The 57,671-nt window shown below is 65.7% G+C and carries 40 protein-coding genes (1 of these 40 only partly in view); 29 read left to right on the forward strand and 11 right to left on the reverse strand.

The features are described from left to right. From ACXJ16_RS24270 to ACXJ16_RS24295, 6 genes are all read left to right on the forward strand, one after another. Positions 1 to 1,026, forward strand: partial view of a rhamnogalacturonidase gene (locus ACXJ16_RS24270; RefSeq protein ID WP_420719896.1) — the 3' portion only. The gene continues 522 nt to the left of window position 1, outside the view; the window shows 1,026 of its 1,548 coding nt (coding positions 523–1,548); the start codon falls outside the window, past its left edge; it ends in the stop codon at positions 1,024 to 1,026. Positions 1,027 to 1,135: 109 nt separating this feature from the next. Next, positions 1,136 to 1,429: an L-rhamnose mutarotase gene (locus ACXJ16_RS24275; RefSeq protein ID WP_054436129.1), complete on the forward strand. Its 294-nt coding sequence runs from the start codon at positions 1,136 to 1,138 to the stop codon at positions 1,427 to 1,429. A gap of 4 nt (positions 1,430 to 1,433) precedes the next feature. Beyond that, positions 1,434 to 4,472 (forward strand): glycoside hydrolase family 35 protein, encoded by a 3,039-nt coding sequence (locus ACXJ16_RS24280; RefSeq protein ID WP_463922399.1) that lies wholly within the window; start codon positions 1,434 to 1,436, stop codon positions 4,470 to 4,472. Positions 4,473 to 4,534: 62 nt separating this feature from the next. After that, positions 4,535 to 5,650, forward strand: coding sequence for a beta-galactosidase BglB (gene bglB / locus ACXJ16_RS24285; protein ID WP_054436126.1), 1,116 nt, complete (start codon positions 4,535 to 4,537; stop codon positions 5,648 to 5,650). 2 nt (positions 5,651 to 5,652) lie between these two features. Then, positions 5,653 to 8,121: a glycosyl hydrolase 115 family protein gene (locus ACXJ16_RS24290; protein ID WP_243692714.1), complete on the forward strand. Its 2,469-nt coding sequence runs from the start codon at positions 5,653 to 5,655 to the stop codon at positions 8,119 to 8,121. A 69-nt stretch (positions 8,122 to 8,190) separates the two neighbouring features. After that, complete coding sequence (locus ACXJ16_RS24295) at positions 8,191 to 9,744, forward strand: MFS transporter (RefSeq protein ID WP_132469594.1); 1,554 nt, start codon at positions 8,191 to 8,193, stop codon at positions 9,742 to 9,744. Between the two features lie 26 nt (positions 9,745 to 9,770). Here ACXJ16_RS24295 and ACXJ16_RS24300 read toward each other — a convergent pair whose 3' ends face one another. Further along, positions 9,771 to 10,550 carry an IclR family transcriptional regulator gene (locus ACXJ16_RS24300; RefSeq protein ID WP_463922400.1) on the reverse strand — a complete coding sequence of 260 codons (780 nt, stop codon included), beginning with the start codon at positions 10,548 to 10,550 and terminating at the stop codon, positions 9,771 to 9,773. A gap of 231 nt (positions 10,551 to 10,781) precedes the next feature. On the opposite strand from ACXJ16_RS24300, the gene ACXJ16_RS24305 reads away from it, so the two are divergent. After that, positions 10,782 to 11,492, forward strand: a complete 711-nt coding sequence (locus ACXJ16_RS24305; protein ID WP_463922401.1) for a glutathione S-transferase family protein — start codon at positions 10,782 to 10,784, stop codon at positions 11,490 to 11,492. Between the two features lie 84 nt (positions 11,493 to 11,576). Then, positions 11,577 to 12,893, forward strand: coding sequence for an NAD(P)/FAD-dependent oxidoreductase (locus ACXJ16_RS24310; RefSeq protein ID WP_054436395.1), 1,317 nt, complete (start codon positions 11,577 to 11,579; stop codon positions 12,891 to 12,893). A gap of 4 nt (positions 12,894 to 12,897) precedes the next feature. Here the strand turns inward: ACXJ16_RS24310 and ACXJ16_RS24315 are convergent, their stop codons facing one another. Further along, positions 12,898 to 13,890, reverse strand: a complete 993-nt coding sequence (locus ACXJ16_RS24315) for a LacI family DNA-binding transcriptional regulator (protein WP_463922402.1) — start codon at positions 13,888 to 13,890, stop codon at positions 12,898 to 12,900. Between the two features lie 395 nt (positions 13,891 to 14,285). Here ACXJ16_RS24315 and ACXJ16_RS24320 point away from each other — a divergent pair, with 395 nt between their 5' ends. Further along, positions 14,286 to 15,623 carry a sugar MFS transporter gene (locus ACXJ16_RS24320; protein WP_185999204.1) on the forward strand — a complete coding sequence of 446 codons (1,338 nt, stop codon included), beginning with the start codon at positions 14,286 to 14,288 and terminating at the stop codon, positions 15,621 to 15,623. Here ACXJ16_RS24320 and ACXJ16_RS24325 read toward each other — a convergent pair. The 3 genes from ACXJ16_RS24325 to ACXJ16_RS24335 form a co-directional block, all read right to left on the reverse strand. Continuing rightward, positions 15,595 to 16,920 carry a metal-dependent hydrolase family protein gene (locus ACXJ16_RS24325; RefSeq protein ID WP_185999205.1) on the reverse strand — a complete coding sequence of 442 codons (1,326 nt, stop codon included), beginning with the start codon at positions 16,918 to 16,920 and terminating at the stop codon, positions 15,595 to 15,597. The two genes, ACXJ16_RS24320 and ACXJ16_RS24325, sit on opposite strands and share 29 nt — an antisense overlap. Positions 16,921 to 17,022: 102 nt before the next feature. Next, positions 17,023 to 18,039, reverse strand: coding sequence for a LacI family DNA-binding transcriptional regulator (locus ACXJ16_RS24330; RefSeq protein ID WP_185999206.1), 1,017 nt, complete (start codon positions 18,037 to 18,039; stop codon positions 17,023 to 17,025). Next, the gene (locus ACXJ16_RS24335; RefSeq protein WP_132469597.1) at positions 18,036 to 19,292 is read right to left on the reverse strand and encodes an MFS transporter; all 1,257 of its coding nucleotides are present in this window, start codon (positions 19,290 to 19,292) and stop codon (positions 18,036 to 18,038) included. Before ACXJ16_RS24335 ends, ACXJ16_RS24330 begins: the two co-directional genes overlap by 4 nt. Before the next feature lie 172 nt (positions 19,293 to 19,464). Between ACXJ16_RS24335 and ACXJ16_RS24340 the strand changes: the two genes are divergently transcribed. From ACXJ16_RS24340 to ACXJ16_RS24360, 5 genes are all read left to right on the forward strand, one after another. Beyond that, complete coding sequence (locus ACXJ16_RS24340) at positions 19,465 to 21,918, forward strand: TonB-dependent receptor (protein WP_463922403.1); 2,454 nt, start codon at positions 19,465 to 19,467, stop codon at positions 21,916 to 21,918. Between the two features lie 23 nt (positions 21,919 to 21,941). Next, entirely contained in the window at positions 21,942 to 23,498 is a 1,557-nt protein-coding gene (locus tag ACXJ16_RS24345) for a tryptophan halogenase family protein (RefSeq protein ID WP_132469598.1), read from the forward strand. Next, positions 23,495 to 25,780 carry a beta-glucosidase family protein gene (locus ACXJ16_RS24350; RefSeq protein WP_054436399.1) on the forward strand — a complete coding sequence of 762 codons (2,286 nt, stop codon included), beginning with the start codon at positions 23,495 to 23,497 and terminating at the stop codon, positions 25,778 to 25,780. Before ACXJ16_RS24345 ends, ACXJ16_RS24350 begins: the two co-directional genes overlap by 4 nt. Before the next feature lie 41 nt (positions 25,781 to 25,821). Continuing rightward, on the forward strand, positions 25,822 to 28,296 hold the full coding sequence (locus ACXJ16_RS24355) for a glycoside hydrolase family 3 protein (RefSeq protein WP_054436400.1): 2,475 nt from the start codon (positions 25,822 to 25,824) through the stop codon (positions 28,294 to 28,296). Between the two features lie 174 nt (positions 28,297 to 28,470). After that, positions 28,471 to 29,763, forward strand: a complete 1,293-nt coding sequence (locus ACXJ16_RS24360; RefSeq protein WP_443486879.1) for a MarR family transcriptional regulator — start codon at positions 28,471 to 28,473, stop codon at positions 29,761 to 29,763. Between the two features lie 1,431 nt (positions 29,764 to 31,194). Here ACXJ16_RS24360 and ACXJ16_RS24365 read toward each other — a convergent pair. The 5 genes from ACXJ16_RS24365 to ACXJ16_RS24385 all read right to left on the reverse strand — a co-directional run bounded on the left by ACXJ16_RS24365 (position 31,195) and on the right by ACXJ16_RS24385 (position 37,693). Further along, positions 31,195 to 32,430: a replication initiator protein A gene (locus ACXJ16_RS24365; protein WP_463922405.1), complete on the reverse strand. Its 1,236-nt coding sequence runs from the start codon at positions 32,428 to 32,430 to the stop codon at positions 31,195 to 31,197. 474 nt (positions 32,431 to 32,904) lie between these two features. Further along, a complete protein-coding gene (locus ACXJ16_RS24370) occupies positions 32,905 to 33,999 on the reverse strand; it encodes a ParB/RepB/Spo0J family partition protein (RefSeq protein ID WP_054436402.1) in 1,095 nt (364 codons plus the stop codon). A gap of 94 nt (positions 34,000 to 34,093) precedes the next feature. After that, complete coding sequence (locus ACXJ16_RS24375; protein WP_054436403.1) at positions 34,094 to 35,287, reverse strand: AAA family ATPase; 1,194 nt, start codon at positions 35,285 to 35,287, stop codon at positions 34,094 to 34,096. Between the two features lie 196 nt (positions 35,288 to 35,483). Then, positions 35,484 to 36,485, reverse strand: a complete 1,002-nt coding sequence (locus tag ACXJ16_RS24380) for a GSU2403 family nucleotidyltransferase fold protein (RefSeq protein ID WP_463922406.1) — start codon at positions 36,483 to 36,485, stop codon at positions 35,484 to 35,486. A gap of 62 nt (positions 36,486 to 36,547) precedes the next feature. Continuing rightward, entirely contained in the window at positions 36,548 to 37,693 is a 1,146-nt protein-coding gene (locus ACXJ16_RS24385; RefSeq protein WP_082370256.1) for a GGDEF domain-containing protein, read from the reverse strand. 134 nt (positions 37,694 to 37,827) lie between these two features. Between ACXJ16_RS24385 and ACXJ16_RS24390 the strand changes: the two genes are divergently transcribed. The 15 genes from ACXJ16_RS24390 to ACXJ16_RS24460 all read left to right on the forward strand — a co-directional run bounded on the left by ACXJ16_RS24390 (position 37,828) and on the right by ACXJ16_RS24460 (position 55,938). Next, entirely contained in the window at positions 37,828 to 38,715 is an 888-nt protein-coding gene (locus ACXJ16_RS24390) for a LysR family transcriptional regulator (protein WP_463922407.1), read from the forward strand. Between the two features lie 122 nt (positions 38,716 to 38,837). Continuing rightward, complete coding sequence (locus ACXJ16_RS24395; protein ID WP_185999211.1) at positions 38,838 to 39,848, forward strand: N-acetyltransferase DgcN family protein; 1,011 nt, start codon at positions 38,838 to 38,840, stop codon at positions 39,846 to 39,848. After that, positions 39,848 to 40,849, forward strand: coding sequence for a dipeptide epimerase (locus ACXJ16_RS24400; protein ID WP_347812942.1), 1,002 nt, complete (start codon positions 39,848 to 39,850; stop codon positions 40,847 to 40,849). The genes ACXJ16_RS24395 and ACXJ16_RS24400 overlap by 1 nt, the downstream gene beginning before the upstream one ends. A 496-nt stretch (positions 40,850 to 41,345) precedes the next feature. Next, a complete protein-coding gene (locus tag ACXJ16_RS24405; protein WP_185999213.1) occupies positions 41,346 to 43,079 on the forward strand; it encodes a ShlB/FhaC/HecB family hemolysin secretion/activation protein in 1,734 nt (577 codons plus the stop codon). 37 nt (positions 43,080 to 43,116) lie between these two features. Beyond that, positions 43,117 to 43,734: a 2OG-Fe(II) oxygenase gene (locus tag ACXJ16_RS24410; protein ID WP_463922409.1), complete on the forward strand. Its 618-nt coding sequence runs from the start codon at positions 43,117 to 43,119 to the stop codon at positions 43,732 to 43,734. 84 nt (positions 43,735 to 43,818) lie between these two features. Further along, positions 43,819 to 44,286: a prepilin peptidase gene (locus ACXJ16_RS24415; protein WP_454798729.1), complete on the forward strand. Its 468-nt coding sequence runs from the start codon at positions 43,819 to 43,821 to the stop codon at positions 44,284 to 44,286. 328 nt (positions 44,287 to 44,614) lie between these two features. Beyond that, positions 44,615 to 45,835 (forward strand): autotransporter outer membrane beta-barrel domain-containing protein, encoded by a 1,221-nt coding sequence (locus ACXJ16_RS24420; RefSeq protein ID WP_463922410.1) that lies wholly within the window; start codon positions 44,615 to 44,617, stop codon positions 45,833 to 45,835. A 138-nt stretch (positions 45,836 to 45,973) separates the two neighbouring features. Continuing rightward, on the forward strand, positions 45,974 to 47,002 hold the full coding sequence (locus tag ACXJ16_RS24425) for a ParB/RepB/Spo0J family partition protein (RefSeq protein WP_463922411.1): 1,029 nt from the start codon (positions 45,974 to 45,976) through the stop codon (positions 47,000 to 47,002). 1,370 nt (positions 47,003 to 48,372) lie between these two features. Next, a complete protein-coding gene (locus tag ACXJ16_RS24430) occupies positions 48,373 to 49,881 on the forward strand; it encodes a hypothetical protein (RefSeq protein WP_463922412.1) in 1,509 nt (502 codons plus the stop codon). A gap of 481 nt (positions 49,882 to 50,362) precedes the next feature. Then, complete coding sequence (locus tag ACXJ16_RS24435; RefSeq protein WP_463922413.1) at positions 50,363 to 51,853, forward strand: hypothetical protein; 1,491 nt, start codon at positions 50,363 to 50,365, stop codon at positions 51,851 to 51,853. A gap of 68 nt (positions 51,854 to 51,921) precedes the next feature. After that, positions 51,922 to 53,271 carry an EAL domain-containing protein gene (locus tag ACXJ16_RS24440; RefSeq protein WP_463922414.1) on the forward strand — a complete coding sequence of 450 codons (1,350 nt, stop codon included), beginning with the start codon at positions 51,922 to 51,924 and terminating at the stop codon, positions 53,269 to 53,271. 65 nt (positions 53,272 to 53,336) lie between these two features. Then, positions 53,337 to 53,549: a hypothetical protein gene (locus ACXJ16_RS24445; protein WP_463922415.1), complete on the forward strand. Its 213-nt coding sequence runs from the start codon at positions 53,337 to 53,339 to the stop codon at positions 53,547 to 53,549. Continuing rightward, positions 53,546 to 54,241, forward strand: coding sequence for a helix-turn-helix domain-containing protein (locus ACXJ16_RS24450; protein ID WP_463922416.1), 696 nt, complete (start codon positions 53,546 to 53,548; stop codon positions 54,239 to 54,241). The genes ACXJ16_RS24445 and ACXJ16_RS24450 overlap by 4 nt, the downstream gene beginning before the upstream one ends. A gap of 162 nt (positions 54,242 to 54,403) precedes the next feature. Next, positions 54,404 to 54,796, forward strand: a complete 393-nt coding sequence (locus ACXJ16_RS24455; protein WP_463922418.1) for a response regulator — start codon at positions 54,404 to 54,406, stop codon at positions 54,794 to 54,796. Further along, positions 54,793 to 55,938, forward strand: a complete 1,146-nt coding sequence (locus tag ACXJ16_RS24460; protein WP_463922419.1) for a sensor histidine kinase — start codon at positions 54,793 to 54,795, stop codon at positions 55,936 to 55,938. The genes ACXJ16_RS24455 and ACXJ16_RS24460 overlap by 4 nt, the downstream gene beginning before the upstream one ends. Here ACXJ16_RS24460 and ACXJ16_RS24465 read toward each other — a convergent pair. Further along, the gene (locus tag ACXJ16_RS24465) at positions 55,918 to 57,222 is read right to left on the reverse strand and encodes a sensor histidine kinase (RefSeq protein ID WP_292636586.1); all 1,305 of its coding nucleotides are present in this window, start codon (positions 57,220 to 57,222) and stop codon (positions 55,918 to 55,920) included. The two genes, ACXJ16_RS24460 and ACXJ16_RS24465, sit on opposite strands and share 21 nt — an antisense overlap. Positions 57,223 to 57,671: the final 449 nt, after the last annotated feature.

Consider the following 57,671-nt stretch of genomic DNA (forward strand, 5'->3'; position numbering starts at 1 on the left):
AGGGATATCGCCGACCTCGAACCCGCCGTGGCGGCGATGCAGGGGCTCGGCAACAAGGCCATTGCGCTGAAACGGGGGCGCAATATCCGGTTGTCCGGCTTCACCGTGCTGAAAGGCGGGCACTTCGCCATTCTCGCCACCGGCACCAGCGCCTTGCTGATCGAAAGCCTCACCATCGACACGGACCGGGACGGCATCGACCTGGACTGCGTGAAAGACACCCTTGTGCGTGGCTGCAAGGTCAATTCGCCCAATGACGACGGCATCGTCGTGAAGTCCAGCCTGGCGCTGAGCGAACCGCTCCCCGCCGAAAACGTGTTGATCCGCGACTGCGCCGTCTCCGGCTATGACATGGGTACGATGCTGGACGGCACCCATGGAACCGCGCAGCACATCGCGCCCGACCGCGATCGCGTTACCGGTAGGATCAAGCTCGGCACGGAAAGCAACGGCGGTTATCGCAATGTCGTGGTTCAGGACTGCACTTTCACCCGCTGCCGGGGCCTCGCGCTGGAGACCGTGGACGGCGGGGTGATGGAGAACGTCGTCGCAAGCCGTCTCACCATGCGGGACGTGACCACCGCCCCCCTTTTCGTGAGACTGGGAGACCGGCGGCGCGGGCCGGACGGCACCGGCGTGGGCGCGGTGCGCCGCGTGGTCATATCGGAGATCGACGCAAGGGGAATCGACCCGCGCTTTCCTGCAACTTTCGCGGGCCTTGCCGGACACCCTATCGAATCGATCGAGATGCGCGACATCCACCTCGTTTACGGCGAGGCCGGAAAAAGACGCGATTCTGCGCCCGCACCCGTCCGGCAAGTGCCTGAACTTGCAGGGGCCTACCCCGAACCCAGCATGTTCGGGGTGCTCCCGGCATGGGCGCTCTGGGTCCGCCATGTGGAACGCCTGACTGTCGACAAGTTCCACGCCGAAACGATCCTGAAGGACGTCCGCGCGCCGATCCGGCTCGAAAACGTGGCATTTCCGCGCTTTTCGAACACACCCCTCCGGCAGAATGGCGATTGACGGACGCGTGCGGAGCAGTTACCAAATAACGGCATTGATATCCACATAATGGAACAAATGGGAGAGTGGAGTGCCGGATACTGGGACGGGGTCGATCCACGCCTTCAGGATGCAGTTGAAGCCCGGCACGGTTGAGGAATACCGCCGCCGTCACGACGCGATCTGGCCGGAACTCTCCGCGCTGCTGACCGAGGCAGGCATCCGTGACTATTCGATCTTCCTGGACGAGGACAGCCTTGCCCTCTTCGCCGTGCTGCGCGTCCTGCCGGACAATAGCCGCGAAGCCCTGCCCGACCACCCGGTGATGCGCCGCTGGTGGGACTATATGGCGCCGCTGATGGAAGTGGAGCCTGGCAACCGCCCGGTCGAGCGCTCGCTCCCGCTCATGTTCCATATGGATTGAGCCGATGAAGCGCGCTTTCCTCACCGCCCTGCTGCTTTCCGCCGTTCCGATTGCCTCGCCCTCGGCCGCATCGGCACAGGACGCGAAGCAGACCGCCGACCTTTCCGCCCCGGCCCGGACCTTCGGCCGCGTCTCGTTCGATGCGCGATCGCTGATGATCGACGGCAAGCGGCAAGTGATCTGGTCGGGCGAGTTTCACCCCTTCCGACTGCCCAGCCCCGACCTCTGGCGGGACGTGCTGCAGAAGATGAAGGCCAGCGGGTTCAACACCGTCGCGCTCTATTTCGACTGGGGCTACCACTCGCCCAGGCAGGGCGTCTACGATTTCAGCGGAATTCGCGACCTCGACCGCCTGCTGACGATGGCTGAGGAAGAGGGCCTGTGGGTGATGACCCGCGCCGGGCCTTATGTGAACGCGGAACTGTCGCGCGGCGGTTTTCCGGGCTGGCTGGTCAACCAGAAGGCCCGCGCCCGCACCGACGATCCGGAGTATCTCGCCGCAGCCGACGAGTGGCTGACGCAGATCAACGCGATCATTGCCCGCCACCAGATCAACGGCGATGGCAAAGGTCATAAGGGATCGGTGATCCTCCACCAGATCGAGAACGAACTGGCGCTGACCACCCCCGCGCAGCGCCGCTACATGGACCACCTCTATGCCAAGGCGCGTGCCGACGGCATTACCGTACCGATCTTCCACAACGATCAGGGCCGCAACGGCTACTGGGTGCCAGAAGGCTCGCCCGTCGACAAAGTCGTCCACGGCCCCAACGACATGTATGCGTTCGACGGTTACCCCGGCGGCACCTGCACCGTGGAAGGCAAGCCGACGCGCAGCGTGGCTGCGCCGGACTGGGGCTTCTACGGCCCCGGCGGCGCCAAGGGTGGCGCCTCCGCTTCGCCGAAAACGCCCGGATTCCTGGCCGAATTCGGCGGCGGCTGGTTCGATTACTGGGGTTCCAACGGCGGCTACGAATGCAACGCGGTGCAGCGGGGCAAGCGATTCCAGCGGGTGTTCTACGGCACCAATCTGGCCAACGGCATCGGCATCCAGAGCTTCTACATGACCTATGGCGGCACCAGCTGGGGCTGGCTTCCGGCCCCGGTGGTGTTCACCAGCTACGACTATGGCGCCGCCATTTCCGAGGCGCGGAACCTGCGCGAAAAGGCGCTGGAGATGAAGCAGCTGGGCGGGCTCATCGCCTCCGTCCCGGACCTTGCGGGCATGATCCCGGCGGGCGCGCCTGAGGCCTCTTCGCCCAACATCCAGATCTACCACAACAAGAGCCCGGAGACCGACGCGCGCTTCCTGCTGGTGGCGCACAAGCCGTCGAACGGGCAGACCGACGACAGCTTCACCGTCACCGCCGCCCTGCCCGACGGGCGATATACTTTTCCGATACGTCTCAATGGCTTCGATGCCAAGTGGCTGGTCGCGGGTGTGAACCTTGGCGGGCAGCGGCTGGTCTATTCGACCTCCGAACTGCAATCGGCATCGAAGGCGGGAACCGCCGATCTCCTGCTGCTCTACGGCCGTGCCGGGGAGCCGGGCGAGACCGTGCTGCGCTATGCCTCGGCCCCCAAAATCACGGTTCTGGAAGGCGCGGCAGAAACCGCCTTCAACGACACCAAGGGCGACCTGAAAGTCACCTACACGCACGCCAGTGGTCAGGCAGGCCGCACCGTGCTGCGCCTGACCGGCGGCGGGCGCGGCGACCTGATCCTGATCCTTGCCGGCGAGGCCGAAGCCACCCGCTACACCCGCGCCGACACCGCTGCCGGACCCGTTCTCGTTCGCGGTCCGCAGCTGGTCCGTCACGCGTCGCTCAAATCCGGCGCGTTGGCGCTGACCGGCGACACCGGCGAAGAGGGCAATCTCGAAGTCTGGGCGCCCGGTGCCGTTCGCGCGCTGTCATGGAATGGCGCCCGTGTCCCTGCCAAGGCATCTGCCGTTGGCAGCATCTCCTCCACCGCGCCCTTGCCCGGCCCTGTCCCCGTCGTGCTTCCCGCCCTCACCGGCTGGCGCATGGCCAAGGGTTCGCCGGAGGCCGATCCGAAATTCGACGACAGCGGTTGGCAGGCCGTGGGCGGTAATCGTCCCAATGCGACCATCACCCAGCGCCCTGACGGCCAGCCGAACATGGCGATGGATGCCTATGGCTTCCACGAGGGCGACGTCTGGTATCGCGGCAAGTTCGAGGGCAATGCCGGGGCGAAAACCGTCTCGCTGTTCTACGGCGCCGGCGGCTCTGGGCTGGTGCAGGCCTGGCTGGACGGCAAGTTCATCGGCGAGGCCGAGACGCCGAGTGGCCTCCCCCGCCCGATCACCACCGGCACCGTCACCTTGGACCTGCCGCCCGAAGCGCAGGCGGACGGAAGCCATGTGCTTTCGGTGATGTTGCGCAACAACGGCCATAACTGGGACCTCGATTCCGACGACTTCCACAAGGAAGCGCGCGGGCTGATCTCCGCGTCGATCTCGCAGCCCGGCGGGCGCAGCTTCGCGGTGCCGATCGCGTGGAAGATCCAGGGCCAGCGCGGCGGCGAGGACTTGGCCGACCCCGTGCGCGGCCCCGCCAACAACGGCGGTCTCCATGGCGAGCGCATGGGCTGGCACCTGCCGCTGTTCGACGACAGCCGGTGGTCTGCCGCGCAAGTTCCGGCAAGCAGCGCCAATCCCGGCACGACATGGTATCGCACCACCTTCGACCTGGCCGTGCCCAAGGGGCAGGACGCCACCATCGCGCTGGCCTTCGGCGATACCGAAACCCCGCGCTCGGCCGCGAAATACCGCGTTCTGATCTTCGTCAACGGCTGGAACATGGGCCAGTTCATCGCCCATGTCGGCCCGCAGCGCGTGTTCCCCATCCCCGAGGGTATCCTCAGCCACCACGGCACCAACCACGTGGCGCTGGCCGTGACGAGCGACGGCGCCCCCGGCGATGCGCTGGAGGCGGTAAAACTTGTCACCCTGCACAACGCGCGCGGCGGCATTGCCGTGAAGACGGTGCCCGCCCCCCAGACACCGGCAGAGCTCAAATGAGCCGCCAGCCCCTTATCCGGCGCTCCGCGAGCGCCACCAGAACCATGACCAGGAGACCTTAATTGGCCGCGCTAACGCACGATATTCCGCGCGCGAATATCACCGACGCCATCGGCAAGCTGATGCACAACCTCGTCCATATCAAGGACGAGACCGGCGAATTCCTGCTCCGCCTCGAAGATGGCCGCGTGATCGACACCAAGGGCTGGGCCGGTTGGGAATGGACCCACGGCGTCGGCCTGTTCGGCATGTGGCGCTATTTCGAGCAGACCGGCGATGAGACCGCGCTGAACATCATCCGCCAGTGGTTCGAGGACCGCTTCGCCGAAGGCACGCCCACCAAGAACATCAACACGGTGGCGCCCTTCATCACCCTCGCCTACCTTTACGAACTGGACGGCGATCCCAGCTACATCCCCTATCTCGATACCTGGGCCGAATGGCTGATGGCGCCGGACGGACTGCCCAAGACCGAGGAAGGCGGCTTCCAGCACATCGTCTACAACGATGAGAACCCCGGCGAACTGTGGGACGACACGCTGATGATGAGCGTGCTGCCGCTGGCCAAGATCGGCCTGCTGCTGGACCGCCCGCACTATATCGAGGAAGCCAAGCGCCAGTTCCTCGTCCACATCAAGTATCTGGCAGATCGCAAGACCGGCCTGTGGTTCCACGGATGGGACTTCAACGGACGCCACAACTTTGCCGAGGCGCTCTGGGCGCGCGGCAACTGCTGGGTGACGATCGCCATTCCCGAGATCATCGAACTGCTCGATCTCGAACCGGGCGATGCTTTCCGCTCGTTCCTGATCGACACGCTGGCCGCGCAGGTCCGCACCCTGGCCGCCACGCAGGATGGCGACACCGGCCTGTGGCACACGCTGATCGACGATCCCACCAGTTACCTCGAAGCCTCCGCCACGGCGGGCTTCGCCTATGGCATCCTGAAGGCCGTCCGCAAGGGTTACCTCCCGCGCGAATACGAGGCGGTGGGCATCAAGGCGGTGCGCGGCGTGCTGGCCAATATCGACGATGCCGGCGAGCTTCAGCAGGTCAGCTTCGGCACGGCGATGGGCGACAGCCTGCAGTTCTACAAGGACATCGCCCTCACCTCCATGCCGTACGGTCAGAGCCTGGCGATCTGCGCTCTGGCCGAGTTCCTGCGGACCTACATCTGACGATGCGCGGCGTTTCCGCCCTTGCCCTGGCTGCGACCATGCTGGTCGGCGCGCCGGTAAGGGCGGAAACGCCGGAACTGGTGCGCTTTGCCTATTCCCGAGGCGATTTTGCGCTCGCGCAAAACGGCCGGACGGCGCGGATCGTCACCGCGCCGCAGGATCACGAACTCGTCCGCATCGCCGCCGAAGGGCTGCGCGCGGACCTTGCGGCAGTGACCGGCCAGCCCGCGAGCAAGGCGGATATGGCCGCGTCCGGCGCGCAAGTCTGGATCGGCACGCTGGGCCGCAATCCTGCCATCGACCGGCTGGTTTCCAGCGGCAGGATCGACGCGGCGAAGCTGAAGGGCGCCTGGGAAAGCTTCCTGATCGTGCCCCTGTCCGATCCCGCGCCCGGCATCCGGCAGGCGCTGGTGATCGTGGGCAGCGACCGGCGCGGCACCGCCTATGGCGCTTACGAACTGTCCCGCGCCATCGGCGTATCGCCGTGGCACTGGTGGGCGGACGTGCCGCCCGAACATCACGATGGCCTTTTCGTTGCCGCCGGAACCCGCCGTTTCGGCCCGCCTTCGGTGCAGTATCGCGGCATCTTCATCAATGACGAGGACTGGGGCCTCGTGCCCTGGGCTCAGGGTGCCTTCCCCGGCGAGCCCGCGCCGGGCCCCGGGACTTACGAGAAAGTCTTCGACCTGCTGCTGCGGCTCAGGGCCAACACGCTCTGGCCCGCGATGCACAAGGCCAGCCGCGCCTTCAACGCCGATCCCGCCAATGCCGCGCTGGCCGAACGCTACGGCGTGGTCATGGGCACCAGCCACGCCGAGCCCATGCTTCGCAACAACGTGAGCGAATGGACCGGCAGGGCGGAGGATTTCAACTACCTGACCCATCGCGCCGCCATCGGCGAATACTGGCGCGAGCGGGTGCGCGGCCATGCCGCCTACGAAACGATCTGGACGCTGGGCCTGCGCGGCATTCACGACAGCGGCATGATCGGCCCGAACACCGACGAGGAGCGCCGCCGCACCCTCGAACAGGTCTTCGCCGACCAGCGGGACATGCTGGGCCGGGCCGGCCTCGCCGGCGCGCCGCAGGTCTTCACGCCCTACAAGGAAGTTCTGGGCATCTACCGCGCCGGGCTGAAAGTGCCGGACGACGTGACCCTGATGTGGACGGACGACAACTTCGGCTACATCCGCCATTTCCCCGATGCCCCCGAACGGGCGCGCGCGGGCGGCAACGGCATCTACTACCACCTCTCCTACCTTGGCGCGCCGCTCTCCTACCTCTGGCTGTCGACGACGCCGCCCGCGCTGATCCGCGAGGAGATGGGACGTGCCTGGGACATGGGCGCGCGCCGGATGTGGATCGCCAACGCGGGAGACATCAAGCCCGCCGAACTCCAGATCGACTATTTCCTGAGCCTTGCCTGGGACATCGAAGGGACACGCGCCCAGCCGATCGAGACATGGGTGGGACAATGGGCCCAAGATGCGCTTGGCAATGGCACCGGCAAGCAGGCGGCGGCGCTGCTGGGCGATTATTACCGGCTCAACTTCGCGCGCCGCCCCGAACATCTGCAATGGTACCTGCCGGGAGAAAAGCCCCATGCCAGCCCGCTGACCATTGCCGAGGCGGACGAGCGCCTTGCCGGGTTCGCGGCGATGGAGCGGCGAGTGGCCGCGCTTCGCCCGCTGATTCCCCCGGCCCGCGCGGACGCTTTCTTCGAACTGCTGGACTATCCGCTCTCCGCCTCGGCCGCCGCCAATCGCCGCTTCTTCGCTGCCGAGGCCCACGATGCCCTGCGCGATGCCGACCCGGCCGAAAGCTGGCGCCGCGCGCGGATCGCGGCAGAGGCGCAGGAGACCCTCACCGCGCTGACCCGCCGCTACAACCGCGAGGTCGCCGGCGGGAAATGGCGCGGGATCATGGCGGTCGAGCCCGCCGACGGCCAATGGCGCAGCTTCCGCCAGAGCCTGCCGGTAGTGCCCGCCGCGGCCTCGATACCCGATGGGGATGATGCCGGGCGCCCGGCCCCCTCCCCCGCCGCGCCTCTCCCGCTCTTGCGGCCGGACGCATTCACCCGCGCAAAAGGCTGGCGGCTGATTGACGGCCTCGGGCGTAACGGCGCGCTTCTCGCCGCCGGTTCGCCTTCCGCCCCGGCGCGCGCATCCGTCACCCTGCCTGCCGGAAACTGGCGCGCCGTGATCGACCTGCTGCCCGCCTATCCGTCCGACAACGGAGACGTGCTGCGTCTCACCGTCCGCATCGACGGCGCGGCGCAGACCCTCGAAATTCCGCGCCGCACCGGCGACCGGGACTGGGCCATGGCCGTGCTCGACAACCGCATCGCCATGCCGCTCGCCCCAACGCTCGGCGCGGGTCGCCATGAGGTTTCGCTCGAAGCCGGCGATCCCGCCGTGAAGATCGAGGCCATTCGTTTCATACCTGCTGACAAGACAATTACTCCGACTTAATAGTCGAAACCAATCGGTCCGCCCACGAAGGCGAACCGCGCGAAGAACAAGACGGTGAAGGATCCTGTAGTGCCCCAGAGCCCTGATACGGCCGTGCGTCCCGTGCGCCTCCGAAACTACCTCGCCTATGGCTCCAACGACGTGCTCGGGGCCGGGTCGATGGCGGTCATCTCGGGCTGGGTGCTCATTTTCTACACGCAATTCTGCGGGCTTTCGGCGGGGCAGGCTGCCACCATCTTCGCCGTGGCGCGCGTGCTCGATGCCTTTGCATCGCCGATGATCGGCTATATCTCCGACCACTTCGGCACGACCGCGCTGGGCCGCCGTTTCGGGCGGCGGCGTTTCTTCATCCTCGCCGCGATCCCGCTTCTGCCCAGTTTCGGCCTGATGTGGCTGCCGGGCCAGAGCTTCTGGTACTACCTCGTCAGCTACGTGCTGTTCGAACTGGTCTACGCGATGGAGATCATCCCGTTCGAGACCCTCGCCGCGGAGATGTCGAGCGACTACCGCACCAAGGCGAAGTTCGCGGGCTGGCGCATCCTGTTCGGTCAGGCCGCGGCGATCCTCGCCGGTTTCCTGCCGCTCTGGCTGATCGAGGCGCTGGGCCGGGACAGTGCGGACACGTTCTTCTACATGGGCCTGATCTTCGCCGCACTGTTCATGGTGACGGCGGCGATGCTCTATCTGTTCAGCTGGGAACGTCACATGCCGGGCGGCGTCCCCCTCCCCGCCGAACAGCGCCATTCGGCCAGCCCGCTGGACGCGCTGAAGGCGCTTTACCGCAACCTGTTCTCCACCATGCGCATCCGCGCCTTCCGCCTGCATCTGGGCATGTACCTGGGTGGCTACATCAGCCAGGACGTGTTCAACGCCGCCTTCACCTTCTTCGTGATCTTCGCGCTGGCAGGCACCACCGCGATCGCCTCCGGCCTGCTCGGCACCATGTACATCGTGCAGTTCGTCGCCGTCATCATCGCCATCAACATGGCCCTGCGCGCCTCTCCCAGCCGGGCCTACCAGATCGCCGCCGCCAGCTTCGGCGCGGGCGCGCTCACCCTGATCGGGCTGTGGGCCATGGGCATCACGGCAACGAGCCATACGATCTGGCTGTCGATCGGACTGGCAGGGCTGGGGCGCGGCGCGCTCAACTACATCCCCTGGGCAACCTACAACTACATGGCCGACGTGGACGAGATCGTCACCGGCACCCGCCGCGAAGGCAGCTTCGCGGGCGTCATGACCTTCGTGCGCAAGGCCACGCAGGCGGCCGCGGTGGCGGGCGTGGGCTTCGTGATGCAGGCCGGCGGCTTCGTCTCCGGCGCGGCGCAGCAGTCCGACGGCGCGATCCGCACCATCGCGGTGCTGCTCGGGCTGGGGACCGTGGGAATGCTGGTCTTCGGGGTGATCGTCTCGCTGCGCTTCCGGCTTTCGCCCGCGACTCACGCCGTGCTGATGCACGAGATCGAACACTTGCGCTCGGGCGCCCGCACGCCGACCAGCCCCGAGGCGCAGGCCGTGGTGGAGGACCTGTCGGGCTGGCGCTACGACCAGCTCTGGGGCCGCAATTCGCTGGTCCGGCACGATGAATGCGGCAGCGAAGTCGGCAAACCCGCCGGTGCTTGAAAAGCTTACGACCTGGGGCCAGCGCCCTATCCGCGCGGCGCGCGATAGCCCACCGCTGCGCCGATCTGTCCCGCAGTGGCGACGATGGCGGCGACGAGATCGTCGACGATGTCGTCCGTGAGGTAGTGGGCCGCGCTGGCGATCGAGATGGCGATGCAGATCTGGCGCCGCGCGTCGCGGATCGGCACCGCGATCGAGCGCACGCCGTCACCCAGTTCGCTGTCATGGAGCACATAGCCGCGCGCCTTGTGCTCGCGCATCAGGGCGACGTATTCCTTCACCGCCTTCGCCGGGACCTTGCCGCCATTGGCGTCGCGGTAGAGGTCTTCCCAGACCTTTTCATCCTCATCCAGCAGCAACGCCTTGCCCAGGCCGGTTTCGGCGATGGGGCGGCGATCGCCCGGCGCGGTGGCCACGCGCAGGCGCTGGCGGCCGGTCACACGGTCAAGGTGCCGGGACCAGTCTCCCTCGCGCTTGCCCACGAAGACGCAGAAGCCGGTCTCTTCCGAAAGTTTTTCCATGAACGGGCGGGCCACGCGCACATAGTCGATCTGCTCGGTGGCCATCACGCCCAGTTCGAGCAGCTTGGGGCCAAGGCCGAACCCGTCGTTCGTGACGGAGAGATAGCCGCGCGATTTCAGCGCCTGAACCAGCCGGTGTGCGGTGGTCTTGCTCATGCCCAGCTTGCGGGCGAGGTCGGCGGCGCGGATCGGTCCGCCGATCACTTCGTCCATGATGTCGAGCGCGCGCATCAGCGTCTGCGTGCCCTTGACCTCGACTTCGGGTTTATCGTCGCGAGGTGTCATAGTTCCCGTCTTTCCGGAGAGACTCATCCCCTGGGATGCCCACTTTGCGGGACGTTACTCCAATTGTTCCACCAAGCTCTATACCGTCCGGCGCAACCGTCAATGGGGCGCCCGGCAGGTTGGCCCGCCATGGCGGTAAATGCCGGCCGCCGGGCGGCGCGGCACCTTGTTGCCCCGCCCGCGTTATGATCGCGGCGCCTCATGACCCGGCGCCCGCTGGAGGAAAGACCGATGATCGCAGTCCACCATCTGGAGAATTCACGCTCGCAGCGCATCCTCTGGCTGCTGGAGGAACTCGGCCTGCCCTACCGCGTGGTGCATTACGCGCGCGACAAGGCGACGATGCTCGCCCCGCCGGAACTGCGCGCGGTGCACCCGCTCGGCAAATCGCCGGTCATCGTCGACGAGGATGCCGGGGGCGGGCCTCTCACCGTCGCCGAAACCGGCGCGATCATCGAATACCTCGTCGGGAAGGCGGACGGGAGGCTGGGTGTGCCGGAGGCGCAAATCGGGGCTGTGCCGGAGGCACAAATCGGGGCTGTGCCGGAGGCACAAGGCGCAAGTGCGCCGGAGGCACGGGAGGCCGCGCTGCGCTATCGCTATTACCTGCACTATGCCGAAGGCTCGCTCATGCCGCCGCTGCTCATCAAGCTGGTGCTCGGCATGATCCCGGTGGTCGGCGGCTTCGCGCAGAAGAAGGTCCAGCCGATGATCGACGTCCACCTCGATTTCGTGGAAAGCGAACTCGCCTCCCGCCCCTGGTTCGCAGGCGATGCCTTCACCGCCGCCGACGTGATGATGAGCTTCCCGCTTGAGGCCGCGCGCGACCGGGCCGGACTGGACGCCTCGCGCCCGGCAACGACGGCCTGGCTGGAGAAGATCCATGCGCGCCCCGCCTATCAGGCCGCGCTGGCGGCGGGCGGCCCCTATCGCTACGCCTGAGTTCGCGGGCCTGCGGAAGGACTTCTAGGGCGTGCGCCGCTGTGCCATAGGAGCGGGGCAACACCTGCGCGGAAGGAATGCCCCCTGCTCCCGAGCAAGACCCAGATCGTGATCGTCGGCGGCGGTGCCGCCGGACTGGAACTCGCCGCCAAGCTCGGCGCCCGTTACGGCCGCAAGCGCCACGACATCATCCTGGTGGACCGCAACCGGACGCATATCTGGAAACCGCTGCTCCATGAGGTGGCGACCGGCTCGCTTGACGCCAATCTCGACGAGGTGGGCTATCGCAGCCACTGCCACCGCTGGGGCTATCGCTATTTCTACGGCACGCTCTCGGGGATCGACCGCACGAACCGCCGCGTCCACCTTGCCGCGGTGCAGGACGAAAAAGGGCGCGAAGTGCTTGCCCCGCATTCGATCCGCTACGATTACCTGGTGCTGGCCTTCGGCTCCGTCACCAACGACTTCGGCACGCCCGGTGTTGCCGAGAACTGCACATTCCTCGACAGCCGCGCGCAGGCCGACCGTTTCCGCGACAAGCTTCTGGACCAGTGCCTGCGCGTCTCGCGCGCGATGACCGCCGATCCGGCCAGCGATGCGCGGGTCAAGGTGGCGATCGTCGGCGGCGGAGCAACCGGGGTGGAACTGGCCGCTGAACTGTTCAACGCCGCCGATGCACTGGGATATTACGGGCTGGAAGTGTTCGACCGGGGCCGCCTTGACGTGACTCTCGTCGAAGCCGGTCCCCGCATCCTGCCGCAATTGCCGGACCGACTGGCCGGAGCCGCGCATCAGGAACTGGAAACGCTGGGGGTGCGCGTCCTTGTCGATACGCCCATCGTCGAATCCACCGCCGAAGGAATGGTCACGCGCTCGGGAGAGCGGATTGACGCCGACCTTCAGGTCTGGGCGGCGGGCGTGAAGGCCCAGCCCATCGCCGAGGGCCTTGGCGGGCTGGAACTTGCCAGATCGGGACAGATCGTGGTCCGCCCCACCCTGCAAAGCGCCACTGACGACAGGATTTTCGCCATCGGCGACTGCGCTTCCTGCATCCTGCCGGGCCGCGACCGGCCGATCCCGCCGCGCGCGCAGGCGGCGCACCAGATGGCGGACGCCGCCTTCGCGAACCTCAAACGCGCGATGGAAGGCAAGCCGCTCGTCGATTTCGTCTACAAGGACCATGGTTCGCTGGTGTCGCTGAGCCGGTTCTCGACCGTGGGCACGCTCATGGGCAATCTGGTGGGCGGCCGCATGGCGGTGGAAGGGCGGCTCGCCCGGTTCATCTACCTATCGCTGTACCGGATGCACCTGCTGGCGATCCATGGCTGGATCAAGGGTTCGGCGCTGATCGCGGTCAGCCACGTCAACCGCATCGTCCGCCCCCGCCTGAAGCTACACTAGATCGTCAGCCTGTGGGGGCCGGCCCGCTGCTTTCGCGCCGGACCAGTTCGAACCGGAACACGGGCGCTTCGTCCGGCGCGCCCACCAGCGCATCCACGACGGCGCGCCCCATCTCCTCCAGCGGCTGACGGACCGTGGTGAGCGGCGGCCAGGTGGTGGCGCTGGCGGACGTATCGTCGAAGCCCACGATCGACACGTCATCCGGCACGCTCAGCCCGGTGCGATGCGCATATGTGAGCACGCCCAGCGCCATGGCGTCGTTCGTGGCGAAGATCGCGGTGGGCGGCGCTTCGCCGGCGAGCAATTGTTCCCCGGCGCGAAGGCCGGAATCGAAATCGAAGCTGCCCGGCACGAACCGGACGTCCCCGGCCGGGATGCCCGCTGCTTCCAGCCCGTCCCGGAAACCCTCGACACGGGCGAGCGCCGCGCGGTGGTCCGCCGGCGGCGCGATCACGCCGATCCGGCGGTGCCCCAGTTCGATCAGGTGATCGGCGATCATCCGCCCCGCCGCCCGCTCCGGCGTGGGAATGTTGAAGCTTTCCGTCACCAGCGATCCCGCCAGCCGCGCACAGGACAAGTCGAGTTCCGAAAGCCTTTGCAGCAGCGCCCTGTCGTCCGACAGCGGCGGGGCCACGAATACGCCGTCGGGCCGGAGCGCCGCCACCAGCCGGTCGAGGATCTCGAAGCGCTCGTCACCGGACAGCGGCATCGGTTCGACGACGAGATGGTAGCCCAGTTCGCGGCAGCGGTTTGCCGCGCCCACCTGGATTGCGGAAGTGTAGCCGGGGGTAGGGTTGTTGTAGAGGAAGGCCAGCATGAACGAGCGCCCCCCGGCCAGGCGGCGCGCCGACTGATTCGGCCTGTAACCGAGCCGGTCGATCGCTTCGGTCACCCGCGTGCGCAAATCTTCGCTCACATTCGGCGCTTTGTTGACAACGCGGGACACGGTCTTGATGGATACGCCTGCCGCGGCAGCAACGTCACGAATGCTGGTCATTTGCAGGCCTTGCCACACAAGATTGCGGTTGAGAATGGTTTTACGGAAATTCCCGGCCGTTCTCCGGGATCGTCGCATAATCGCGGCGTGAATGCCTCCCTGCAGGATTGCCTTGATCGATCGCGCATTGCGCGCTAATCATCCGGTACAACGTTGTCATCTCCTCCAAAGCCGACAGCGCTGGAATCCCGGGTGCGGCCCTTTCGCCGAAAGGCGAATCGATCGCACCCGGGATGACAAACCAATAAGAACGACATGGGAGATATCGCGGTGCTCACCACGGCAGCCGACACCGGCTCGGGCTGAACCATCGCCCCGGACGCCCGCGCGTCCCCACCCTTCATCCCTGAATTGGCGCGTGGAACGCGCCCGGCAGCGCGAGTCGAGCAAAAATCATGGCCTTCACGTCAGCGATCACAAGTTCCGAACCGAGCGAGGAAGCCCCCGGCGGTCATGTCGACGCGCCGGAGCTGCGCTATTTCGTCATGGCGCTGTTCTTCATCTTCGGCGGCATAACCAGCCTGAACGACGTCATCATTCCCAAGCTGAAGGAGCTGTTCACGCTCAGCTACACCGAAGCGATGCTGGTGCAGTTCTGCTTCTTCACGGCCTATGCGGTGATCGGCATTCCCGGCGCGATGCTGGTACGCGGGATCGGCTACATGCGCGGGGCAGCGGCCGGGCTGGCGATCATGATCGTGGGCTGCCTGGCCTTCATTCCGGCATCGCAGACCGCCACCTACTGGCTGTTCCTCGCCGCCTACTTCGTGCTCGCGGCGGGCGTGGTGATCGTCCAGGTGGTGGCCAACCCGCTCATCAGCCTGCTGGGCAAGCCGGAAACGACCAGTTCGCGCCTGACCTTCGCGCAGGCCTTCAATTCGCTGGGCACCACCATCTTCCCGATCGCCGGCGCCGTGCTGATCCTGGGCAGCCTTGCCGCCGTTTCGGCGCACGACCTTTCCGGCGCCGCGCTCGATGCCTATCGCCGCGCCGAAAGCCAGGCGATCGTCCACGGCTATCTTGCCATTGCCGGCGCGCTCGCGCTCGTCATCGCCGCCGTCTGGGCCTTCCGCAACCGCCTGCCGCCGCAGCAGCACGGCGACCATGCAGGATTCGCCGGGTTCGACCTGCTGAAGCGCCCGCGTTTCCGCTTCGGCACACTGTGCATCTTCCTTTACGTCGGCGCCGAAGTCTCCATCGGGTCGCTGATCGTCAGCTACCTCATGCAGGACCACGTCATGGCCCTGCCGGAACAGTCCGCCGGCAAGCTGATCGGGCTTTACTGGGGCGGTGCGATGCTGGGGCGCTTCATCGGCTCTGCCGTCCTGCGCGTCCTCGATCCCGGACGGGTGCTTGCCGTCAATGCCTTCACGGCCATCGCCCTGCTCGCGCTTTCGGTGGCGAGCACCGGCACCGTCTCGGGCTATGCGCTGCTGGCCGTGGGCCTGATGAACTCGATCATGTTCCCCACGATCTTCAGCCTCGCCTGCGAGAAGCTGGGCGCCCGCGCGGCGGACGGTTCGGGCATCATCAACGTGGCGATCTGCGGCGGCGCGCTGGTGCCGCTCGCCACCGGGGCGCTGGCAGACCTGACCGGCGGCAACCTGGGCATGGCGCTGGTTCTCCCCGCGCTGTGCTACGCGGTGATCGCCGGGTTCGGCGTGTCCGCCCGGCGACCTGCCCCGGTTCCCGAAACGGAAGCCCTCAGATCAGGGGCTTTCCCGCCGATTTGACGATCGCGCCGCCCTTCATCACGAAGCCGACGTTTTCCAGCACCTTGACGTCGGCCAGCGGATCGCCGTCCACGGCGATGACGTCGGCATAGCGGCCAACCTGCAGCGTGCCGACATCGGTGCTGCCCAGAAGGTCGGCGGCATTCCCGGTCGCCGTCTTGATCGCGTCCATCGGGGTCATCCCCGCGTTTACCAGCAGCGCGAATTCCTGCGCATTCTCGCCGTGCCGGGAAAGGCCGAAGGTATCCGTGCCGAAGGCGATCTTCACGCCCGCGGCATAGGCATCGTGCAGGTTGCGGCGCAGCAGCGGCGCAATGGCGAGCGCTTTTTCCGCGGTGGAGGGGTTGAGCTGCTCGGGATGCTCCTTCGCGCGCTGGTAGACCCGCTCGCCGACCAGCATCGTCGGCACGAGATAGGTCCCGTGCTGCTTGAACAGCTTGTAGCTTGCCGCATCGGCGTAGGAGCCATGCTCGATCGAATCCACGCCCAGCTCGATGGTATGGTCGATCGCCTCCTTGCCATGGGCGTGGGCAGCCACCTTCATCCCCAGCGCGTGGGCGGTGTCGATCACCGCCTTGATCTCCTCGTCCGTCATCAGCTGGTGCCGGGGATCGTCGCCGATGGACATGACCCCGCCAGACGGCATGATCTTGATAAGGTCCACGCCTTCGCGCTTCAGGCGCCGCACCGCCAGCCGGGCGGATTCGGGGCTATCGACCACATTGTCGCTGACATGGGGAATATCGGCGAATTCCACCCGCAGGCCGTTCACCGCATCGCCGTGGCCGCCGGTCGGGCCGAGCGGAGTGCCCGCAACCCACATGCGCGGACCGGGAACCACGCCGCCCTCGATCGACTTCCTGAGCGCGACGACCACCTGGGTATCGGCCCCGCAATCGCGCACCGAGGTGAACCCGGCCAGCAGGGTGTCGCGGGTAAAGACCGTGGCCTCGATCGCATCCTCGAAAGCGCTGCGGGTCACGCTGTTGCGGATCGGATCGCCGGAATGCCACCCCGCCGTGATGTGATCATGCGTATCGATGAGGCCGGGCAGGACCGTCTTGCCGGAAAGGTCCACCACTTCGGCGCCTTGCGGCGTGACGAAGCCGGGCTGGATCGCGGTGATGCGCTCATCGGTAATCAGGATCGACACGTTCTGGCGCGCGGCCGCGCCGGTGCCGTCGATGAAGCGGCCGGCATGGATGACGATATCCTTCGCGCCCGCGCTGCCACACGCGCCGGCGGCAAGCGCCAGCACACTGCATGCGATCGCCGCCGCACGTTTCACCGAACCCATTGCCCCCATCATATCCCCCTGAATCGAAGCCAGATCTGCCGATAAATCAACGTTGCGCGGCGCGGGCGGACCGTCAATGGCTTTCGCGCCGCCGCGCTGCTCTCAGGCCGGTCCGGTGCTGCCCCGGACGATCAGTTCGTGCGGCAGCATCAGGTGCGAACCTTCTCCCCCGGCGGTGCGGCGGAATTGCGGATCGACGAGGATATCCACCGCCGCCGCCGCCATTTCCGCCTTGGGCTGGCGCACCGTGGTCAATTGCGGCCATGCCGCGCGCGACGAGGGCGCATCGTCGAACCCGCACAGGGACAGCGTTTCGGGAACGGCGATGCCGTGCTTCATGGCGGTGATGAGCACGCCCAGCGCCATGTCGTCGTTGGAGGCGAAGATCGCCGTCGGCCGGTCCTTCAGCGCCAGCAGCCGTTCGCCCAGCGCCAACCCGGACCGCGAGGTGAAATCTCCCCGCACCACGCTGGCCTCGTCGATATCGACGCCGGCGGCCGCCATGGCCGCGCGGAAGCCTTCCTCACGGCGGGCCGATGCGCTGTGGCTGAGCGGCCCCTGCACGAAGCCGATGCGGCGATGGCCGAGGCCCAGCAGGTATTCGGTCACTTCCCGCGCCGCGCCGCGATCGTCCATGCGCACCGTGCCGGAACCGGCGGGGGCCTTGCTGGGGGCGACCAGTACGGTGGGCAGCCCCGCCTCCGCGAAGATCGCCATCAGCGCCGCATCGTCGCAAATCGGCGGGGCGACTATCGCCCCGTCCAGCCGCAGCGCCGCAATGCTGGCGCGCACTTCAAGCGCCCAGTCCGGCGCGGCAAGGTCGACCGGCTCCACCACCAGGTGATAGCTGCGCGCGCGGCAGCCCATCAGGGCGCCGTGCTGGACATCGGCGGCATAGCCGGACACCGGATCGTCGATGAACAGACCCAGCAGATAGGAGCGCGAGCTTGAAAGGCTGCGGGCGAAGGCATTGGGCCGGTAGTCCAGCTCCGCCACGATCCGCTGCACCAGATCGCGCAGTTCCGGGCGGACATGCGCTTCGCCATTGATGACGCGCGAAACGGTTTTCGGCGAGACGCCTGCCCTTGCGGCGACATCCTTGATCGTCACGATACTCATGCCGCCACCTCCCTCGGCCGCCGGCACATGCCCGCGAACCCCGCGATCCCCGCATAGCACAGCGCCGGAAGCAGCAAGGCCGGAAGCAGGCCCGCGGCATCGGCGGCGGCCCCGGTCAGGATCGGAACCACCGCTCCGCCGACCACGGCCATGCACAGCCACATCGAGGCGAGCGGCGCCTGCCGGCTGTCCTGCGGCATCGCCAGGGCATAGATGGTGGGATACATGATCGCGTTGCAGAGCCCCACCGCGATCAGCGCGGCGGCGCCTGCCGCTCCGGGCAGCACGGTGGCAGCCACCGTCAGCGCGATCGCCGCCAGCGCGGCGTAAAGCAGCAGGCGCGCCTCGGCCATGCGCGTCAGCATCCACGCGCCCGCGAAGCGCCCGACCATGGCGCCGGCCCAGTAGAGGCCGACCAGCCTCCCCGCGCTGACCGGTTCCAGCGCCAGGCGTTCGGGCAGCATCAGCACGTTCGTCATCAGGGTTCCGATCGTCACTTCCGCGCCCACATAGACGAAGATCGCCGCCGTCCCCCATCGCAGCCGGCGATCGCGCAGGACGGAGAATATCTGCCGCGACCAGTCCGGCGGGAGCATCCTGCCCGCGCCGGCAGGCGCCGCCGACAGCAGGGCGCGGTGGCCGACATAGAGGGCCGACAGCACCGCCAGCACCGCGCCGATCGCCACGAACGGGACGGATGCCGTTCCGCCGCCCCGATCCCCCGGCGTGATGTTCGCCAGCAGGAACGGCGCGCTCAGCACGGGGCCCAGCACCGTGCCCAGGGAATTGAAGCCCTGCAGCAGGTTGAGCCGCACCGCCGCCCCGCGAGACGGCCCGATCACCGTGACCACGGTGTTGGACGCGATCTGCAGGACCGTCTGCCCCGCCGAAAGCAGCAGCAGCGCGCCCAGTACCAGCAGGAACTGCCGCATCCCCTGCGCCAGCGCCAGCGACAGGCATCCCGCCGTCATGACCGACAGGCCGATGGCGATCGCCCGCATGTACCCGATTCGCACCACCGCCAGCGCCGCCGGTAGGGCGAACAGGAGATAGCTCGAATGGAAGGCAAGCTGGACGAGCAGCGCGCCCTTGTAGTCCAGCCCCAGCACCGCCTTGAGCTGCGGCACCAGCAGGCTGACGGATGCGCTCAGGAAGCCGCCGATGAAGAACACGCCGATCGAAAGCCAGAACAGCCGCCTGACGAGGGATTCCTGCGCATCGGACGGCAGAACGGGTGGGGCGGTGCGCGACATGTGAGGCATCTATGGCACTGCGCCCGGGATGGCAAAAGGACTGTTTCCCCGAAGACACAGCGCCGGCCTTATCCTGACCCAAGCCCTGACATCGATGTCAAATCAGGCTTGACAACGATGTCAGGGCTTGGGCATTGCACCCTCACAAGTAACAAACATTCGGGAGGATGACATGACGAGGCACGATCTCGTCGCGGGCACAGCGCTCGCGGCTTGCCTATTTTCCGTATCTGCCGCTCACGCCCAGGATGCCGCGGCATCGGCGCAGCAGACCGTTTCCGACAACGATATCATCGTTACCGCGACCCGCCGCGAAACCACCCTGCAATCGACCCCGATCGCGATCTCGGCCTTCAGCCAGGAAACGCTGACCAAGAACGGCGTCAAGGACGTGACCGACCTTGCCCGTTTCGTCCCCTCGTTGCAGTTCAACCAACAGGGCGACCAGTCGGCCGTGCTGCTGACCTTGCGCGGCATCGGCAACGACAGCGCCTATACCGAAGTGGCCGACCCCGAAGTCGCCATCTACATCGACGGCGTATACTCGCCGCGCTCGCAGGGCGCATCGGTGCTGATGTACGACATGGAACGCGTCGAAGTGCTGCGCGGCCCGCAGGGCACGCTGTTCGGCCGCAACGCCACCGTCGGCGCGCTCAGCCTGATCTCGGCCAAGCCCAAGCTCGGCGAATTCAGCGGCAACCTCGAACTGACCGCGGGCAATTACGACCGCTTCGGCATGCGCGGCGCGATCAACATCCCCGTCACCGATACGCTGGCCTTCCGCGTCGCCTTCGTCAGCGACCGTCATGACGGCTATGCCGATTACCAGGCCGCGCCCGACATCGTCGGCATCAACAAGTCCGCCTTCGTCACTTCGGGCAAGAAGTACTACGCGGCGGACCAGCAGTCGGGCCGCGTCTCGATGCTCTGGCAGCCGAGCGACCGCTTCAGCTGGAACCTTTCGGCCGAAGGTTTCCTCGACAACGGCGCGCCGGTCATCGGCCTGCTCCAGACCCCGCGCGCGGGCACCAAGCGCTGGTCCACGCTCAGCGATACCGCGCCTGAAACCGATCGTTACTCGGTCGCCGTGCGCAGCACGATGAACTACGACATCACGGACGGCATCCAGCTCAGCTACATCGGTGGCTGGTCGCGCATCGGCGGCAGCACCCGCACCGACGCCGACGCGGGCGCCCTGCCCCCGACCGGCCAGGTGGACGCGGACGGCAACGACCTGCCGCTCGGCGCCTTCAACGAGAACGCCACGCTCTCCTCGCGCTATGACTTCCAGAGCCACGAACTCCAGCTCAAGTCCACCGGCGAGAACGACATCGACTGGATCCTCGGCGCCTATTACAGCCACGAGAAGAACAAGATCCGCTTCGATATCGACCAGCGCAACGGCTACCGCGACGGCACCTTCAGCTGGGCGGGCAGCTTCATCCAGGCCAATCGCCAGATCGATAGCCGCGCCGTGTTCGGCCAGGCCGTGTGGCATGCGTCTGACTGGCTGCGCTTCACCGGCGGCCTGCGCTACACCTCCGACAAGAAGCAGGACATCGGCGGCCGTAACGTGACCTTCTCTGGCGAAGGCTGCACCGATGCCGACAAGGCCCCCGGCGGCACCTGCACCGGCGGCATCTTCGGCGCCTATCCCGGCGCCACCGCCGCGCAGCTGGTGGACCTGCTGCCCGGCTTCTCGATCTCGAACAACGACGTGAAGGGCAAGTGGGACAAGCTGACCTACCTCGCCCGCGTCGATGCCGACATCGCGGCCGACACCCTGGGCTATGCCAGCATCTCCACCGGCTTCAAGTCGGGCAACATCCAGGACAATGCCGGGCTGACCGATCCGGAAACCCTGACCAACTACGAAGTCGGCCTCAAGACCCGCCTGCTCGACCGGGCCGTGACGCTGAACCTGGCCGCCTACTATTCCGACTTCAAGGGATACCAGGTCAACCAGGCCGTCACCTTCCGCGACGATGAAGGCAATGTCGTGCGCAGCCAGATCGTGACCCAGAACGCCAAGGGCGCGAAGGCTTACGGCCTGGAAGCGGAAATGAATGCGGCCTTCACCGCCGCGGACCGCCTGAACTTCTCGGCCACGCTGCAGAAGACCAAGCTGGACGATCTGGAAAGCGTCGACGGTCGTCTCTACGACGGCGGCAAGGCCTCCTCGATCGTGCAGCTCAAGGGCAACGAACTGGCCCACGCGCCGCGCTTCTCGGCGACGCTGAGCTACGAGCACGACTTCGAACTGGCGAGCGGCGCGCGGATCACCCCGCGCTTCACCACGCACTACGAGACCAAGAGCTGGCTGAGCTACTTCAACGGCGATGCCAATCCCTTCGTGAATGCCAACGATCCGGCGGACAACATGCCCGACCGCGGCACCAACGGCACCTCGTGGGACAAGCAGAAGGCCTACTTCCGCTCGGACGCCTCGATCCGTTTCGAGCCGGCTGACGGCAAGTACTCGGTCGAAGCCTTCGTCCAGAACATCGAGAACGGACACATCCGCACCGGTGCCGGCGCCTTCGGCGCGCCGCGCTACGATCCGGTGTTCCTCTCGAACCTCCAGCCGCCGCGTACCTGGGGCGTCCGCGCCCGCGCGAGCTTCTGATCGAAAGCTGAAAGGACAGGACAATGACGACCGACTATCCCTCTTCCGGTCGCGTCGTCATCCTGGGCGGCGGCACGGCCGGATGGCTGTCCGCCGCCTATCTTTCCCGCACGCTGAAGATGGCCGACGTCACGCTGGTGGAATCCGGCGAGATCGGCATCATCGGCGTGGGGGAAGGCACTTTTCCCACCATCCGCACGACACTGGCCGGCCTCGGCATCGGCGAGGCGGAATTCCTCGCCCGTGCCGACGCCACCTTCAAGCAGGGCGTGCTGTTCGATGGCTGGGCCACCGGCAGCGACAGCTACTTCCACCCGTTCAACCTGCCCGTCGGCGGGGAGGACGAGGCGCTGCTGCCGCACTGGATCGGCGATGACAGCGCCGCGCGCCCGTCATGGGCCGATGCGGTCACCGTGCAGGAACAGGTCATCCGCGCCGGTCGCGCGCCGAAACGGGCGGAAGACCCCGATTTCTCCGGCCCGATGAACTATGCCTATCACTTCGACGCCGCCCGTTTCGCCGCCTATCTGCGCGACATTTCGGTGGCCGCCGGCGTTACCCGCATCGAAGGCACGGTAGCCGCGGTCGAGCGCAAGGACGGCAGCGGCGACATCACCGCCCTGATGCTGGCCGATGGCCGCCGGATCGAAGGCGATTTCTTCCTCGACTGCTCGGGCTTCAGCGCGCTCCTGATCGGGCGGACGCTGGGCTCCCCCTTCACGTCCTGCGCCGGCAGCCTGTTCAACGACCGGGCGCTGGCGATGCAGGTTCCCTACGCCGAGCCCGGCGCGCCGGTGCGGCCCTACACGCTGGCCACCGCGCACGAGGCAGGCTGGACCTGGGATATCGGCCTCAGCGAACGCCGGGGCGTGGGCTATGTCTATTCCAGCAACCACTGTTCGGACGACGAGGCGGAAACGACCCTGCGCCGCTATCTCGGCAGCGAGGGCGCCGCCCTCACCCCGCGCCAGCTTCGCTTCGAGACCGGCTACCGGGAGACCCAGTGGATCGGCAACTGCGTGGCGGTGGGCCTTTCCGCCGGGTTCTTCGAGCCGCTGGAATCGACCGGCATCATGCTGATCGAAGCCGCGCTGAAGATGATCGGCGAATTCCTGGTTCCCGGCGACCGTGGTGCCCGCGCGGCCGCCGCGCGCAGCTTCAACCGGCTGATGGCCGCGCGCTTCGAGCGCATCGTCCATTTCCTGAAGCTCCACTATTGCATCACCCGCCGTACCGACACCGCCTACTGGCGGGACAACGCCGATCCTGCCTCGATCCCCGAAGCCTTGCAGGACATGCTGGCCCAGTGGCGCCACCGCCCGCCCTCGCGGTTCGACTTCGTGGTCGATCTGGAGACGTTCCTGCCGCCGAGCTACCACTACATCCTTTACGGCATGGGCTTCGAAACACGGCTTTCCGCCGGTATCCGCCGCTACCCCGGCGCGCAGGAAGCGCGGGACGTCTTTGCCCGCGTCCGCGCCGCCCATGCCGGAGCGCGGGCCGCCCTGCCCGATCACCGCACCCTGCTCGAGCGCTATCACGCCCGTTCCGTCCCCCGCTTTTCCAAGGTTTCCCGATGACGATGAAGATTGCCGCCCTGCTTGCCGCGCTGACCATCGGCAGCAGCCTGACTTCGCCCGCCCTGGCGCAGCAGACCATAGCGCCCGCCGCCGCAACCGCCCCAACCGCCGGCACCGGCCAGTCGGCAGAGGCGCGCGCCGATGCGCTGGTCAAGGCGATGACGCTGGAAGAGAAGCTGCAGCTCGTCCACGGCTACTTCCCGCCGCTGGCCAAGCCCGCTGTGCCGATCGCGATGATCCCCTCGGCAGGGCACATACCCGGCATCCCGCGCCTCGGCATCCCGACCCTGCGTGAAAGCGACGCCAGCCTCGGCGTTGCCAACCAGATCGAGCAGCGCAAGGGCGACGTGGCCACCGCGCTTCCCGCCAGCATCGCCACCGCCGCCACGTTCAACCCCCGGCTCGCCTACGAAGGCGGCGCGATGATCGGCGCCGAAGCGCGCGCCAAGACCTTCAACGTGCTGCTGGCGGGCGGCGTCAACCTTACCCGCGATCCCTGGAACGGCCGCAATTTCGAATATCTCGGCGAAGACCCCCTGCTCGCCGGCGTCATGGTGGGCGAGCACATCAAGGGCGTGCAGAGCAATCACATCGTCTCCACCATCAAGCACTTCGCGCTCAATTCGCAGGAGACCGGCCGCACCGTGCTCGACGCGCGGATCGGCACCGCCGAACTGCGCGAAAGTGACCTGCTGGCCTTCCAGCTCGGCATCGAAAGCGGCCGCCCCGCCTCTGTCATGTGCGCCTACAACAAGGTCAACGGCGACTATGCCTGCGAGAACGACTGGCTGCTGAACAAGGTCCTCAAGCAGGACTGGGCCTACAAGGGCTGGGTCATGTCCGACTGGGGGGCCGTCCACTCCACCGAAAAGGCCGCCATCAACGGTCTCGACCAGGATTCCGGGCAGGAACTGGACGACCAGATGTTCTTCGACACCAGGTTTGCCGAAGCGGTGAAGGCCGGGCGCATCCCGATGGCCCGCCTCGACGACATGGTCCGCCGCATCCTGTTCGGCGTGATCGACAGCGGGCTGATGGACAATCCCGTTCCCGAGAGCGCCCAGCCCATCGACTATGCCGCCCATGCCCTCGTCGCCCAGCGCGCAGCGGAGGAAGGGATCGTCCTGCTCAAGAACCAGGGCAACCTGCTGCCGCTGGCCAAGACGGCGAAGAAGATCGTGCTGATCGGCGCCCATGCCGATGTGGGCGTGCTTTCCGGCGGCGGTTCCTCGCAGGTCCGCTCGGTGGGCGGCGCGCCGGTCGAGATTCCTTTGACCGAAGGCGCGGCCGCCTCCTTCGCGCGGATCACCTGGCATGCCTCCTCGCCGCTGAAGGCGATCCAGGCGCTGGCGCCGGGGGCCAGCGTCACTTACGTGGATGGCAGCGATCCCAAGGCCGCCGCTGCCGCTGCCAAGGGCGCCGACATGGCGGTGGTCTTCGCCTGGGCCTGGCGCACCGAAGCGCAGGACCCCGAAAGCATGGCCCTGCCGGACAACCAGGACGCCCTGATCGACGCGGTCGCAGGCGCCAACAGGAAGACGCTGGTGGTCGTCGAAGCGGGCGGGCCGGTGCTGATGCCCTGGGTCAACCGCGTGCCCGCGATCCTGCACGCCTGGTATCCCGGCCAGCGCGGCGGCGAGGCCATCGCCAATATCCTGTTCGGCGATGTCGATCCCTCGGGCCGCCTGCCCATCACCTTCCCGGCCAGCATCGCGCAGGCGCCGCGCCCGCAGCCGCTCGGCCTTGCCGAACTCCACGCCGCCGATGCCCGCCGCAGTGCCGGGGACAAGACCGTCTACGGCATGAGCGGCGGCGTCGCTCCCTTCCCGGTGGACTACCCCGAAGGCGCCGATGTCGGCTATCGCTGGTATGCGGCAAGGAACGAGAAGCCGCTGTTCCCCTTCGGCCATGGCCTCACCTACACCAGCTTCCGCTACGCCGGCCTCAAGGTCACCGATGGCGCGAGGCTGACCGTCGAGTTCGACGTGACCAACAGCGGCAAGCGCGAAGGCGCCGACGTGCCGCAGCTCTATGTCGAGGCGAAGAGCGCTGCGGGCACCCGGGCCTATCGCCTCGCCGGGTTCGAGAAGGTCTGGCTCAAGCCCGGCGAGACCCGCCACGTCTCGCTGACCGTCGATCCGCGCGTTATCGCCCGCTTCGACAATGCGGCGCCGGGCTGGGTTCTCGATGCAGGCACATATTCGCTGCGCATCGGCCATTTCGCAGGCGACGCCGCCCTGGCAGGTTCTGCCCGCCTCGACCGGATGACGGCAAGGCCGTGATCGCCGACGCTGCCTGATAGCCACCCTTTGCAGGAGACTTCATGACCCGCCTTTCCCCCGCCGCTTCCCTGTCGATCCTTGCCCTGGCGCTGGCCGGTGCGGCGGGCGCGCAATCGCCCTCCCTGTCCGCATCGTCCGTGGCCAATCCCGCGATCTGGCCCAGGGTAAACGCCCAGCCCAAGCGCGATCCGAAAGTGGAGAAGCGCGTCGATACGCTGATCCGCGCCATGTCCGTGGAAGACAAGGTGGGCCAGCTCATCCAGGTCGACATCGGCTCGATCAAGCCCGCCGACGTGGTGACCTACAAGATCGGTTCCGTGCTGAACGGCGGCAACAGCGGCCCCTATGACGACGAATACGCCTCTCCCGCCAAGTGGCTGCAACTGGCGGACGAGTTCTACGATGCCTCGATGACCCGCAGCGACGGTCGCCCGAAGATCCCGATCATCTGGGGCACCGATTCCGTCCACGGCAACAACAACATCGTCGGCGCCACGCTCTTCCCGCACAACATCGGCCTCGGCGCCGCGCGGGACCGGGACCTGATCCGCAAGATCGGCGAAGTGACCGCGCTGGAAACCGCCGCCGCCGGGCTCGACTGGACCTTTGCGCCCACGCTGGCCGTGGTGCAGGACGATCGCTGGGGCCGCACATACGAAAGCTATGGCGAGGAACCGGAAATCGCGGCCGACTATGCCGGCGCGATGATCGAAGGCGTTCAGGGCAAAGTCGGCACAAAGGACTTCCTCGCCCCGAACCACCTGATCGCCACGACCAAGCACTTCCTCGGAGACGGCGGCACCGGCGGGCGCGACCAGGGCGACACGCGGGTTTCGGAAGAGGTGCTGCGCGACGTCCATCTCGGCGGCTATCCCGCCGCGATCGAGGCAGGCACCCAGTCGGTCATGGCCAGTTTCTCAAGCTGGAACGGCGAGAAGATGAGCGGCAATGCATCGCTCCTGACCGGCGTGCTCAAGGAACGCATGGGCTTCGACGGCTTCGTGGTGGGTGACTGGAACAGCCATGGGCAGGTGAAGGGCTGCACCAACGAGGACTGCCCGCAGGCGATCAATGCCGGGCTGGACATGTTCATGTATTCCGGCCCGGGCTGGAAGCAGCTCTATGAGAATACCCTGCGCGAAGCGAAGGACGGCACCATTCCTGCCGCCCGTCTGGACGATGCGGTGCGCCGTATCCTGCGCGTGAAAGTTCGCGCTGGAACCTTCGACCGTGGTCGCCCGTCGAGCCGCGCCGTCGCGGGCAAGTTCGATGTGATCTCCAGCCCCGCCCACAAGGCCATCGCCCGGCAGGCGGTGCGGGAATCGCTGGTTCTGCTCAAGAACGAAGGCGTCTTGCCGCTCAAGCCGAACGCCAGCATCCTCGTGGTGGGCACGGCGGCGGACAGCGTCAGCCAGCAGGCGGGTGGCTGGTCCATCACCTGGCAGGGCGCGGATCTGCCCAACAGCGCCTTCCCCAACGCCACTTCCATCTGGAAGGGCATCGAGGAAACCGTGAGCGCGGCAGGCGGCACTGCGACTTACGCGCCCGATGGCACTTTCACGAAGAAGCCGGACGCCGCCATCGTCGTCTTCGGCGAAACGCCCTATGCAGAATTCAAGGGCGACATTCCCAACCTCGAATACAGCCCCGGAGACAAGCCCGACCTTGCCATGCTCAAGCGGCTCAAGGCGGCAGGCATCCCGGTCGTCGCCGTGTTCCTTTCAGGGCGTCCGCTCTGGGTGAATGCCGAGCTCAACGCATCGGATGCCTTCGTCGCAGCTTTCCTGCCGGGCAGCGAGGGCGGCGGTGTGTCCGATGTCCTGTTCACCAGGGCGGACGGTGCCATCAATCACGACTTCAAGGGCAAGCTCAGCTTCTCCTGGCCCAAACGCCCCGACCAATACGTGCTCAACCGCCGCGATCCCGGCTATGATCCGCTTTTCCCCTTCGGATACGGCCTGTCCTATGCTGCTCCCGGCAAGGTTGCACGGCTCGACGAAACCCGCCCTGCCGACATGGCGCAGGCCACGCCGGGCGTGTTCTACGGGGCCGGAAAGGTGCCGCCGGGCTGGTCCATCGATACCGAACTGGTAAAGCAATCCGGAATGGATCGCCGCGCGCAGGAGGATGCCCGCCTGTTCACCTGGGCCGCCGGCTCGCCCGGCCGGGTCGCCATCGTCGCACCGCGCCCTCTGGACCTCTCGCGAGAGAGCAACGGTGAAATCAGCCTCGTCGTCCAGTACCGCCTCGGTGACCGTCCGGCCACGCCGGTAAGCATCGGCGTAGAGAGCGGCGGCAAGACCATCAGCGTGCCGGTCGGCGCAACCCTGGCCAAAACGGCGCCGGGCGAATGGGGCTCTTTCGCCATTCCGCTGCAATGCTTCGCCAGTCGCGGTGCCGACATGCACGCCCTGACCGCGCCGCTGGTGCTCTCGGCCACCGGGCCGCTGTCCATCGCCGTCTCCGACGTGAAACTGGACTACATTTCCATGCCGATGAACGCCTGCGGGGACTGAACAAAGGCCCCCTGCCCGCCCTTCCCCCGCGTCCGGCACCGCCGCCGGACGCGGGCATTGCCACGGCATCTCCCTGCCGTCAGCGGGAACTTGCCGTTGTTGCGGGACACGCCCGGTTGGCGTAACCGGCCCGCCTGCCGGGAACCGACGCTTGCGGTTCGCTTTGATGGGCTGATGCCCTTGTCGTTTTCGGCCGGTTCTGCCTCGACACCGCAGGCGCTATCGGGCTGTCGACTATCGATAGCGACTAAAACCTTGACATCAGAGGGTGTATACTTAACCTTACTTAGGTTTCAAGCCCGCTATCCTGATGATTTTCAAGGGTATTTCATGCCCAAGAACGCGCCGAAAGCCTTCGAGACGACACCGGCGGTCCTTTGCGCCCTGCTTCTCGGCCGCATCCAGGTCGGCATTTCACGAGCCGGCGACGGCACCTTGCAGATCCTGGCGGCACGTCTGATCCGCGAAAGCCTCATGGCCGCGCTCCGACAGGAAGGGCACGAATTCACTGACGAACGCTTTTTCACCTGGTACGCAGGCCTTGAAACGCTTTCGGATGGTTCACGGCCTAGTTTACGCCCGCCCAAGGCCCTCTGCCAAGCCATACTCACCGAATTCCGGCATAGCCCTTGGCAGGAACTGGCCGATGCCTCGGAGAGCCTCCTGAAGGCATTTCTGGCCCCCACCGACTTTCTGCGCGGCGGGGAACACGAAGATACGCATTCCGTCATTTCGGAAGCCCGCAGCCTTATTGGCGGGCTTGACGCCGCTGACGATGCCCTGCCCTTCGATCCGGTGCGCATGCTTTTCGCGGCGGCTGCGCGGACCGCGCGCTTCGCCCGTCAGGAAAGAACCCTCGATCTGATCGGCGGTATCGCGGTGGAACGCGAGGATTTGGCAAATTCGCGGTGGGCGCTGGATATTCTGGCCGGGGGCTATCTGGCCCCTCGCCACGGGCTCCCCGTCGCGATGCCGATCCCCGGGCTCGTCGTCTTGCCTCTCGCCCTTCCCGATCCGGACATGCCCGGCGCTGCAAATGCGGATGAGGCGGCAATTTCGGCGCTGCACGATGCGCTCTTCCGGCTCGACCGCTGGCTGGGGGACGCGGAAAGGGATGCCGCCCTGCTGCGCGCTCGCCTTCAGGATCGGCGCAGCAGCGGCCGTGCGCTTCAGCTGGCCCGAAAGCTGTCAGGGTTCGGAGCATTGAGAGGTCGCCAGATCGAGGAACTGCTCGGCGCTTCGCGGCCGGGTGTCGGCGTGATCGTGAACAGCCTCGAAGCTGCGGGGCTGATCGCCACCCATGCTTCACGCAACGCGGCGCGCCTTCATAGCTATGCGCCGGGAGATAGGGTTTCCGATCCCGCCGAAGTTTCGGGGCTCGATTCCTCCTCGCCAGACATCGAGGAATACGAGGCATCGATGCGCCGAATCGACGAACTGCTGAGCCGCTCCTCCTTCGGCGAATAGTCCGACCGGGCAAAGACCGCACGATGCCCTGGCAGTTCGATCCTACAGAGGTGGTTGTCCGAAACGGCTTTGATAACGGACGGTGTGCCGCAAAGGCGGTCTGACGCACAAATCCTGCCTCGATGCCCAGTTAACCGGTGATTTCGGGCCCGATGGACCGGAAAGCCGCAGAAATCTGCGGATTTGCAGGGCTCGCCGTGAGAACGCAGAAACGACACCTGGAGAGGGTTGGGGTGCGGCGAGGCTATCATCGCGCTGTACGGGCTTCTGAGGGCAAATTTCGGGGTATCTGTTTGCGGGCTGGGCGCGGTTGATTCGAATTTGAACCTCGTCTGGCGGTTCGGCGTCGATTTTGCTGCAATTCGGGCGGCCGGGGCGGATCTGATCCCTGAGCCAATTGAGCGACAACCTAAAATGAGGACGCGGGCTTCCACTCTGTGCGGCGAGTGCGGTGAGGGCCTCATCGTCGCCACGCGGTAAGGATCGCGCTTTTTTTTTTTGCGATTGCCGCGGCCGCCAGTGTTGCTGGCCTGCGCGGCCGGCAGTCCTCGCGCTGCGCCCTTCCCTCATTCAGTCCGAAATTGAACTTCGTTCTGCGTTAGAATCCTTTTTAGAAGGAATCATTTAGAAGGTTACGCGCGGCCGAACTGCGCGTGACTCGCGCAAGCGTTGCGAGTCGGCGAATTGGGGCATTCCCGATATGTCGTCTCTCCGTTCCTGAAGTGACGTTTGACGCGTTCCCGAAGGATCGGGTACCTGTTCCCGAAAGGTCGAGCTGGTGTTCCCGATAGGTCGAAGCATGGCGACAGGGCGTTCCCGGTGTGTCGAAACCCCGGAAAACCGTGGCTCAATTGAATCAGTTTTTCCGGGGGTCACCTGATAAAGGTTCAAAGCACTGCTCGTGCGCTGCATTCGGCAGGTTCACGCCGAGCGGTTCATCGCAGAACGCGACACTTCGGGAACGCCTCCCCTGCGAACCCCTGTTTCCCGGAACGGGAGGCGTTCCTGCGAGCGAGATGATCTGGCCTGCACTGTTCGCCCCTCAGCGTTTGGTTGGGGCCGCTGGATAGGGGCGCGGCAAGCAAGTGCGCACGTGAAGCAGGAATGTCGCCGCGGTGCGGGAAGGGTCAGCGGGCCCGGGCATTCCCTTGAGGGCGGGTTCGGTAGAGAGACCGCCTGACTCGGCCTCCCACCCTGCCCTCTCGGAATCGGGATTTGCAGATGGGTTTTGCCTGCCGATGGGAAATTGGATGGGGATTTCGCAAGGGAGCGCCGCAGGGCTTCAGACCCGGACGGGGAGTGGCATCGGCGGGGCAGACCCGGCCGGGAGCCGGTCTTGGGTGTCACGCGGGCAAAGAAAAACCCCGGAGACCGTCGCCGATCACCGGGGCTGTCATGGATGGAGGTTCCGCCGTCTGGCCGAACGGGCGGCTAGCCGCGAAGCATCTGGCCATTCTTTTCGTGATGGCGCTTGACCCAGCCCACGAACGCACGCTGCCAGTCGGCGGGGGTTCGTTCCGGCGAGGCGGCGACCCAACGTTCGAACTCGGCGTGAAGGGCATGGAGGTCCCAGCCCGGGCAGTTCTGGCGAAGATAGGCGATGGTCTCGTCCGTCATGAAGCCGCGCGTGGCGGCATCGGAAAGACCGGAGACCGTGCGGCGGATGAGCTGCCGCGCATCGACGGCGGCCGGTTTCCCCGGGGAAACAGGTGCGTTGCCGGCATCCGGTGTAGTTGCCTTGGAGGCCCTGGTCTTTACCGAAATCTCGACTGGCGCCGCAGGTTCGTCGGCTTCGGCCGTTCCGCCCGGCAGCGCGGGCTCGGCCCCGCCCTTCCCGTCCACCCGCCGCATGCGGATCATGGGTTCGCCGTCCTTCGCCGTTTCGACGGACAGGGTATATCCCGGAAGTTCGTCCTTCTCGACGAGCTTGAGCATTTCGAACTTGAAGCGGCGATACTGCCCTTCGGCACCCGACTTTTCGAAAAGAACCGGCATGGTGATGGCAAAACCGCCCTCGCCTGCGCCGCCGGCATGCTTGCGGGCGACCTTGTAAAGCCAGCGTTCCCGCCCGCCTGTGATGTTGAAATAGGCGCGATCGATGGAGAGCACGCCGCCCTTCATCATCACGCCTTCCCAGAACCAGTTCGACAGTTCGATGGTCATGCCGCGCGAACGCTCCGTTCGTTCGTCGACCAGCTGGGTCCAGCCATCAAGCCAGGAGAACGTGGCTTCCCGGCGGTTCTCGGCACGGATATTGGTCTTGATGGTGGTGGCCACGAGGCGGTCCAGCGCCTGGCCGAGCAGTTCATAGGCACGGCCCGTAGTCGGGCGGCCGATCGCGCGGAGCAGGTCGTAAGGCATGAGGTGCAGCTTGCGGGGCACGTCGTTCACGCCGCGCCGGGCCATGTCGGCCAGCATGCTGGCACAGTAGATCAGGATATCCGCATCCCAGATCGTGGCCATGCCATAGTCCGGATTGGCGGAGACGTGGACCCACAGCTTGCCGTCCGGGCTCGTATAGTCGATCGGCTTCACGCGCTTGGACTTGGCGAGGCTGAAGAAGGGACGCTCCATCATCTCGCGCTGGTCGCGCATCGGCAGGTTGGCGATATAGGGGAGGAACAGGTCGAACTGTTCGGATGTCGTCTCTTTGTTCGGGCGACTCATCATTTCATTCCGACCGAGGGCCCATGCGAGGGCAGGTGACAGGGTATTCCGGACACGACCCGGCGATGTTTCCCCGGGGAAACAGGACGAGGCGGATTCGGGTGATTCTTGCCATAATGGCGAGGAGGGCAGGGCGGGGCAAATCGCCGCGAAGCTTGGTTGTGCAGAACTTGTGCGTGGTTTTTGGCGCGGTTTCACCGCGCCAGACTGTAGAAGCCGCTGCGGAAGCTGCCTGGAACGGCGCCGATCGCCGCAAGTCTGGCGAGATGATGTTTCCCCGGGGAAACAACCGGGGGGAAACAGGAGGCCGATAAAGAAAATGCAGGGACACCGGCCCCTGCATTCTCATGTTTCGGATCTGAAGTCGGCTTTCGAAAAAGCCAGACCGGGCAAAAGGAAATGCCCGCGAGGGCCGCCGGGATTTCCGGCGGCAGAAACAGGACGGGGCGCCGTCGCCCCGTTCCTGCCCCCATGTCACGTTTGCAGGCCCCGGCCTTCCTCGTCGAGCTGGACGAGCAGGGCCCGGACGGCGGTGAGCACTTCTTCGCGGCTCGCACCGGAGCCCGAATGAAGACGCAAGGTCACGCCCTGGCGGTTGCTTGACTGGACCGATGCCATGGGGCGGCCGTGCCTTGAGGGGATCACCACCGGCTCGGGCTTTGCCCTGTCCATTTCGGGAGCGGCGAGCAGGGCCTTGAGTACATCGGCAGCGGGCAGGGCAGGGCGACCGTCTGCGCGGCGGCCGGCCTGTTCCCGCGCCAGTCGGGTTGCTTCCTTGCGCACGGCGGCCGCCTTGTCCCGATCGTCCAGCAACTGGGCGAGGGGGTAGGCCGGCTTCAGCTGCACATCGGCAGGGGAGGCGAAAGCGGACAGGACGGCGTCCGGGATGCCCGCGACCTTGAGCATCTTGGAAAGCCAGCCCTTGGAGAGCTTGAGGCGTTCGGCCATGCGGGTCATGTGGTTACCGTAGTGATCGCGCAGGGCCTGGGCATAGTTGCGGGCGCGTTCGAGATCCGACACGTCCTTGCGGGCACGGTTCTCGAGATCGGCAAGCCGGAAGGCGGCTTCGTCATCAAGCTGGGCGACTTGCGCCACGAACTGCATGTCGGGGTAGGAATGCGCGCGCAGCCAGGAGATCGACCAGTGGCGGCGCGTGCCGGCGATCACTTCATAATCGTGATCGGCATCTCCCTCGACCCGGCGCACCACGGCGGGAACCTTCTGGCCCCCTTCGGCGACGATGGAGTCGATCAGTTCCTGGCAGGACTCCTCCGAAAGGTGCGCATAGCTGCGGGCGTTGCCCGGCCAGATGCGGACACGGGCCGGATCGAGGAGAAGCTGGGTCACTTGCCGCACTTCGCCGGAAGCGACGCGGGCCAGTGCGCTTTCGCGGCCGAGCAGGGTCGTGCCGCGGGTCCGTTCGGTGCGCAGGCGCGGTTCGGGAGCCGGGTCGGCGGCGGTAGTGGCATCATCCAGCGGCGTTTCGGCGGTGGACGCGACCTGGTCTTCGCCCCCCAGATCGTCGTCGGAAAGCAGCGCTGCCAGATAGTCGGATTGCTTGCGGGCCATGGCTTACCTCGAAGGACGCGCGAGATGGAGAGGTTTGAACATAAGGCGAACAAAGTCGCCGTCTGAGAGGTTTTTTCCGATGCAGGGCAGTGGCTTAGCCATTGACGAGAAGTTCCTCGTCAACCCGCTGCGAGCGGCCCCAGCTGGTGCGGACGAGCTGCTCGATCTGGCCCATGGCTTCATCGAGATTGGCCTTGCAGCGCTTATGCGTACGGGGCGTGCCGATCGGCTTTTCCAGTTCGTAGACGGTCATCATGCGCAAGGCCGCATGGCTGATCTCGGCGCTCTCCAGGATCGGCACGGGAAGCAGAGCCGGTCCGAAAGTCTGCTCCATGATGGTGCGGACCATGTCGTGGCTGGGATCGTTGCCGTCGAACTTCGAGCAGATCAGGCGCACGAAGGAATAGTCCACCGAGATGCCCGCGCCCACGAGCTGTTCGAGCACCTGATCCATCATCGACAGGAACTGTACGGTCGAGCAGAAGTCCGGCGTCGTGGCTGCGAGCGGAACGAGCAGGGCATTGGCTGCCTGCATCACCGCAAGCGAGATCGTGCCCAGTGCCGGCGGCGGATCGAGGATCACCACGTCGTAATCCCGCGCGAGATCCATGAGGCCCGCCTTGAGCTTGCGGAAGCGGGCGGCCAGAACGGACTGTCCGTCCGAACCCGCAGCCGCCAGTTCGTATTCCACATCGAACAGTTCGAGGTTCGACGGGATCAGGTCCACGTTCGGCCACGGCGTGCGCTTGACGGCATAGAGCAGGTCGGCCTGCGTCGGGTCGATCGAGAGATAGGGGTAGAGCGTCTCTTCGCGGGTGATGTTGAAATGCGGGTTGAAGCCGAACAGCGTCGTCGTGGTCGCCTGGCTATCGCAATCCACCACCAGCACGCGGTAGCCTTGCACCGCGAAATAGTGCGCGAGGTGCGTCGTGACCGTGGACTTGCCGACGCCGCCCTTGAAGTTCTGGACCGCGATCATGGCGGGAACGTCGAGCGGGGCACGGGCCGGCGAGGCGCCCAGCACTTCGCGCATGTGCAGCATTTCCTCGACCGTATAGCCGAGCCGGCGTCCGTTTCCGGCAGCCGGTGGTGGCGGCAGGCGTCCGTCGTCTTCGGCCATGCGAATGCGATTCGTGGAGCAGCCCAGCAGGGTCGCCGCTTCGGCGATTCCGAAACGGACATTGAGACCCTTGCGGCTTTCAGGCAGGAAGGCCTTGCGCCGCAGCCGCTCGATCATCTTTTCGCCGGCCTGAGCCATCTCGGCAATACGCTCGACTTGTGAATGCATGTTCTGCCCGCAATATACTTTTGAACGATTTTGCAGGTATATGCATGAACCGATGTTCAGTCGAGCACAAATACAGGAAACAGAATGCCGATTTGAACGGTCTGTGGATATTGAGTCTGCAACGGCATTCGCGGTGCTGAAAGTTCACCGCCTCGTCTGACGGGCTGCGCAGGTGTTCAAATCGCGCGCCAGCGCCTCACCATTGCGAATCCTCCGCGGGGCCTGACTCTTCCTGCCACTGCGTGAAATGCGGCAGGAGCTCCTCGGGAATCTCGGCCCGAAAGGCTGCGTCCATCGGATAGTGAGGCATGGCTTCGGCCACCGCGTCCAGCAATGCGAGGCCCTGAACGCGGTCCTTAGGGCGCTTGAGCGGGTTGCGCTTCGCCTGCGCGGCCATCCACAGCTTGTGAAGCGCGAACCAGCGCGGGTCCGGCGCAACGATCCGTGCCGGGGAACCATCGCGGCAACCCACCACCTGATCCACCGGACGGCCAAGCAGCAGCCATTCCTGTTCGGGCAGGGGAACCGGCCGGGGCTGGTCCCTTCCGCCGAGGGTGGCGGCACGCGAGGGCGCCACCAGCAGTTCCACTTCATAGGCGCGGGCGTTGCGCGCCTGGAAATCGCGCTCGGCATTGATCGTGAAAGTCGAATCCACCGCCTTGAGCATGTCCCATACCCGCCGCTCGTTCTCCTGCGCGGAGCGGGAAACCCAGGCGAGGTCGAAATCTTCCGTCTCGTCGGGCAGATCGATCCTGCCGTTGGCCTCGACCATGTAGGCGGCGATCGCATTGGTGCCCACGACCAGCAGGTGCGAACCGAGCAGGGCACGCCGGTCGCACTCGCGCAGGATCGGTCCGGCGTCAGATGACAGCAGCGGCAGACGAAGCGCGCGGTAGAGTGCGGCGCTTTCGGCAAGGGCGGGGCGGAGGCCGCGGATGCGCTCCTTCAGGGCATCCTTGCGCGAATGATAGTCATGGAATTCGGCTTCGCGTTCCGGCGTCAGCGGGCCGAGGCTCTTGCCGTTGCCGCCGCGATCGAAGATGCGGTAGAGATATTCGCGGCCGCTGACCGTCTTGCGCCGCAGATCGTAGGGAAGGGCGGCCAGGTCGCGCTCGGCGTCGATCCATACCTCGTAGCGCTGGCGCAAGTTTACCAGCAGGCGCGATTGTTCGTCACTGAAGGGGCGGATGCGGGGCATGAACGTTTATCCCACAAATATCGGATACGGTAAAGTTGTGGGATAAACGGCCAAATTCCAAGCTAATGAAGGCCTCCATTAGCGGCATTTCGGGCTGCGCGGGCTTCGTCCCTGTCGCGCTTGGCCAGGTAGAGCCGTGCATCTGCTTCGTCGAGGAGGATGGTGAGATCGTCGTTCCGGTCATTGGTCACAACCGTTCCGATCGCGGCGGAGATGGCGATGGTCAGGGTGCCGATGGTGAAGGGCTGCGCGATGGCCGAGACCAGGCGCTGGGCGAGAAGTTCGGCTTCCTCGCCCCGGTGCAGGCCATATTGTAAAACCGCGAATTCGTCTCCGCCGAGGCGGGCGACGATGTCGCCGCTGCGGATCGCGCCGCGCAGCCGGTCGGCCACGAACGCGAGCAGGGTATCCCCTACGGCATGGCCGTGTTCGTCGTTTACCGGCTTGAACCCGTTAAGGTCGAGATAGTGAACCGCAACCAGCCCGGAGGCCGAGATCAGCCGCGCGTTCTCGTCGAAGTATTCGCGCAGGGCCAGCCGGTTCGGCAGCGCCGTAAGGCTGTCGCTGCGGGCGAGCGTGACGGAGAGCAATCGCTTCACGGTTTCCGTCTGCACGATCTCGAAACGCATCGTCAGCGCCTGTATTCCACCCACGAGGTAGGCGGTGGTAACGAGCGCCAGTCCTACGTAGATCGGCGTTGCACGCGCAAAGGCCACCGCGATGCAGGGACCGGCGGCCGCAAGCAGGGAGAGCCCGGCAATCTGCGGACGCCGCCCGACACCTGTGACGACCCCTGCGCAGAATCCCATGACGACGCATATGGCCAGCATGTGTGCTTCGGGATTTTCGAGCGAAAAGACATAGGCGGCAAGCGCGCCGAGAAGAATCGCGAAGCCCACATAAGGGATTGCGAAGGCGACTTCGAGCCGCCGGGCCTCTCGGCTGTGAATGACGGCGGTCAGCACGCGCGCGCGCAAGCGCCGGGCCACTTCTATGCGCGCGGCCCATGTCAGGAGCGCGGCCGTTCCGATGACGAGGATCGTCCCATCGCCCTCCGCGCGGTAGATCAGCACGAAGAACATCGCGAAGACCACGAGCATGTACATGGCCTGTGCGATTGTCTCGTAGAGGCTGCGCACGAGTTCGACGTAGACCCTGTCCGAAAGGGGCTCGGCCGGATTTCCCGCGGTTGACGAAATCACGATCATCTCTCCCAGTGGCCTGCGCTCACGCTGGCGCGACGCCGACTTTATTGTTGTCCACGATCTACGGCATCGCGGCACCGTCTGCCAGTTTTGCCGAGGTGCTTTAACTTCCCGGTTCGGCTGGGTATCCCTGCCACATGAACCTGCGTCACATCGAGGTGTTCCATGCGGTCTACTCGACCGGGTCGGTGAGCGGCGCCGCGCGGCTGCTCAACGTCTCGCAGCCTGCGGTCACCAATCTCCTGCGCCATGCCGAGAGCCTCCTGGGGTTTGCCCTGTTCGAACGATCCCGCGGGAGACTGGTGCCGACCGCCGACGCGCACGACCTTTACGAGCAGGCGGACGAGATCCAGGGACAGGTATACCGGCTTCGCGAAACGGCGCGGAACATGCGGCGGGGCAGGGGGCGCACGCTGCGGCTTTCGGTGCTCCCTTCGCTGGGCATGGAACTGCTGCCCGCTGCGCTGGCCGGATATCTGGCCGGCCATTCCGGCGTTTCCATCGAACTCCACACCCTGCACCACGGCGACATGGCGGCCCGGCTCTATGAGCGGGAGACCGATGTGGTGATCTGCTACACGCCGCCGCGCGAATCTCCGGTGGCCAGCGTGCGGCTCGGCATGGGCGAAATGGTCGCCTGCTACCGCGAACAGGACATGCCGAATGCTCCGGCACGGCTGCCGCTCGGGGAACTGGCCGGCCGGCCCTTCATCTCGACGTTCGACAGCGGGCCGCAGGCATTGGCCATTGCCGCAGAACTGGAACGGCAGGGCGTGGAACTGGACGTGGCAGGGGCATCGCGGACCTATTTCGTTGCCGCGGCGATGGCCCGTGCGGGGCTCGGCGTGACCATCGTGGACCTTCATACTGCCCTGGCCATGAAGGGGCCGGAGATGGCGATGCGGCCGCTCGATCCGCCGCAGTCCTATGAAATTCACGCGGTTTACCTGGAGGCTCGCCCGCCTTCGCGACTGGCGCTGGATTTCCTCGATCATCTTGTCGCCGTCATGGCGGCGGCCGGCTGATCCGGCAGGGCTTGGCCTATAATCGCAGGCTATGGGTTGGCCGGATGTCGGTATGCGCGCCGGGCGGACGGGGCTGCTAATCATGCGCCAGTCCCACAGCAGCAACGATGGATGGCGTTAACATGATCTCCGGCCCCTTTCTTCTCTATATAGGCGACAAGCGTAACCCTCTCGATGTGAAGACCTCGCGCGGGTTGGCCGCGTTCCGTCCGCAGGACTGCATCGGGGAACTGCGTGAGCCGGATGGCCCGCTTTCGCTGGGGCTGCCGTGCATGACGGTGGAGCAAGCGGCGGCGGCAGGTGCGCGGGCGCTGGTTCTGGGGATCGCCACGAGCGGCGGCCGGCTTGAGGAGGCGATGATCCCGCATATTCTCGCTGCGCTCGATGCCGGGCTCGACGTGGTATCGGGCCTGCATCAGCACCTTGGAGAAGACGCCCGGGTGCGCGAGCGCGCGGCAGCGCTCGGCCGCAGGCTTATCGATGTCCGCGCCGCCCCGGCCGGGCTCAAGGTCGGCAACGGTGCACGGCGGTCCGGACGGCGCCTGCTTACCGTGGGAACCGATTGTGCGGTGGGCAAGATGTACACCTCGCTCCACCTCGTGGCGGCGATGAACGCGCGCGGCCTTCCCGCCCGCTTCCGTGCGACCGGCCAGACCGGAATCCTGATCGCGGGCGAAGGCGTGGCGATCGACTGCGTTATCGCCGACTTCATTTCCGGTGCGGCCGAGGCGCTTTCGCCTGCCCGCGAGGATACCGTGTGGGATGTGATCGAAGGGCAGGGGTCTCTGTTCAATCCCTCCTTCGCGGGCGTGTCGCTCGGGCTGCTTCACGGCGCGCAGCCGCAGGCGCTGGTCCTGTGCCACGAAGCCGCGCGTCCGCACATTCGCGGGTTGCCGCATATGCCGGTACCTGATCTCAAGGCCTGCCTCGAAGAGAACCTGCGCTGTGCCCGCCTTACCAGTCCCTCGGTGGAGGCGGTTGGCGTATCGATCAACGGGTCCGGTCTTGCGCCGGAGGATGCCGCCGATTTTCGCGCCCGGATCGAGGACGATCTCGGCTTGCCCTGCGTCGATCCGCTGGTGACCGGGATGGACGCGCTGGTCGATCGGATCGCGGCCGGTAGCTGGGCGTGATGCGCCGCCTTTCCGCCCGCGCCGATCGGCACCGTCTTGCGCAGCCTTTCGCCATCGCACGGGGCACGCGGGAGGCCATCGACCTTGTGACCGTGTCGATCGGGCAGGACGGAAAGATCGGGCGAGGGGAGGGCGCCCCCTCCGCCCGCTACGGCGAGGAGGCGCAATCCGTGCTGGCGCAAGTGCAGGCCATCAGGCCCGCCATCGAAGCGGGGCTGGACCGGCAGGGACTGCTCTCCGTCATGGCGCCCGGCGCCGCGCTAAACGCCGTGGACTGTGCGCTCTGGGATCTTGAGGCGAAACTGTCTGGGGTCGCCGTTGCCGACCGTCTTGGCCCTCTGCCCGGCGGGATCGTGACGGCCATCACCGTGGGTATCGACAGGCCCGAAGGCATGGCGGCGCGGGCCCGCTTCCTTGCCGGCGCGAAAGAGGCGGATGGTCCTGCGCCGCTGCTGAAGATCAAGCTGGACGCCGATGATATCATCGACCGCGTTCAGGCTGTGCGTGAGGCCGCACCGCTGGCCCAGCTCATTGCCGATGCCAATGAAAGCTGGGACATGGCCTTGCTCGAACGCGTTCTGCCGGCGCTGGCCGCCGCACGTGTCGAACTGCTGGAACAGCCCTTGCCGGCTGGCGCGGATGAACCGCTGGAAGGCTTCGCCTCTCCCGTTCCCCTTTCCGCAGACGAATCCGCGCATGTCGCGGCCGAGGTGGAGTGGCTTGCCTCCCGCTACGATTATGTGACCATCAAGCTCGACAAATCGGGTGGACTGACCGGTGCGCTGGCTCTGGCCGAGGCGGCGCAGGCAGCGGGAATGGGGCTGATGACGGGGTGCATGCTGTGCTCCTCTCTGTCGGTCGCCCCGGCATGGCATCTCGCCGCGCGCAGCCGTTTCGTCGATCTCGATGGACCGCTCTGGCTGGCAGCCGACCATCCGGGCGGGAGCGTACTGGAGGAGGGGCTGCTCCGTGCCCCAAGCGGTCTGGGATGGGGTTGGTAAGCGCCTGTCGTCGCTTCGATTGAAGTCGTTCCGACCTGTATTTCGTTTTGGGAGCCTTGCGCGCGTCTTGGCTCGCGGTGATCCCCATTCGGGACGTGTCATGCCTTTTGCGTGCCGGAAGCTCTCGCGTTCCGCCCCTTGCGCACGCGCCAGACCAGACCGATGTTCCGGATAAAAATCATTATAAATCATATTATTAGTCGGTAGTGACCGCGACGGCTCATCGCGTCCGCCGCCTGTAGGCCGCATCCCGCCATGGTTACCGGTTTCTTATCCCCGAAAGGCTTTCCCGGCGCCTGACACCTCTCTTGCGCATTCCTTCATGCGGCTGCCTCGCCTGCAAGCAGGCTGGTGCAGGCAATTGCCGCCCGATGGAGCCGCTCCGGCTCCAGTTCGGGATGCCGGGCGAGTCCATGTCCTTCATCTTTCAGCAAAAGCCCCCCCCACGCACCACTTTCCGCATCTGGAAACACGAACCTTAGGCAATGACGCGAAAATGACGGTTCTGGCATTCCTACCCCACCGCTCGCGCATCGTGCCGCAGGACAAGCGTTTGTCCCGGCGCCTGGGCCTCCTGCTGGCAGGGCTGCTTTTGCAGTCGGCACCCTGCCAGTCGGCCCAGGCGCAAATCCTGGTTCCCGTTCCCCAGTCACCCACGATCGACCGCGACCGCATCGACCGGCAGGATCCGAACGTGCCCCGCGTGCCGGCGCCGACCCAGGTTCCGCAGGCACAGCCACCCGTCGTGGCCGGCACGTCGAACACCCCTTCCAGAGGCCCCGGCGTGATGCTCAACGCACTGCGCTATGAAGGTTCGACACTGCCGAGGGCCACGCTCGACAAGGCCGTTGCCGCCTTCATCGGCGCGCCGCTCAATCAGGACAATCTTCAGAAGATCGCCAATGTCATCAGCGCGACTTACGCGCAGAGCGACATTGCCTTCTACGCCGTGACCGTTCCGCCCCAGGTGCCCACGGGCGGCGTCATCACCATTCGCGTGCTTGAAGGACGGATCACCGAGTACGCGCTGGACGGCAAGACCAAGAGCACGCCGACCCGGCTGATCGACGCACAAGTAAAGCGCCTGATGCGTGAAACGCCGACCCACAAGTCGAGCATCGAACGCACCATCTCGCTGCTGCGCGACATTCCCGGGCAGACGGTCCAGGCGAGCCTCAAGCCCACGGCCCGACCCGGCGAGCTCGCGCTCGACCTCAAGGTTGAACGCAAGCAGATCGACGTGACGCTGAACGTCAACAATGCGGGTGTCGTCAACGTCACCACCGGCGTCCAGTCGCAGGTCGGCGTCAGCGTCAACGGGGTGCTTCGCGAAGGGGACACCACCCGGCTTTCCGGCAACGTACCCTTCAACCCGGAGCGCTATCAGTTCTACTCGGTCAGCCATGCCACGCCGATCGGCTCGAACGGAACGACGCTGGGGGTGAGCGGTGCCTATGTCCGCACCAAGACCAAGGACCTCGATATTGTGGGCGAAGCGAAGCAGGCGGGGATCGCGATTTCGCACCCCCTGATCCGCTCCTATCGCCGCAATCTCTCGTTGAGCCTTTCGTTGGACGGCACCAACAGCAACAACTATTTCCTCGACACGACGTTCGGCGGTTTCAAGACGCGCGCGGTTCGTCTCGGTACGGTATGGTCGTCGATCGACAAGACCGGCGGCTATGCAATTTCGACGAGCCTCAGCCAGGGGCTCGACGGGCTCGGCGCGCGGCCGATCGAAGGCTATTCCGAAGCCGGATTCCGCAAGGCGAACGTTCAGATCACCGCGGTGAAGGAACTGAGCAAGACGATCTCCGTCAGGGCGACCGTGCGCGGGCAGTATACGCGCGACAAATTGCCGACCACGGAACGTTTCTCTCTCGGCGGTGACGGGGCGGGTATGGCCTACCGTGTCGGCATCATCACAGCGGACAAGGCCGCAGCAGGCGGGCTTGAAGTGAACTGGCGGGTGGCTGGGAAGCCGGCTGCCAGCGCACGGGGGCTCACCGTCTTCGCCTATACGGATGCCGCCTTGGCGCACAGCTATGCGAGGCCGGCTTACGCCCTCGCCTCCGAGAACGTCACGCTCGCGACGGCGGGCGGAGGGGTGAGAATCACGCCGATCAAGGGGTGGACGGCGAGCGCACAAGTTGCGGTTCCTGTCAAGTCTCCATATGAGTATTACAGCAAAAAAGCGCGCTTCTTCTTCAGCGTCAGTCGAACAGTCTGAATTGCGCTTTTGCGTGTACGCAAAAAGCCGGCGTCCCATGGGCGCCGGCTTTTCTATCCGCGGTATCGATTCAATCAAAGGGATAGAGAAGACGATGAAAAACGTCTGGGAAGTCTGGCCAAGCGCACTCACTACAGCGGAATGCGACGCGATCGCCAAGCGCGCCGAAAATTACGGAGAGCAGGACGCTACCATAGGGTTCACGAACTCGCTTCGCAGCGATCTTGGATATCGGACGTCGAGTGTCCGCTGGCTCGATGTTTCGCGCGAGAAGGACATCGTTTCGCGCATCATGGATTTCGTTCGCCCTTCGAACCGCACCAACTTCGGCGTCGAGATCGAAGCGCCGTACGAACTTCAGTTCACTGAATACCGGGCGACAAACAAAGGGCATTACGATTGGCATCAGGACGTATGGCTTGAATCGCCCCGCCCTTACGCCAGGAAGCTTTCCGTAGTTGTCCAAATGTCGTCGCCGGAGGAGTACAAAGGCGGGCAATTCGAATTCTTCGGCATCCCCAATCCGGGGGACCAGTTCGCCCCGCGGGGCAGCCTGCTGATCTTTCCTTCGTTTCTCCAGCACCGGGTCCTGCCGGTGGTCGAAGGAAAGCGGCGCAGCCTTGTGACATGGATCGAAGGGCCGAACTGGCGCTGAACGGGCTTTGGCTGGCGCTTTGCGATGAACATTCCCGCTCTCGCCGCTTCGGCTCCGGCGCATCCTCTTGTCTGCCTGGCGGCAGTGGCCGCACTGCTCCTGCTGAGCGGCGCTGCGATCTGCATGGATCTGGCATATCGCCGAATTCCCAATCTCGTTTGCGTCGCCGTTGCTCTATGCGCGGTTCCGTACTGGTTCGGCATTTCGGGCTGGTCTGGAATGTTGAGCCTTGGCGGGCAACTGGCGATTTCACTGGCCCTGACGTTGCCCTTGGCGCTCGCATTTGCATTGCGACTGATCGGCGGCGGTGACGTGAAGCTTATCCTGGCCATGGTGCTTTGGGTTGGAATGGCGAAAGTCGGGACGATGGCGCTCGCCGTCGCCGTGATCGGGGGGATGTTGGGCATTTCCCTGAAGCTCCTGAACCTGGTGTTCTGGCGCATCCGAACCGACAACCTGCCTTATGGCTTGGCGATCGTCGCGGGTACTTTCGTTGCCATGGCCGGCGACCTCGGCCGGCTGCTGGCAAATGCGTGCCTCGCGGCGGCATAGGGGGGCCTCGGGCGGGGGAATTGCAGCCGAAACGCCCTCGAAACCCCGCCGCTGCCGGAAGCTGCGCGGGGCTGTCGGCAAAGGGGCTGTAAATTACGCAAGTCCATGCTCAGCAGGCATCGCGCATCACGGGCTGGCGGATAAACGCCTCGAAAATCCGGGTTTCATCCGCAAATTCAGCTTCGCCGTCATCGCGGGGCGCCGCTGCCCAAAGCCCTCGATCCGAACTCAATTCGGCTGGCGAACGGGCCGCCTGCGTGGTCCCCTAAGGGCCGAACACAATTCACAAGATACCAGGGAGTTCAACTTGCAGCGCACATCGTCCGTCATGGGAATTCAGCTATCGGCGCGTTTCGCCGCAGCGGCTTGCGCGGTGTCGGTGGCAGCGATCGGCCTCGCGTCTCCAGCCCTTGCCGCTCCTTATGGTCCCGACGCGACGACGCCGGGCGAAGCGGCGGTGGCGGGGGCACTGGATGCGATCGCCAATCCCGCGACCAGCACTTATGGGCCGATGCTGGATTCGATCGACGATCTGCCGGATGCCTCGCAGCGCGCGGCCGCGCTGAACCAGCTGAGCCCGCGTAATTATCGGCTGCTGCCGCGTCTCGCCATCCAGTCGATGGACGCGACGGACCGGGAGATCCGGGGCTATCTGGTCCAGCGCCGTGAAATGGCGCTTGATGCCGGGCCCGATGTGCCGAGCAGCGGCGACAAGACGATCACCTTCATGCTCAGCTACGGCCTCAAGCAGGGCAAGTATGAGGCCCGCACCGATCGTCCTTCTGCAAATTCGGACAGCCGGTCGATCCGCGCCGGCGTCGATATCGCGCCGGTCAAGGGCATGATCCTGGGCGCGACGCTGGGTATCGACGGTCTCGATGCCAATCTCGACCGCAGCCAGCAACCGCGTATCACCCAGTTCAACGTGAACATCGGGCCCTATGCCAGCTATACGAACGGCAAGTTCTACGTCGATGCCACTGCCGGATACAACCGGAGCTACTACAAGCTGCGGCGGCAGGTGTCCTGGACCGGGTTCACGGATCAGCTTCAGGCCCGTGCAGATGGCGATAACGCCGCAGGTACGGTCGAAGCAGGCGGAATTCTGCAAGTCGGCGCCCTTCGGGCGCAACCGTTCGCCGGATTGCAGTATCGATACGCCGACGTCAGCGGGTTTGCGGAGCACGGCGGCACCGCCGCGCTGGGTGTCGCAAGATACAAGACGGAATCGCTGCGCGGATCTCTCGGCTTGCGCACCACGGCGACGGTCAAGAAAGGTTCATGGGCGATCCGGCCGATGGTCGAGGCGCAATGGCAGCGTGAACTGCGTTCGCATCCCGACAGCCGGATCGAGGCGATCTTCCTTGACGGAGGCACCCCGATCTTCACGCTGCCCGCCGGTCGCTATGCGCGCAATGCCGCCATTGTCGGCGCAGGGCTGACCGCAGTTCACGGCGACCGGACCGCGCTTCGTCTTTCCTACAACGGAGAACTGGCGAAGGACCGCCGCGTCCATGGCTTTGCGATTACCGCCAGTCGCCGCTTCTAGGCGAAACGTGCCGCAAAACATCGTTCGAACTGACTGTAACGGTGCGGGAAAGCCGCCGATACGAACATAGTTTAACGCGGCTCGGGCGCAGGAGCCCGATATGAAGGCGGTTCGGGTCGGGAAATGATGGAGGGCTTGATGGCCGGTTTTGTACGAGACATTCTTACGACGCTCTCTTACGAACCCCATCCTTCCGAAGGGCCTGGCGTTGACGGCGAAGCGTTATCGCGGCTCGACCAGAGACTGGCGGGGTTCGCGCAGGGCGGCGGACGGGCGCGGACGGCGATCTCGATCCGCCCTGCCGATTGCAGCGTCTGGGATGGAAATCCGCGCGACGTGCCAGGACTGTCGGCTGAAAGCTGCCGTTCGCTTATCGAATCCATCGCGCAGGAGGATGGGAACCGGATTCCCGTGCTGGTAAGGCACAATCCTCCCGGTTCTGATCATCCCTATCAGTTGCTGGTGGGTAGCCGGAGGCGCTTCTCGGTTGACTGGCTCAATCACAATGGACGACCGGAAATCCGGTTGACCGCGCTCATCGTGGATCTCACCGACGAGGAGGCGTTCCGCCTCGCGGATATCGAAAATCGCGAACGCGAGGATATCACCGAACTGGATCGCGCTCGCAGCTACCAGAATGCGGTCGATCGCTTCTATGGCGGTGTGCAGTCGCGGATGGCCGAAGCGCTCAACCTGTCGAACAGCCAGCTCAGCAGGTTGCTTGCGTTGGCGCAGATGCCGGACGATGTCGTAAATGCTTTCGCCACACGCGATGAGTTGCGCGTTCGCCATTCCGAAGTTCTGACGCCGCTTCTGCGCCGCCCGGAGCAATGCCAGCGCGTTCTCGTAACAGCGCGGCAGATCGGTGAGGAACAACAGCGTCTCGCGGCCTCCGGGGAGCGTATGATTCCGGCCGCGACGGTGTTGAGCCGCCTCAAGGAGGCAGGCAAGGAAGGCGATGCGCGAAAGGGGAACGACACGCCCCTGATCGTGGGAGACGCACGGGTAGGCAGGATCAAGCCCGCACGCGAGGGTGTTTCCGTCGATCTGATGGTCAGCGAGGATACCGATATCGATGCCTTGCTACGGGCCCTGCGGGTCGCTCTGATCGATAGTCGCAGACAGTTGCCGGCCGATGCCGATATCGGCGACGACGGATTCTCATGATCTAGTTTACGACCTAGCTGAGAAGCGTCTGCCGCTTTCGCGGCGCTTTTCGGGTTTGGCGCCTGACGACGCGGGAATTGCGCGTCTGTCAGCTATCGCGCGCTCGCCTTGCGCGTGATGCACTGTTCTACCGTATTTTCGGAGAGCGACCGGTTCTCCGCCGGTTTTGCCGCCATGCGCTGCGCGCGAGCGGCGGGCTTGTTGTCGTCGCCATCCCCAGGATTACCGGACCAACCGATTTTTCGCCCGGTTTCGGGAGCGGGGTTTGGCGGAGCGAGGCGGCTACGGGCGGGTGATGACGGTCGCATATCTCCCGGCAGCAGAGGTGGTATTCCGACTCTGAAGCCGGGGCCTCGTGTGCTGCGGTCTGATGCCCCGGTTCAGGCGCAAAGCGCCGGCTGGGCCGCCCTAACAACACTCACTCCGGCTTGATTGCCAAATCCAGGCATAAGCGCGGATTGCGTGCGCTGCGCGGCCATTTGCGAGCTTCAATCCAGCGAAAGGCTGGCATTTTCGCGGGATTATATCCCAAAGTCAGTAATTTGCGTGGGGCGAAAGGCATATCGCGCATTCCCGAAGCGGGACTGGTTCCGGGCCAGGGACAGCAGGTTCTGCGCGGTTCCTTCTCGGCGAGAGGAGCCCTCCATGATGCGCTTAGGCTTCGGCGCAGTGGGCAATTTCCATGGAGGTTAATCGAGATGCCGCGTCAACAACCGCGCCGTTCCACAAGGCATGTCCTGCTTTGTGCGACTGCAATTCCGCTTCTGCTGTTGGGTGCCTGTGCCGATGGAGTCGGCTTCAGGGTTGGCGCCGGCGGTGGAGGATCACCGTCCGGTCCGACTGGACCTACCAGCCCGACTGGCCCCACCGGCCCCACAGGTCCGACCGGCCCTACCGGCCCGAGTGATCCGAGCGGTCCGACTGGCCCGACTGGCCCGACTGGCCCGACTGGCCCGACTGGCCCGACTGGTCCTACTGGTCCCACAGATCCTACTGGCCCGACTGGCCCGACTAATCCGACCGGCCCAACCGGTCCCACCGGCCCAACCGGTCCCACCGGCCCAACCGGTCCCACCGGCCCGACTGGCCCAACCGGCCCAACCGGTCCCACCGGCCCGACCGGCCCCACCGGCCCCACCGGCCCCACCGGTCCCACCGGCCCGACCGGCCCGACCGGCCCGACCGGCCCCACCAGCCCAACTGGCCCCACCAGCCCAACTGGCCCCACCGGTCCGACTGGCCCTACCGGCCCGACTGGTCCTACCGGCCCGACTGGTCCTACCGGCCCGACTGGTCCCACCGGCCCGACTGGTCCCACAGGTCCAACCAATCCGACCGGCCCAGCAGGCTTCACCGGGCCGCTTGCCGGTGTGACTGTGGGTGATGGCGGGCTGCTTGGCCCCAGCGGCTCAGGTACACTGATCGATGTCAATGTGGCCCCCGGCACAGCGACCACGAACGGAAGCGGTATCGCGGTCGACCTGCTCACGGGTGATGGACAAGTCGTCAACGTGGCGCTTCCCACCACGACCGAGCAAACGCAACAAGCTCTCGCGCCGCTGGGTTCGTTGACTGGCGCCTTGCTGGGCGATCAGGTCGGCGGAACGGTGACGCAGTTGACCAATGGCCTTGCACCCACCGTGGCCACGGTCACTTCGACAGTAGACAGCATCACTTCGCCCCTGCTCGATACGGTCAACGGCGTGCTGTCGCCGGTGCTGGGCAATGGCGGGCTGCTGTCGCCCGTCACCGGCCAGCTCGGAGGGCTCATTGATGGACTGACCGGAAGCCTTGGAGGAGGCAATACCGATCCCGCAAGGACTTACGATGGGCCATTGCTGGGTCTCGACCTGGGCAACAATGTCCTGACCGGACCGAGCAGCGGGGATACGCTGCTGGGCCTCAACGTCCTGTCCGAAAACCCCGGCCTGACTTCGGGACAACTGGTAACGGCCGACGTGCTTTCGAACGGCAACGTAGTCGACCTGACGCTGCCGACTACGGCCGAAGGCGTGGCAGCCGGACTGGCACCCCTGGGCAACCTCACCGGCGCGCTTCTCGGCGAGCAGGTTGGCGGGACAGTCGATCAACTGACCAATACGCTTGCTCCCGTGATCGCTCCGGTAACCGCGATCGTGGATAGCGTGACGTCTCCGTTGCTCGATACCGTCAACGGCTCGCTGGGCGGCATCGTTGGTGGGCTCGGTCCTGTCGGCGGATCCCCGGTAACGGGCCTCGTCGATGGTGTGCTGGGCGGCCTTACGGGCGGCACCAGCGACGGCGGCCTGCTGGCGCCGGTCACGGGTCTTGTCGGTGGTCTCACCGGCGGCACGACGGACGGCGGCGTGCTTGCTCCGGTGACCGGGCTTGTCGATGGTGTGCTCGGCGGCCTTACGGGTGGTACCAGCGACGGCGGCCTGCTGGCGCCGGTAACGGGTCTTGTCGGCGGGCTCACCGGCGGCGCGACGGACGGCGGCGTGCTTGCTCCGGTGACCGGGCTTGTCGACGGTGTGCTGGGCGGCCTTACGGGTGGTACCAGTGACGGCGGCCTGCTGGCGCCGGTCACGGGCCTTGTCGGCGGTCTCACCGGCGGCACGACGGACGGCGGCGTGCTTGCTCCGGTGACCGGGCTTGTCGACGGTGTGCTTGGCGGCCTTACGAGCGGCACCAGTGATGGCGGCCTGCTGGCGCCGGTCACGGGCCTTGTCGGTGGTCTCACCGGCGGCACGACGGACGGCGGCGTGCTTGCTCCCGTTACCGGTCTTGTCGGTGGCCTGACCGGATCGACCTCCGGCTCGGGAACGGGGACGACGACCGGTTCGGTACTGGCTCCGGTAACGGGCCTCGTCGGATCGCTACTCGGCGGTCTCGGGAAATAATCGCTATGTGTGCCCGGCGCCCCACAACCCCATGGCTGGGCACACAAACGACCCTCCCCTTCTGAAACGGGGGGCGGGGAAGAGGAGGCAGTCCCGGCGACGGGGCTGCCTCTTCGATTCTGTCGTCAGAGATATTGTGGAATGGCCGGGATGGAGCAAATCAGTTTCTGCGCCGACGCAAAATGAGCCGGAATGAGCATTTAACCATTTCGGCCGTCATGGCAGGGATTTTCGGGCCTTGCCGGGGCTTGGCCCGCAGGATTTCCGTTATCGGGTAAACCTTTCCGGGATTTTGCGTGTCCATGGCGGCTGTCTCCCGGTCTGCACATCGGGCTTGGTTACCAACGCAGTGACCTGATCGGAACCGCACTTCGGGACATGGCCGGGGCGGCTCCTTCTGGACGCGATCCAGCACGCGGCGTGGTTCTATCGTGAATTCCAATGAAGCCGGCGAAGGCCGACAGCACATTGGAGAAGACCCATGGCGACACGTTGTTACCCCAAGTTCAAAAGGCACGTCCTGCTAGCGTCGACCACGCTTCCTTTGCTGCTGGTCGCGGCATGTGCCGGAGGAGTGGGCTTTGAGAGCGGTAATCCCACCGGTCCGAACAATCCCAGCGGCCCGACGGGCCCTACCGGCCCTACCGGCCCTACCGGCCCCACCGGCCCTACCGGCCCTACCGGCCCCACCGGCCCCACCGGCCCCACCGGCCCCACCGGCCCCACCGGCCCCACCGGCCCCACCGGCCCCACCGGCCCCACCGGCCCCACCGGTCCCACCGGCCCTACCGGCCCTACCGAACCAACCGGTCCCACAACCTTCACCGGTCCGCTTGCCGGGGTCGGCGTCGGTGGCACCGATCTGCTCGGGCCAAGCGGTGCGGGAACGCTGATCGATGTGAACGTGGCGCCGGGCACGGCCACCTCGAATGGCAGCGGCCTCGTGGTCGACGTGCTGACGGGAGACGGAAAGGTTGTGCAGGTCACTCTGCCCACCACGACCGCGCAGACGCAGCAGGCTCTCGCGCCGCTGGGTTCGTTGACGGGCGCTCTTCTGGGCGATCAGGTTGGCGGTACGGTGACGCAGGTGACGAATGGCCTGGCACCCACCGTTGCGACGGTGACGTCCACCGTGAACGGCATCACCTCGCCCCTGCTGGATACCGTCAATGGCGCCTTGTCGCCGCTCACCGGCGAGACCGGGATACTGGCTCCGGTCACCGGCCAGCTCGGCGGCCTCGTCGATGGGCTGACGGGCGGCCTGGGCGGGGGCAGCAACGATCCCGCGCGCACTTACGATGGGCCGCTGCTGGGGCTGGACCTCGGCAACAACGTGGTGTCCGGGCCGAGCACGAACGATACGCTTGTCGGCCTCAATGTCCTTTCCGACAATCCAGGCCTGACTTCGGGGCAACTGGTCACGGCCGATGTGCTTGCTGACGGCAACGTCCTCGCAGTCACGCTGCCGACCACCAGCGAAGGCGTGGCCGCCGGGCTGGCGCCGGTCGGCAATCTGGCTGGCGCCCTGCTCGGCGAGCAGGCCGGCGGGATCGTGGATCAGGTGACGACAGGTGTGGCACCCGTGATCGCGCCGGTAACGGCCACTGTCGATGCCGTGACGTCGCCGTTGCTCGCCACTGTCAATGGATCGCTTGGGTCTATCACCGGCAACCTGGGGACCGGAGCAGGTGCGGGATCGCTACTTGAGCCGGTGACAGGGCTCGTCGGCGGGCTCGTCGGAGGCCTCGGGAATGGTTCGACCGGGACCGGCGCGGTGCTGGCGCCGGTGACAGGGCTGGTCGATGGCCTGACCGGCGGTCTCACAGGAGGGCTCACGGGAGGCGGAAGTGGTTCAGGGGCTGTCCTCGCGCCGGTTACGGGTGTCGTCACCTCGCTGGTGGGCGGTCTTACCGGAAGCACGCCCGGCTCGGGTTCGCTGCTGGGCGGCCTGCTCGGCGGTTCCGGCAACTGATTGGCCGGCCCGTGCAGGCTGCGGCCTGCGCGGGCCTCCCCGCCACAACCCCTTCGGATCGCGCCAAGATGATCGACCTCGACAAGATCAGCCCGCCCAATCGTTGCAGCAATTACCTTCTGATCGTCCGCTTCGACAACGCGCGGGCCATCGCCTCTGTCTATGGCGGGGATGCCGTGACGGCCGCTGTCGCGCATCTTGAGGAGGGGATCGCGGCGAGCCTCAACCCCGCGCGGATATGCGGGATCGATGGCGACGAGATCACCGTGCTCGCCCATGCGGCCTTGCTGGATGCGGATTTCGTCAGCACGCAGGTCGATGCATTATGCAGGGCATTGTGCCTGTCGCCTGTGCAGCATGGCGGCAACCGGATATTGCTGTCGGTATCTGTCGGATACAGCGATCCGGTGCCGGGAATGCTTCCGGAAGATCGTTCGGAAGCCTGCCTGGCTGCCCGGAAGCGCCTCGAGGCCGCCTGTTCGCCCGGTGCCGGGCCGATGCCTTCCACGGTGCAGGGACAGGCGCGCTACCGAGAGGACATGACGCGCGCGGTACGGCTCATAGACCAGTTTTCCGGCGGGGAAACGTTCTTCGCATGGCGGCCGGTTTTCCACTCCCGCGATCCCGATCTGGTCCTGCAGCACGAAGCTTTGCTGCGCGTCTCCGGCCCACAGGGCGAGCAGGTGGATTGTTCCGCCGCCTATGCCGCTCTCGAGCGGTTGGGGTTCGTCCATCTTCTCGATCGCGCTCTGGCTCTCAGGGTTCTCGAGGAACTGGAATCCGATCCGCGTGCTGCGCTGTCGATAGCCATCTCTCCGCAGAGCCTGTCCTTCGCGCTTGGCGGCCCCGATGCCGCGTGGACCGAGTTTCTCGACCGGATTGAGCACAGGCCTGCCGACGCCGCCCGGCTCACGCTCGAGTTCCATGAATCGGCCGGTTGCCGGTTCTGGCCCGATACGCTCACGTTCCTGAATACACTTCGAGAGCTGGGCGTGCGCTTTGCGATCTCAGGCTTCGGCGGTGGTCATGCTGCGACCCGGCAACTGGCCGTCCTGCGGCCGGATGCGGTCAAGCTGGATAGCGCCTTCCTGCGCACCGCCACGCTCTCGGACCGGAATCGCGCGCGGATCGGGCACCTGATCGGCGAGGCGAAAACGCTCTGCAGCACTGTCATCCTCAGTGGCGCGGAAACGCCAGCCCAGATCAGGCTCGCGGTGGAGGAGGGCGCCGAATGGCTTGCCGGCGCCCGTCAGGGGCGGGCCGGAATCCCGCGCAACCGGCCTTCCCAGCGGCGCGAAGGGCTCGCGGCGGGGCCGGGTTCCCGGGCCGCCGTCTTCGCGCCTGTGCTTCCCACGCCGACCCCATTTTCCCCGGCGCCCTTTTCGACGGGCCGGGCGAGACAGAGCCCGGTGTTCTGACCCGGCCCACACGACTTTCCGTGCCGGTGCTCCGGACGGACCATGACAAACGAAAGGAAGCTGCGATGACGAACGACAAGGTCCAGCGTGCACGCGATCTCCTGTGCATCGCACTCGAGATGCTCGACGAGTGCGAAACATTCGTGACCGGAGCACTGGTGTCCGGCGCAATCGATTCCCTCGATGGAGAGCGCGGTCCTTCCGGGCCCGTGGTGGAACGCCCCCTTTCGGAACGCCGTCCCCGTCTTGTCGCGCCGGCGATGCGAAGCTGCGCATGAACCTGGGTCATCACACGCTGCCGGCCCGGCTCGATCGGGCGGATTGCTCCAGCCCGCCCCGGTTCAGCCTCCTGCTGGACACGCAGGTGATCGCTGACGGGCATTCGGCCGAAGCATATGTGCACAATCTCTCGCAAGGCGGCCTTCTCGTGGAGGGGGATGTCGAGCTGGAGGTGGACGATCCGATCGAGATCGACTTGCCGATGGCCCCGGCGGTCCCGGCGAGGGTCGTATGGCGCAGCGACAATTTCTTCGGCTGCCGGTTCGAAACGCCGATATCCGCGGCTGTCCTCGGTGCGGCCCGGCTTCGCGCCGCGCCGGTCGTGTCGGCAAGTGAGCCGGCTCCTGCGCCAGCCCAGGAGGAGGAAGGCGACGCCGATGGTGCTGGCGGCCAGGAATCGTTGGCACGCCGCCTGCGGCGTCTGCGCAAGCAGAACGGCTTCAGCCAGGGCGCTCTGGCCGAGCGGATCGGCGTCAGCAAGCCGACGGTCTGGGCATGGGAGCATGGTCGGGCGAGGCCGCAGGATGGCCGCATGAAAGTGATCGCCAGTGCGCTGGGCACGTCCATCGACGAACTCGAAGGCCTGCCCCGCAACGACGACCTGGCGTTCGTCATGACGCAGTATCGCGACCAGATTGCGGCGCATTTCAACGTCGCACCGTCAAAGGTACGCATCGTGATCGAGTTTTAAGACCATTCGTGAGCGCGGAGCAATGCTCCACAGGTTATCCTCATGAAAAGCTGGTCTTTGGCTCGTTCATTTATTGATAATGGAGCGTCGTTATAGGATGGGCAGGGGACCAGTGGCGGCTGGTGCTACACGACACGTCGTCACGGGGAGGATCGAGATCGGATGCACGACGCGCAGGCCAGGGTACTTGTCCTCGATGATTTCTCGGCGATCGTCGAGGAACTGCTTACGCTGATGTCGCTTCACGGCATTCCCGGCATGGGTGCGTCCAATCTCGGCGAGGCGGTTACGGTTCTGGAGCGGAGCCCTGAAATCAGCGTGATCGCCTGCGATTTGCGGCTCGACCGGGAATCCGGCCTCGACATCGTTTCACGGGTTCGCGAACACCCCGAGCTTCGCACCCGGCATTTCGAATATCTTTTCATTACCGGGGACCAGATGCGGCCCGAGATGGTGTCCGGCACCTCGCGCTACATGATCCTGACGAAGCCGGTCCAGCCGCAGGAACTGATCCGGATGATCCGCAAGCTGCTGGCAAGCGAGGCGCCGGCGTGAACCTTCACGACCCGGATCTGGCGGCGCTGCGCGCCGAGCGCGACGCCTTGCGGGGGCTTGTCCATGAACTGAAGACGCATGTCGGGCTGACCGTGGTCAGCGATCTGCGTCTCGATTCCGCCGCGACCACGATTTTCTTCCGAAGCGAACGCGCGCGCGCGGGAGAGCAGCCGGAAGGTCTTCTCGTGCATCCCGAGGATATCCGCCGTCTTGCTGCGCTCGCCGGGCATTCCGACGTTGTCACCGACTTGCGCGTCGGCCCGGGCGGAAGCGGCAGCCTCACGCTCCTCCTGCGCGAGAATCTGGGCGGAACCCATTGGTCCAGCGCGGTACTGCTGAACATGCGCGAACCGCGTCATCTGCATCATGCGATTGCCGAAAAGGCGCGGCTTGCAGACCTCGGGGAGCGGGCTCTCACGCTAGCGCATGAATTGCGGCAGCCGCTGTTCACCATCTCCATGGCGAACGAAAGCCTGCGCCTTATGCTGGATCGCGCTGATACCACGCGCTCGCGCCTGCATATGGCGGCGGCGCGTATCGCGGCGCAGGTGCAGCGTGCCCAGACCATTATCAAGCGCACTCTTTCCGACACGCGGGACGAGGAAGTCCTGCCCGGCAGCGCGGATGTCATGGATGCCGCGCGCCATTCCGTCGAGTTTCTCGAGGCGCTGTTCGATCGCATCGGCATCCGGGTCGAGCTGGACAGCCGCGGCCTTGTCGCCTGCGTCGATCTCGACCGGGTGGAGCTGGAACAGGTCTTCGTCAATGTCCTGCGCAATGCGGCGGACAGCATACAGTCGCGCCGGGAGCAGGGTTGGGATGGGCAGGGCGCCATCACGATCGCTCTGGAAGTCGAGGCCGGACAGATCCGCTGCATGATCGCGGATAATGGAGCGGGCCTTCCGCCCGATCTTGCGCAAGTGGCGTTCGAACCGTTCTTCACCACCAAGGCGCACGAAGGCACCGGACTGGGTCTTCATATCTGCAGGCAGATTCTCGAACGCGCGCATGGCGCGATTCGGCTGGTTTCGGGCAATGGTGAAGGCACAAGTGCCGAAAGCGCGGGGGCAGAGGGTGCGCGAGTGGAAATCAGCCTGCCGCTGTCGAAGGGAATGGCATCGTCAGATGTCGTCGCGGCCTAGCCTGATGACGAAGCGGGTTGGCTGATTCCGGCGCAGGAGCGAGCGGAAATCGCCTCCTGCCTCGATCGCGACCTGCTCTACCAGCCAGAGCGTGGCGTGGTCTATCTTGCGGCCCGGAGCCGGCTTGTCGTCCCCGTCGATGCACTGGACGGTAATCACGACATGGGCGGGCGTGATCGTTGCGCGCAGCAGGACCTTGCCCTTCTGCTTCTCGTTGTTCGGGCCGATGAAGCCGCCGAAAGCGCTGAGCAGTGCCGCCACCGCCATCATTTCCAGAGCGCCGTGATGTTCCGGAACGAGATGGTCCAGCGCGTTTCCATGCAGTTCGACGGTAACGCCGTGGTGGCGCACGTTCGACTTGGTGGCCGCGATCGCCCTGTCGAGCGCGCTGCGCACGTTGAGCCCGGTCACGTCCTTGTCACCGTTGCGGCCGAACCAGCGGAAAAGACCCAGGATGAAGGCCGCCACTTCCGTGTGAGAGGAAACCCGGCTTACGCGGTCCAGCAGCTGCTTGCGGCTTTCCGCATCGATGTCGAGCTGCTCGACGATGTAGCGCATGTTGCCGTTCGCCATCGAGATGACGTTGAGCGGCTGGGCAAGGTCATGCAGCATTCCACTGGTGATGCGGCCCAGGAGCAGGTCGCGCGTGACGGGGACCAGACCGTCTTCTCCCCAGGCCAGCAGGCGCGCGTCCACCATTGCGAGATGCCGCGCCAGCCCGGCGCCGAGGAACGCCGCGCACAGCGAACCGATGAGGATCGCCGCTGTCGCCATCGGGCCGCTCATCAGGAGAAGGCCGCAGAAGCTAGCGGTTGCCAGAAGCAGCGCGACCACCCAGCTCCAGCGCGGGGCGCGCAGAAGGACCGGAACCAGACCGCGCGAAACGAACGCAGCCGAAGCGATGAGGATCAGCAGGGTCCAGTAAGCGGGGGAGGTCCGGGCTTCGGGCATGAACAGCAAGGTGACTGCGAGAATGCCCGAAATTATCAGCGCCTTCAGGGTCTTGTGCAGAACGAACAGGGCGCCGGCGGCCGCCGCGCCGATCAGGCCGGCAGCCGGAGCGAAGGCCGAGGTGAAACCCAGGCACAAGGCGCAGACTGCGATTGCGGCGGGATAGAAGCGGGTTCCATCCTCCCAGGCGCGAAGCCGCGTTCCCAGGCTGGAAGCGCGTGCATTGCGGCGGCCGTCGTCCGGGGCCTGTTCTGAAGCGAGGTCGGGCCGAGGCGCCTCCGCGGGAGACGCGGCGGGCACGAATTCGACGACGTTGTTACTAGAAAGGTCCATGTTCGATCTGCCCCCCGGCGGACGCTGGGTCTCCGGAACAAGGATGGTCGATGTGGGCTGCCCCCGGTCGACCTGAAGATTGCGGAATGTCCTTGCATCTCGCAACTGCGAAGGAAAGAGAAAATAAATTCACGTTAGGTCGTAAGTAAATCAGCTAACGGTCATTTTCATCATGTCGCCGAAAAGGCGATTACAAAATGTTAATCCCCTGAAAAATCGCACTTCACGCCTCAAATCGCCAGGTGTGCATAAGTGTGCCAATTCGCAACAGGCTGGTTGAATGCCTAAATTGCCATTGCGTCTGCATCCATTTTCGCCCTCAATGCTGCAATTCGGAACACGGGAAAGAACCGATCCGAACATGTTCGCTTGGGTTGCAGTTCCATCTGCGACGAGTTGAACTGCTGGATTGCCGCGCAATTTGCTCGAGCAAGACAAGGAAGCGCGTT

The sequence above is a fragment of the Novosphingobium sp. TK71 genome, from assembly GCF_055361505.1.

Bases quoted from the DNA above. Each gene is read 5' to 3' on its own strand.
- ACXJ16_RS24385 (WP_082370256.1), bottom strand. From the start codon at position 37,693: ATGATCGTGATTTCGTCAACCGCGGGAAATCCGGCCGAGCCCCTTTCG.
- ACXJ16_RS24330 (WP_185999206.1), bottom strand. From the start codon at position 18,039: ATGAGTATCGTGACGATCAAGGATGTCGCCGCAAGGGCAGGCGTCTCG.
- ACXJ16_RS24380 (WP_463922406.1), bottom strand. From the start codon at position 36,485: ATGCCCCGCATCCGCCCCTTCAGTGACGAACAATCGCGCCTGCTGGTA.
- ACXJ16_RS24360 (WP_443486879.1), top strand. From the start codon at position 28,471: ATGCCCTTGTCGTTTTCGGCCGGTTCTGCCTCGACACCGCAGGCGCTA.
- ACXJ16_RS24350 (WP_054436399.1), top strand. From the start codon at position 23,495: ATGACGATGAAGATTGCCGCCCTGCTTGCCGCGCTGACCATCGGCAGC.
- ACXJ16_RS24365 (WP_463922405.1), bottom strand. From the start codon at position 32,430: ATGAGTCGCCCGAACAAAGAGACGACATCCGAACAGTTCGACCTGTTC.
- ACXJ16_RS24345 (WP_132469598.1), top strand. From the start codon at position 21,942: ATGACGACCGACTATCCCTCTTCCGGTCGCGTCGTCATCCTGGGCGGC.
- ACXJ16_RS24280 (WP_463922399.1), top strand. From the start codon at position 1,434: ATGAAGCGCGCTTTCCTCACCGCCCTGCTGCTTTCCGCCGTTCCGATT.
- ACXJ16_RS24450 (WP_463922416.1), top strand. From the start codon at position 53,546: ATGAACCTGGGTCATCACACGCTGCCGGCCCGGCTCGATCGGGCGGAT.
- ACXJ16_RS24435 (WP_463922413.1), top strand. From the start codon at position 50,363: ATGGCGACACGTTGTTACCCCAAGTTCAAAAGGCACGTCCTGCTAGCG.
- ACXJ16_RS24325 (WP_185999205.1), bottom strand. From the start codon at position 16,920: ATGGGTTCGGTGAAACGTGCGGCGGCGATCGCATGCAGTGTGCTGGCG.
- ACXJ16_RS24335 (WP_132469597.1), bottom strand. From the start codon at position 19,292: ATGTCGCGCACCGCCCCACCCGTTCTGCCGTCCGATGCGCAGGAATCC.
- ACXJ16_RS24315 (WP_463922402.1), bottom strand. From the start codon at position 13,890: ATGACCAGCATTCGTGACGTTGCTGCCGCGGCAGGCGTATCCATCAAG.
- ACXJ16_RS24305 (WP_463922401.1), top strand. From the start codon at position 10,782: ATGATCGCAGTCCACCATCTGGAGAATTCACGCTCGCAGCGCATCCTC.
- ACXJ16_RS24390 (WP_463922407.1), top strand. From the start codon at position 37,828: ATGAACCTGCGTCACATCGAGGTGTTCCATGCGGTCTACTCGACCGGG.
- ACXJ16_RS24445 (WP_463922415.1), top strand. From the start codon at position 53,337: ATGACGAACGACAAGGTCCAGCGTGCACGCGATCTCCTGTGCATCGCA.
- ACXJ16_RS24375 (WP_054436403.1), bottom strand. From the start codon at position 35,287: ATGCATTCACAAGTCGAGCGTATTGCCGAGATGGCTCAGGCCGGCGAA.
- ACXJ16_RS24455 (WP_463922418.1), top strand. From the start codon at position 54,404: ATGCACGACGCGCAGGCCAGGGTACTTGTCCTCGATGATTTCTCGGCG.
- ACXJ16_RS24425 (WP_463922411.1), top strand. From the start codon at position 45,974: ATGGCCGGTTTTGTACGAGACATTCTTACGACGCTCTCTTACGAACCC.
- ACXJ16_RS24300 (WP_463922400.1), bottom strand. From the start codon at position 10,550: ATGACACCTCGCGACGATAAACCCGAAGTCGAGGTCAAGGGCACGCAG.
- ACXJ16_RS24395 (WP_185999211.1), top strand. From the start codon at position 38,838: ATGATCTCCGGCCCCTTTCTTCTCTATATAGGCGACAAGCGTAACCCT.
- ACXJ16_RS24290 (WP_243692714.1), top strand. From the start codon at position 5,653: ATGCGCGGCGTTTCCGCCCTTGCCCTGGCTGCGACCATGCTGGTCGGC.
- ACXJ16_RS24340 (WP_463922403.1), top strand. From the start codon at position 19,465: ATGACGAGGCACGATCTCGTCGCGGGCACAGCGCTCGCGGCTTGCCTA.
- ACXJ16_RS24465 (WP_292636586.1), bottom strand. From the start codon at position 57,222: ATGGACCTTTCTAGTAACAACGTCGTCGAATTCGTGCCCGCCGCGTCT.
- ACXJ16_RS24400 (WP_347812942.1), top strand. From the start codon at position 39,848: ATGCGCCGCCTTTCCGCCCGCGCCGATCGGCACCGTCTTGCGCAGCCT.
- ACXJ16_RS24420 (WP_463922410.1), top strand. From the start codon at position 44,615: ATGGGAATTCAGCTATCGGCGCGTTTCGCCGCAGCGGCTTGCGCGGTG.
- ACXJ16_RS24370 (WP_054436402.1), bottom strand. From the start codon at position 33,999: ATGGCCCGCAAGCAATCCGACTATCTGGCAGCGCTGCTTTCCGACGAC.
- ACXJ16_RS24405 (WP_185999213.1), top strand. From the start codon at position 41,346: ATGACGGTTCTGGCATTCCTACCCCACCGCTCGCGCATCGTGCCGCAG.
- ACXJ16_RS24410 (WP_463922409.1), top strand. From the start codon at position 43,117: ATGGGCGCCGGCTTTTCTATCCGCGGTATCGATTCAATCAAAGGGATA.
- ACXJ16_RS24275 (WP_054436129.1), top strand. From the start codon at position 1,136: ATGCAGTTGAAGCCCGGCACGGTTGAGGAATACCGCCGCCGTCACGAC.
- ACXJ16_RS24440 (WP_463922414.1), top strand. From the start codon at position 51,922: ATGATCGACCTCGACAAGATCAGCCCGCCCAATCGTTGCAGCAATTAC.
- ACXJ16_RS24320 (WP_185999204.1), top strand. From the start codon at position 14,286: ATGGCCTTCACGTCAGCGATCACAAGTTCCGAACCGAGCGAGGAAGCC.
- ACXJ16_RS24355 (WP_054436400.1), top strand. From the start codon at position 25,822: ATGACCCGCCTTTCCCCCGCCGCTTCCCTGTCGATCCTTGCCCTGGCG.